The 55,121-nt window shown below is 72.8% G+C and carries 46 protein-coding genes, 1 pseudogene and 2 riboswitches; of the genes and pseudogenes, 35 read left to right on the forward strand and 12 right to left on the reverse strand.

The window, feature by feature from the left end; translation table 11 throughout:
- The 5 genes from ACFF45_RS23905 to ACFF45_RS23925 form a co-directional block, all read left to right on the forward strand.
- A partial coding sequence (locus ACFF45_RS23905) for a hypothetical protein (protein WP_381348499.1) occupies window positions 1-2,187 on the forward strand: 2,187 nt, incomplete at its 5' end.
- Window positions 2,184-3,962, forward strand: coding sequence for a hypothetical protein (locus ACFF45_RS23910; RefSeq protein ID WP_381348500.1), 1,779 nt, complete (start codon window positions 2,184-2,186; stop codon window positions 3,960-3,962). The genes ACFF45_RS23905 and ACFF45_RS23910, both read left to right, overlap by 4 nt.
- A gap of 73 nt (window positions 3,963-4,035) precedes the next feature.
- A complete protein-coding gene (locus tag ACFF45_RS23915) occupies window positions 4,036-4,716 on the forward strand; it encodes a vWA domain-containing protein (RefSeq protein ID WP_381348501.1) in 681 nt (226 codons plus the stop codon).
- 1 nt (window position 4,717) lies between these two features.
- Window positions 4,718-5,815, forward strand: a complete 1,098-nt coding sequence (locus ACFF45_RS23920) for a protein phosphatase 2C domain-containing protein (protein WP_381348502.1) — start codon at window positions 4,718-4,720, stop codon at window positions 5,813-5,815.
- Window positions 5,812-7,476, forward strand: coding sequence for a hypothetical protein (locus ACFF45_RS23925; RefSeq protein WP_381348503.1), 1,665 nt, complete (start codon window positions 5,812-5,814; stop codon window positions 7,474-7,476). The genes ACFF45_RS23920 and ACFF45_RS23925 overlap by 4 nt, the downstream gene beginning before the upstream one ends.
- 7 nt (window positions 7,477-7,483) lie before the next feature.
- On the opposite strand, the gene ACFF45_RS23930 is transcribed toward ACFF45_RS23925, so the two are convergent.
- From ACFF45_RS23930 to gcvT, 7 genes are all read right to left on the reverse strand, one after another.
- Window positions 7,484-8,182 carry a Crp/Fnr family transcriptional regulator gene (locus ACFF45_RS23930; protein WP_381348504.1) on the reverse strand — a complete coding sequence of 233 codons (699 nt, stop codon included), beginning with the start codon at window positions 8,180-8,182 and terminating at the stop codon, window positions 7,484-7,486.
- On the reverse strand, window positions 8,164-8,667 hold the full coding sequence (locus ACFF45_RS23935; RefSeq protein ID WP_381348505.1) for a Pycsar system effector family protein: 504 nt from the start codon (window positions 8,665-8,667) through the stop codon (window positions 8,164-8,166). Before ACFF45_RS23935 ends, ACFF45_RS23930 begins: the two co-directional genes overlap by 19 nt.
- Window positions 8,668-8,680: 13 nt before the next feature.
- The gene (locus ACFF45_RS23940) at window positions 8,681-9,238 is read right to left on the reverse strand and encodes a glycoside hydrolase family 25 protein (RefSeq protein WP_381348506.1); all 558 of its coding nucleotides are present in this window, start codon (window positions 9,236-9,238) and stop codon (window positions 8,681-8,683) included.
- Between the two features lie 71 nt (window positions 9,239-9,309).
- On the reverse strand, window positions 9,310-10,677 hold the full coding sequence (locus ACFF45_RS23945; RefSeq protein WP_381348507.1) for an L-serine ammonia-lyase: 1,368 nt from the start codon (window positions 10,675-10,677) through the stop codon (window positions 9,310-9,312).
- Between the two features lie 64 nt (window positions 10,678-10,741).
- Window positions 10,742-12,004 carry a serine hydroxymethyltransferase gene (gene glyA / locus ACFF45_RS23950; RefSeq protein ID WP_381348508.1) on the reverse strand — a complete coding sequence of 421 codons (1,263 nt, stop codon included), beginning with the start codon at window positions 12,002-12,004 and terminating at the stop codon, window positions 10,742-10,744.
- Between the two features lie 14 nt (window positions 12,005-12,018).
- Window positions 12,019-12,396, reverse strand: a complete 378-nt coding sequence (gene gcvH / locus ACFF45_RS23955) for a glycine cleavage system protein GcvH (RefSeq protein ID WP_381348509.1) — start codon at window positions 12,394-12,396, stop codon at window positions 12,019-12,021.
- Window positions 12,397-12,504: 108 nt separating this feature from the next.
- Complete coding sequence (gene gcvT, locus ACFF45_RS23960; RefSeq protein WP_381348510.1) at window positions 12,505-13,623, reverse strand: glycine cleavage system aminomethyltransferase GcvT; 1,119 nt, start codon at window positions 13,621-13,623, stop codon at window positions 12,505-12,507.
- Between the two features lie 34 nt (window positions 13,624-13,657).
- Window positions 13,658-13,774, reverse strand: a riboswitch (glycine riboswitch).
- Window positions 13,775-13,874: riboswitch (glycine riboswitch) on the reverse strand.
- A 243-nt stretch (window positions 13,875-14,117) separates the two neighbouring features.
- Between gcvT and ACFF45_RS23965 the strand changes: the two genes are divergently transcribed.
- From ACFF45_RS23965 to ACFF45_RS24010, 10 genes are all read left to right on the forward strand, one after another.
- On the forward strand, window positions 14,118-14,786 hold the full coding sequence (locus ACFF45_RS23965; protein ID WP_381348511.1) for an AAA family ATPase: 669 nt from the start codon (window positions 14,118-14,120) through the stop codon (window positions 14,784-14,786).
- A gap of 72 nt (window positions 14,787-14,858) precedes the next feature.
- The gene (locus ACFF45_RS23970; RefSeq protein WP_381348512.1) at window positions 14,859-15,638 is read left to right on the forward strand and encodes an enhanced serine sensitivity protein SseB; all 780 of its coding nucleotides are present in this window, start codon (window positions 14,859-14,861) and stop codon (window positions 15,636-15,638) included.
- A 157-nt stretch (window positions 15,639-15,795) separates the two neighbouring features.
- The gene (locus tag ACFF45_RS23975; protein ID WP_381348513.1) at window positions 15,796-16,593 is read left to right on the forward strand and encodes an enhanced serine sensitivity protein SseB C-terminal domain-containing protein; all 798 of its coding nucleotides are present in this window, start codon (window positions 15,796-15,798) and stop codon (window positions 16,591-16,593) included.
- 364 nt (window positions 16,594-16,957) lie between these two features.
- Complete coding sequence (locus tag ACFF45_RS23980; RefSeq protein ID WP_381348514.1) at window positions 16,958-17,965, forward strand: ABC transporter permease; 1,008 nt, start codon at window positions 16,958-16,960, stop codon at window positions 17,963-17,965.
- Window positions 17,966-18,035: 70 nt separating this feature from the next.
- Window positions 18,036-19,829: an ABC transporter substrate-binding protein gene (locus tag ACFF45_RS23985; protein WP_381348515.1), complete on the forward strand. Its 1,794-nt coding sequence runs from the start codon at window positions 18,036-18,038 to the stop codon at window positions 19,827-19,829.
- Between the two features lie 139 nt (window positions 19,830-19,968).
- On the forward strand, window positions 19,969-20,967 hold the full coding sequence (locus ACFF45_RS23990) for an ABC transporter permease (protein ID WP_381348516.1): 999 nt from the start codon (window positions 19,969-19,971) through the stop codon (window positions 20,965-20,967).
- On the forward strand, window positions 20,964-22,058 hold the full coding sequence (locus ACFF45_RS23995) for an ABC transporter ATP-binding protein (protein WP_381348517.1): 1,095 nt from the start codon (window positions 20,964-20,966) through the stop codon (window positions 22,056-22,058). Before ACFF45_RS23990 ends, ACFF45_RS23995 begins: the two co-directional genes overlap by 4 nt.
- Window positions 22,059-22,072: 14 nt before the next feature.
- A complete protein-coding gene (locus ACFF45_RS24000) occupies window positions 22,073-23,365 on the forward strand; it encodes an ABC transporter ATP-binding protein (protein ID WP_381348518.1) in 1,293 nt (430 codons plus the stop codon).
- A 63-nt stretch (window positions 23,366-23,428) separates the two neighbouring features.
- Window positions 23,429-24,121 (forward strand): trimeric intracellular cation channel family protein, encoded by a 693-nt coding sequence (locus ACFF45_RS24005; protein ID WP_381348519.1) that lies wholly within the window; start codon window positions 23,429-23,431, stop codon window positions 24,119-24,121.
- Window positions 24,122-24,146: 25 nt separating this feature from the next.
- Window positions 24,147-24,995, forward strand: a complete 849-nt coding sequence (locus tag ACFF45_RS24010; protein ID WP_381348520.1) for a thioesterase family protein — start codon at window positions 24,147-24,149, stop codon at window positions 24,993-24,995.
- 91 nt (window positions 24,996-25,086) lie between these two features.
- On the opposite strand, the pseudogene ACFF45_RS24015 reads toward ACFF45_RS24010, so the two are convergent.
- Window positions 25,087-25,711, reverse strand: a pseudogene (locus ACFF45_RS24015) (TetR family transcriptional regulator).
- Window positions 25,712-26,174: 463 nt separating this feature from the next.
- On the opposite strand from ACFF45_RS24015, the gene ACFF45_RS24020 reads away from it, so the two are divergent.
- A complete protein-coding gene (locus ACFF45_RS24020; RefSeq protein ID WP_381348521.1) occupies window positions 26,175-27,338 on the forward strand; it encodes a cysteine desulfurase family protein in 1,164 nt (387 codons plus the stop codon).
- Between the two features lie 48 nt (window positions 27,339-27,386).
- Here ACFF45_RS24020 and ACFF45_RS24025 read toward each other — a convergent pair whose 3' ends face one another.
- Window positions 27,387-28,055, reverse strand: a complete 669-nt coding sequence (locus ACFF45_RS24025; RefSeq protein WP_381348522.1) for an N-acetylmuramoyl-L-alanine amidase — start codon at window positions 28,053-28,055, stop codon at window positions 27,387-27,389.
- 60 nt (window positions 28,056-28,115) lie between these two features.
- Between ACFF45_RS24025 and mnmA the strand changes: the two genes are divergently transcribed.
- Entirely contained in the window at window positions 28,116-29,246 is a 1,131-nt protein-coding gene (mnmA, locus tag ACFF45_RS24030; protein WP_381348523.1) for a tRNA 2-thiouridine(34) synthase MnmA, read from the forward strand.
- Between the two features lie 10 nt (window positions 29,247-29,256).
- Here the strand turns inward: mnmA and ACFF45_RS24035 are convergent, their stop codons facing one another.
- A complete protein-coding gene (locus tag ACFF45_RS24035) occupies window positions 29,257-29,592 on the reverse strand; it encodes a DUF427 domain-containing protein (protein WP_381348524.1) in 336 nt (111 codons plus the stop codon).
- A gap of 50 nt (window positions 29,593-29,642) precedes the next feature.
- Here ACFF45_RS24035 and ACFF45_RS24040 point away from each other — a divergent pair, with 50 nt between their 5' ends.
- The 14 genes from ACFF45_RS24040 to ACFF45_RS24105 all read left to right on the forward strand — a co-directional run bounded on the left by ACFF45_RS24040 (window position 29,643) and on the right by ACFF45_RS24105 (window position 45,173).
- The gene (locus tag ACFF45_RS24040; RefSeq protein ID WP_381348525.1) at window positions 29,643-30,182 is read left to right on the forward strand and encodes an LOG family protein; all 540 of its coding nucleotides are present in this window, start codon (window positions 29,643-29,645) and stop codon (window positions 30,180-30,182) included.
- Between the two features lie 18 nt (window positions 30,183-30,200).
- Window positions 30,201-30,899, forward strand: coding sequence for an SDR family oxidoreductase (locus tag ACFF45_RS24045; RefSeq protein ID WP_381348526.1), 699 nt, complete (start codon window positions 30,201-30,203; stop codon window positions 30,897-30,899).
- A gap of 31 nt (window positions 30,900-30,930) precedes the next feature.
- Window positions 30,931-31,938: a methionine synthase gene (locus ACFF45_RS24050; protein WP_381348527.1), complete on the forward strand. Its 1,008-nt coding sequence runs from the start codon at window positions 30,931-30,933 to the stop codon at window positions 31,936-31,938.
- Window positions 31,939-31,953: 15 nt separating this feature from the next.
- Complete coding sequence (ligA, locus tag ACFF45_RS24055; RefSeq protein WP_381348528.1) at window positions 31,954-34,149, forward strand: NAD-dependent DNA ligase LigA; 2,196 nt, start codon at window positions 31,954-31,956, stop codon at window positions 34,147-34,149.
- A gap of 259 nt (window positions 34,150-34,408) precedes the next feature.
- Window positions 34,409-36,643: a putative bifunctional diguanylate cyclase/phosphodiesterase gene (locus tag ACFF45_RS24060; protein WP_381348529.1), complete on the forward strand. Its 2,235-nt coding sequence runs from the start codon at window positions 34,409-34,411 to the stop codon at window positions 36,641-36,643.
- A gap of 137 nt (window positions 36,644-36,780) precedes the next feature.
- Window positions 36,781-37,077, forward strand: coding sequence for an Asp-tRNA(Asn)/Glu-tRNA(Gln) amidotransferase subunit GatC (gene gatC, locus ACFF45_RS24065; RefSeq protein WP_381348530.1), 297 nt, complete (start codon window positions 36,781-36,783; stop codon window positions 37,075-37,077).
- A gap of 5 nt (window positions 37,078-37,082) precedes the next feature.
- Window positions 37,083-38,579 (forward strand): Asp-tRNA(Asn)/Glu-tRNA(Gln) amidotransferase subunit GatA, encoded by a 1,497-nt coding sequence (gene gatA, locus ACFF45_RS24070; protein WP_381348531.1) that lies wholly within the window; start codon window positions 37,083-37,085, stop codon window positions 38,577-38,579.
- Window positions 38,576-38,815, forward strand: a complete 240-nt coding sequence (locus tag ACFF45_RS24075; RefSeq protein WP_381348532.1) for a hypothetical protein — start codon at window positions 38,576-38,578, stop codon at window positions 38,813-38,815. Before gatA ends, ACFF45_RS24075 begins: the two co-directional genes overlap by 4 nt.
- A gap of 15 nt (window positions 38,816-38,830) precedes the next feature.
- A complete protein-coding gene (gatB, locus tag ACFF45_RS24080; RefSeq protein WP_381348533.1) occupies window positions 38,831-40,345 on the forward strand; it encodes an Asp-tRNA(Asn)/Glu-tRNA(Gln) amidotransferase subunit GatB in 1,515 nt (504 codons plus the stop codon).
- 286 nt (window positions 40,346-40,631) lie between these two features.
- Window positions 40,632-42,878, forward strand: a complete 2,247-nt coding sequence (locus ACFF45_RS24085; RefSeq protein ID WP_381348534.1) for an MMPL family transporter — start codon at window positions 40,632-40,634, stop codon at window positions 42,876-42,878.
- A gap of 169 nt (window positions 42,879-43,047) precedes the next feature.
- Window positions 43,048-43,614 (forward strand): GNAT family N-acetyltransferase, encoded by a 567-nt coding sequence (locus ACFF45_RS24090; RefSeq protein WP_381348535.1) that lies wholly within the window; start codon window positions 43,048-43,050, stop codon window positions 43,612-43,614.
- Between the two features lie 35 nt (window positions 43,615-43,649).
- Complete coding sequence (locus ACFF45_RS24095) at window positions 43,650-44,213, forward strand: hypothetical protein (RefSeq protein ID WP_381348536.1); 564 nt, start codon at window positions 43,650-43,652, stop codon at window positions 44,211-44,213.
- A gap of 89 nt (window positions 44,214-44,302) precedes the next feature.
- Window positions 44,303-44,869, forward strand: a complete 567-nt coding sequence (locus tag ACFF45_RS24100; RefSeq protein WP_381348537.1) for a hypothetical protein — start codon at window positions 44,303-44,305, stop codon at window positions 44,867-44,869.
- Between the two features lie 37 nt (window positions 44,870-44,906).
- Entirely contained in the window at window positions 44,907-45,173 is a 267-nt protein-coding gene (locus ACFF45_RS24105) for a DUF6191 domain-containing protein (protein ID WP_381348538.1), read from the forward strand.
- Window positions 45,174-45,336: 163 nt separating this feature from the next.
- Here ACFF45_RS24105 and ACFF45_RS24110 read toward each other — a convergent pair whose 3' ends face one another.
- Together ACFF45_RS24110 and ACFF45_RS24115 are read right to left on the reverse strand one after the other, a co-directional pair.
- A complete protein-coding gene (locus tag ACFF45_RS24110; RefSeq protein WP_381348539.1) occupies window positions 45,337-46,539 on the reverse strand; it encodes a PQQ-dependent sugar dehydrogenase in 1,203 nt (400 codons plus the stop codon).
- A gap of 307 nt (window positions 46,540-46,846) precedes the next feature.
- Complete coding sequence (locus ACFF45_RS24115; protein WP_381348540.1) at window positions 46,847-47,845, reverse strand: aldo/keto reductase; 999 nt, start codon at window positions 47,843-47,845, stop codon at window positions 46,847-46,849.
- A gap of 76 nt (window positions 47,846-47,921) precedes the next feature.
- On the opposite strand from ACFF45_RS24115, the gene ACFF45_RS24120 reads away from it, so the two are divergent.
- From ACFF45_RS24120 to ilvN, 4 genes are all read left to right on the forward strand, one after another.
- Complete coding sequence (locus tag ACFF45_RS24120) at window positions 47,922-48,872, forward strand: 2-hydroxyacid dehydrogenase (protein ID WP_381348541.1); 951 nt, start codon at window positions 47,922-47,924, stop codon at window positions 48,870-48,872.
- A 437-nt stretch (window positions 48,873-49,309) separates the two neighbouring features.
- The gene (locus ACFF45_RS24125; RefSeq protein ID WP_381348544.1) at window positions 49,310-52,312 is read left to right on the forward strand and encodes a putative bifunctional diguanylate cyclase/phosphodiesterase; all 3,003 of its coding nucleotides are present in this window, start codon (window positions 49,310-49,312) and stop codon (window positions 52,310-52,312) included.
- A 243-nt stretch (window positions 52,313-52,555) separates the two neighbouring features.
- Window positions 52,556-54,403 carry an acetolactate synthase large subunit gene (locus ACFF45_RS24130; protein ID WP_381348542.1) on the forward strand — a complete coding sequence of 616 codons (1,848 nt, stop codon included), beginning with the start codon at window positions 52,556-52,558 and terminating at the stop codon, window positions 54,401-54,403.
- A 21-nt stretch (window positions 54,404-54,424) separates the two neighbouring features.
- A complete protein-coding gene (ilvN, locus tag ACFF45_RS24135) occupies window positions 54,425-54,949 on the forward strand; it encodes an acetolactate synthase small subunit (protein ID WP_381348543.1) in 525 nt (174 codons plus the stop codon).
- The last annotated feature ends 172 nt before the right edge of the window (window positions 54,950-55,121 follow it).

A 55,121-nucleotide genomic window follows, 5' to 3' on the forward strand; every position in this document is an offset into this window, starting at 1 on the left:
GGCCCGCCCCCGGGCGCCGGGACCGCCGGCGAGGGGCAGCCGCCCGCCGGAGCGCCGTCGCCCGCCCCGGAACTTCCCGGCGCCGGCAGCAACGTCGGCGCCGGCGCCAGCGCCAGCGTCGCCACCGCCCGCACCGGCCAGGGCAGCCTGCGCGCGGGCCTGCTGCGCGACGCCTGGACGCACATCGGCGGCGACCGGGTGCAGGGCGACAAGATCGTCATTCACACCGCGGACGAACGCGGCGTGGTGCTGCGCACGGTGGCCGCCGCCCTGGTGGAGACCGTCCGGCACACCTTCCAGGCGCCGCCCCGCTGGGACGACATCCAGGCCGACGCCTGGCAGCGCCGCTCGGTCGTGCTGCGCGGCCCCGCCGGCGCCGGCAAGACCGCCGCGGCCGTCCGACTGCTGATCTCCGCCCAGGTCACGACCTGGTACCTGCTGGACTCGGTGGCCGAACTGACCCGCCTGACCGAGCTGCGCCAGCTCGGCAGCGGCGCCGGCCTGCTGCTCGACCGCCCGCGCGACCTCGACGAGCTGCGCGGCCCCCAGCTCGCCGGCCTGGAGGGCCTGCTGGAGCGGGCCGACGCCCGCCTGGTGCTGATCGCCGGCCCCGACGCCGAACTCGACCGCGGCGTCGCCGAGTACGTCCAGCGCGTCACCCGCCCCGACTCCCTGGACGCCGTGCTCGCCGCCCACCTCGCCCACCGCCTCGGCGAGGCCGACGCCGAACAGGCCCTGGCCGCCGCCGGAGTCGCCGACCTCGTCGCGGAACTGCTGTGCGACGGACCCGGCTGCCGGGACGCCGCCCGCCTCGCCGAGGTGCTCGCCCACGAGTACGGCGGTGGCGGCATCGACCCCGACCGGGTCCGCGCCCGGCTGGACACCTCCGGCGGCGAGGGCCCCGAGGAGTGGTTCGAAGGGCTCGGCGACACCGGGCTGCGCACCCAGGCCATCGCCCTCGCCGTGCTCGGCGGGCTGCCCCAGGAGGACGTGGCGCTGGCCGCCGCCGCCCTGCTCGACCGGTTCCGCAGCGACCGCGGCGTCCTCACCACCAGCGTCGAGCGCGGCCCCGTACCGCTGCGGCAGGACCCGTTCGCCCAGTCCCGCCGCCTGCTCGCCGAGAAGCTGCGCGCCCGCACCGTCTCCGCCGTCACCCGCGGCAGCTTCGGCCGGCTGCCCTGCACCGTCGCCGAGTACCGCAATCCCGACTACCCGCCCCGGATCATCCGGCACGTCTGGTCCGAGTACCGCGTCCAGCAGGACCTGGTGCACTGGCTGGCCGAGCTGGTCGACTCGCCCTCGCAGCAGGTGCGCAGCTTCGCCGGGACCGCGCTCGGCCTGATCGCCACCGAGTCCTTCGACCACATCGCCACCCAGGTGCTGCCCGGCTGGGTGCTGCACGAGGACAGCGGCGCCGCACGCCGCGAGGCCGTCGCCTACGCCCTGCGCGTCTGCGCCCACGACCCCGCCCTGCGGCCCGGCGTGCACGCCCTCGTCAACGGCTGGTACCTCAGCGGCACCTGGGAGCTCCAGGCCGCCGCCGCCCGCGCCTACGGACTCTGCCTGGGCGGCACCGACCTCGACACCGCCGTGCGCTGCCTCACCCGGCTCGGCACCGTCGACCACATCCAGGTCGCCATCGCCATCGGGGACGCCTTCGCCGACCTGGTCGAGGAGGACGTCGAGGCGCACGCCCCGCTGGTGCTGCGGGCCGTCGCCGAGACGGTGCACGAGCCGCTCAGCCGCCCCGTCGGGCACCTGGTGTTCCTGATCCTCGCCGACGCCCTCGTCACCGAGGAACCCGCCGCCCCCGGCACCGCCCCGCGCGCCCGCCCCACCCTGCTCCGGCTGGCCGCGGCCGACCCGCCCGGCAGCGAACTGCGCCGCCTGCTCGGCTACCTGTGGTCCGAGGTGATCGGCGGCGAACTCTTCGGCGACGAGTCCGCGGGCGTCCTGGAGGCCTGGGCCGCCCAGGCCGAGACCGACCCGCTGCTCCTGGACGACCTGGTCAGCGTCCTGGTCCAGGACGTGGCCGCGCGCGGCGACCGCGTCGGCCGGCTCCTGGAGCGCTACGTCACGCGCTGGACCGAGCGCGACCGCTTCCGTCCCCTGCCCCGCGCCGCGGCGGTCCTCGGCAGCGCCCTGCGGCCGTCCGCCGCACCCGCTCACTTCGGAGGTGCCCGGTGACCGAGCCGGTGTCGTTGATCGTCAGCCAGACGGCGGTGCCCCGCGTGGCGGTGGGGCCGACCAGGGCGACCGAACCCCATCTCGCGGTGGTCTACGCCACCGCGTCCGGCGACGTGGCCTGCTTCGAGGGCCGCCCGATGAAGCCCTCCCAGCAGGTGTTCTCCAAGTACCGCACCCGCTACGAGGTCGACCTGCGCGCCCACCAGCGCTCCGCCGTCCTCGGCCGCAACCCGCTGGTCTCCCGGGACGGCGTGCACGCCTTCGAGGTGACCGTCGACTTCGCGTTCCGCGTCGACGGCTGGAAGGGCGCCGAGGACTTCGTCCGCTCCGGCCTGCGCGACCCGCTGCCCGTGGTCCACGGCCATCTGGTCTCCCTCTTCCACGGTGCCGGCCAGCGCTTCGGCATCGAGGACCCCTTCGGCCTCCAGTACCACCTCAACCAGCTCTGCGCCCAGCCGGTCGTCTTCCCGGAGGGCCTGAGGCTGTACGGCTGCCAGGTGTACGTGCGGCCCGACGCCAAGTCCCTGTCCCACCTGGAGTCCGTGATCGAGGCCGGCCGGCGCGAACACCTCGGGGCGGCCGAGCACGTACCCGACAGAGGCGCCGTCGTCCGGCAGATCGAGATCGACACCATCCGGCAGCAGGCCCGGATCCAGGCCACCGCCCGGCAGGCGGACGCGCTGGCCGACACCCTCACCACCAGCGACGGCCTGATCCGCCACTACCTCATCACCCACCCGCACGACGCGGCCGGCGCCTTCGAGATGCGGCGCCACCTGGAGGAGGCCCGCGCGGCCACCGCCGAACTGCAGAACCAGCGCGCCCTCGGCCTGTTCCAGGTGATGGCCGAGAAGGGCCTCATACAGGCCGGCGACCTGGAGCAGATGCGCCGGCAGCTCACCGGCACGGTCGGCCGCGCCACCGGCGGCGACGGCGCCCTGCCGTCCCTGACCGCCCCCCAGCTCCCCGCCGCCCGCCCCTGGGACCCGCCCCGGCTCCCGCCGGCCGGCCCCGCCGAACCCGCGCAGGCACCGCCCGGTCGCCCCCCGGCCGTGCTGTCCCCCACCGTCGGCCCGGCCTCCGGCGCCGCCCCCTCCGCGCCGCCCGCCACGACCGCCCCCACCGCCCTGATCTACCTCGTCGTCGACGAGTCCCTCGACCGGGCCTGCCTGGACGAGCTCCAGCGCGGACTGGACGCCCTGCACTCCGCGCTCTCCGACGCCCCGGACGTCTCCCGCGTGGTGCGGCTGGGCGTCCTCGGCATGGCCGCCACCACCGAACAGCGGCTGTCCCTGGCCGAGGTCGGCCCCGGCACCCGCACCCCCCTCCTCGTGGGCCGGCGCGGACTCTCCTACAGCCAGGCCTTCCGCACCCTGCGGCCGCTGATCGGACAGGACGTCACCGTCGTCAAGCACGACGGCGCGCAGGTGCTGCGGCCCCTGGTGTACTTCCTCACCGGCGGCACGCCCGACGAGGGCACCGGCTGGCGCGCCGACCACCACGACCTGACCGGCACCGACCGCAACCGGGCGGCCCCGCACCTCATCGCGCTGGGCTTCGGCCGGGCCGAGGCACGGGCCGTGCGGGGCGTGGCGACCCGCCCCGAGTTCGGGTTCATGGCCGCACCCCACCAGGACGCCGCCTCGGCCGCGCACAGCTGTGCCGCGTTCCTGCGGGACAGCGTCGTCGGGTACGCGCGGCGCCTCGCGTCCGGCGAGGCCAACTTCTCGATCAACCCGCCGGACGGCTTCCGGCGGGCGGAGGACGCGCTGTGACCCCGGGTCACCCCACCACCGCGGCCGACGCGATGCCCCAGCACGACGGAACCAGAAACAGAAACGGAAGACGATGACGGAAAGCAACCGGGGACACCTGCTCCCCATCTACGTCCTCGCCGACGAGTCGGGCTCCATGGACGAGCACATCGACGACCTCAACGACGGCCTGCGCTCCCTGCACCAGGCACTGCTCGGCGAGCCCATGGCCGCCGCCAAGGTCCGCTTCTCGGTGCTCGGCTTCTCCGACGACGTGATCGAACGCGTCCGCCTGGTGGACCTGCGCGGCGCGGCCGAGTTCCCGCGCCTGACCACCCGCGGCATGACCAGCTACCGGGCCGCCTTCGAGGACCTCATCAGCCGCATACCGGCCGACGTGGGCCGCCTGAAGGCCGAGGGCTACCAGGTGCACCGGCCCGCGGTGTTCTTCCTCAGCGACGGCCTGCCCAACCACGGCGAGGACTGGCAGGACCCGCACCGCCGGCTCACCGACCGCGACACCACCCTCGGCGCGCCCAACATCATCGCCTGCGGCATCGTCGACGCCGACGCCCAGACGATCAGCAGGGTCGCCACCCGGCCGGAGTTCGGCTTCGTCGCCAACAAGGGCGTCGACGTCGGCGCGGCCATCGCCACGTTCTGCACGGCCCTGACCAAGAGCGTGATCTCCTCCGGCCGTTCGCTGGGCTCCGCGTCCCCGCAGCTGGTGGTGGACAAGCCCGAGGGCTTCACCGTCGCGATCGACGTGATCTGACGTGTTCCCGTCCCGGCGTCGCCCTCCCGACGAACCCCCGAAGCGGACCGGCCAGGCACCCCCGCCGCCCCGCCCGGCACCACCCCTGCGCCCCGAACCGCCCGCGCAGCCCGCACCGCCCGGGCCGGCCGGAGTCTACGACTGGCAGCAGGAGACCGACTGGCCGCGCCAACCGCAGCGCCCCGCCGCACCGCCGCCCGCCTGGATCGGGGCCGACCTGTGGCGGCGGCTGCCCCTCGACGAGGAGGAGGGCCCCGAGTTCCCGCCGAAGCCGCCGACCGGCGGACTGTCGTACCGCCCCGACACCGTGTGCGACGGCTGGTCGACGCGGACCGTGGACCTGCGGCTGGCCTCGGTCCGCGGACAGCAGCACCGCTGGGACGGGCGCCCGCGGGAGGACGACGCGGCCGCGGCCTGGGACCCGGGCACCGGCGCCGTGGTCGTCGCCGTCGCCGACGGCGTCTCCGACGCGCGCCAGCCGCACATCGGCTCCCAGCTGGCCTGCCGCAGCGCCGTCGACGAACTGCTCAGCCAGGTGCGCTCGGGCGGCGGCTTCGTCACCGACTGGCAGAAGCTGCTGTCCACGGTCCACTGGCAGCTGCGCGAACAGGCCGGCCGCCTGCTGCGCACCCCGGACCCCGGGACCGAGGAGACGGCCGGCCTGCTCGCCACCACCCTGGTCGCCGGAGTGGCCACGCCCACCCCCGAGGGCCTGCACGTCGCCCTGCTGTCGGTCGGCGACTCCGGGGTCTGGCAGATCAAGCACCAGGAGCTCTACCCGATGCTCGGCGGCAAGACCGCCGGCGCCGACGGGCTGATCTCCTCGGCCGTACAGCCGCTGCCGTACGTCCCCGCGGAGCTGCGCCCGCTGGAGTTCCGGCTCGACCCGGGCAGCGTCCTGCTGGTCGGCACGGACGGGTTCGGCGACCCGGTCGGCGACGGCCGCGGTGTGGTCGGCCGGCTCTTCGCCGACCAGCTGCGCCGCCCCGTACCCCCGCTCGGCTTCGCGCACCTGCTCGACTTCTCCCGCGAGACCTTCGACGACGACCGCACCCTGATCGCCCTGTGGCCCCGCGACCGGGAGGGGACCGCGCCATGATGACGACGGTGTCGTGGGTCCGGCCCGACCAGCTCGGCGACTACACCGCGCACGGCCTGGGCTCCGGCGGCCAGGGCAGGGTGTACGCCGTGCCCAGCCCGCCGGGCCGCTTCCAGGGCGAGTACCTCGCCTACAAGGAGTACCTGCCGGCCCTCGCGTACGACGCCGACGTCCTGCACGACATGGTGGTGCTGCGCGACCTGCTGAGCCCGTCCGACCGGGCCCTGCTGGACAACCGGCTGACCTGGCCCTGCGCCATGGTCTACACCGGCCGCCCGCCGGAGCGGCTGCCGCCGTCGCGGAACGCCGGGATGCGCGTCGTCGGCTTCCTGATGCCGCGCGTGGCCCCGTCCTACGAACTGCACAGCGCGAGCCTGTCCGAGGTGAAGCTCCAGGCCCTGGAGTTCCTGCTCAACGACGACGGCTACGCCGCCCGGATCGGCCTGGACGTCGGCGACCCCCAGCGGCTGGCGCTGCTGCTCGATCTGGCCCGCACCCTGGACCGGCTGCACCACAACCAGGTCACGGTGGGCGACCTGTCACCGAAGAACATCCTGTTCACCCTGGCCGGCCCGCCCAAGTGCCTGCTGATCGACTGCGACTCCATGCGCTACCGGGGCCGGGACGTGATGCGGCAGGTGGAGACCACCGGCTGGGAGGTGCCCGAGCCCGCCAAGGCCACGACGGCCTCCGACTGCTGGAAGTTCGCCCTGGTCGCCGCCCGGATCTTCAACCGCGACCACGACAGCACGGACCTCGCACCGCTGCGCGCCGTCTCCACCGGACTGGCCGGCCTCGCCTCCCGCGGCCACACCCGCGACCCCGCCCGGCGGCCCGCGATGGCCGAGTGGCTGACCGCGCTGGACCTGGCCCAGCACCGGATGCGGCAGCGCCCGGCGCCGCCGCCCGCCGCCGGCCCGTACCGGCCGCCGCGGCAGCCGCCGCCCCCGGACCCCGTGCCCGGCCCGGTCCCCCTCCCGCTCCAGACCCCGCCCCGGCGTCCCCCGGCGGCCTCCGGGGCGGACGGGGGCGGCCCGGGCAAGGTCCTCGTGGCGCTGCTGCTGGTCATCGCGGCCATCTGGGCGGCCGTGCAGTACGGGCCGGAACTCGTGGCCGCACTGTCGTCGGCGTCGGAGCCGGCGACGGACAGTTCGTCCGTGCGCGCCGCGCCCGGCACCGGCGGCACGGACGGCTCGAAGGACCCGGCCGGACCGGAAACGGAACCGGAGTACGTGGCGGAGGCCCCCGGCGCGTCCGTGGACTACTCCCAGGTGGCGGACGATCCGCGGGCCCCGGACGTGGCCGGCCTGTTCGCCCGCTTCTACGGCGCCATCAACAACCGCGACTACGACGAGGCGCTCGGCCACTACGATCCCGGCACCGCCACGGTCGATCTCGACTCCACCGCCAGCCGCCGGAAGTGGAAGGAGGTCATGGCCACCACCCGGGAGTCGGGCATCGCCCTGACGGCCGTACACGACGCCGGGGACCTCACCCTGGCCACGGTCAGCTTCCGCAGCCACCAGGACCCCGGCTACGGCCCCGCCGGCGACGAGAACGGCACCTGCACGGACTGGACCGTCACCTACCAGCTGACCGGCACCGACGGCTACCGCATCTTCAAGGCGCCCGAGGAGGGGGTGAGCCACTCCCCGTGCTGAACCCCGTTCACCCGCCGAAGGCCAGCGCCTTCAGCCGGTCCACGGAGCGCACCAGCAGCGACTGACGCCCCGTCACCACCCAGCCCTGGGCGCGCCACTGCTCCAGCACCCGGCTCACCGAGCGCCGCGAGGAGAGCAGCAGCCCGGCGAGGTCGTCCTGGGAGAGCGGCAGCCCGATCCGGTGGCCGGGGCCGTCGGGCTCCGGCTCGCCGCACCGCTCGACCAGGTCGAGCAGGAGGGCGGCGAGCCGGGCGGGCACCGGCTCGGTGATGCCGGTGCGCTGGGCGTCGGCCTCGCGCAGCCGCTGCGACAGCGTCTGCTCCAGCGCGGCCGCGATGGACGGCCGGGACCGGGCGTACCCGTGGAAGCGGGCCGCCGTCAGCTGCAACACGCCGGCCCCGGTGGCCGTCAGGAGCGACGCCGATCGGCGCCGCCCCTCCAACCCGGCCTGTTCGCCGAGGAGTTCGCCCGGGCCGCGGAGCGCGAGCAGCGCACGGTAGCCGGCGTGCGACTGGGCGACCACCTTGATCCAGCCGCTCAGCAGCACGACCAGGTGGTCCGAGTCGTCGCCCTGGGCCAGCAGCAGCCGGTCCGCCGGCAGCGCCTGCCGGGTGCCCGCACGCTCCAGCAGGACCCGGTCGGCGGGATCGAGCGCCTCCCAGAAGGAGGCGGGGCGGTGACCCACGGCTACCGGCCCAGCAGCCACGCGAGCACGACCGCCAGCACACCGGCGACGGCGAGCAGCAGCGACTGGCGCACCCGCAGCTGCTTGGCCCAGACGACCCGGCTCATGACGACCAGCTGACGGCTCAGCGGCGCCAGCGCGGAGGTGTCGGCGAGCTTCTCGGCGAGACGGTCGGGTTCCCAGTGCCGCAGATCCCCGAAGTACACGAAGTTCTGCCGCCAGTCGTGTCCCCGCGCGGTGGCCAGCCGCGGACTGACCACGGAGACGGCCGCGAGCGCGGCGAGCCCGAGCAGTGCGGCGCCCGCCCAGAACAGCACGGTCGGGACGGTGCCGTGCAACTCGCCCAGCCGGTACCGGGACCCGGAGAACGCGACGATCGCACCCAGCGCGGCCGACTCCAGCGTCAGCGCGAACCCGGCCTTGGCGTCCACCTTCCCGGTCCAGTCCACCAGCGCCGCGTGGATCCGCCAGGCCGTCTCCACGGCATCCGTCTCCGCCTCCGCCATGCCTGCCCCCTCGTCAGTCGCCCCTGGCCCACGCCCGTAAGGCGTCCTTGTTCGCGAAGTCCGCGACATTCTTGTCGATCGGGTCGTCCGTGTACTGGTGGAAGCGCCACTTCGCCTTGATGCGGGGTCTGCCCGCCGTGACGTAGTCGGCGATCCACAGGCCGTCGCCGGCGTAGGAGGTGGTGTCGACGTTCAGCCAGTAGTGCCGGTTGCAGTACAGGATGACGCGGTTGCCGGGCCGCAGCTCCTGCACCGTGCGGAGGAAGCGGTCCTTCTCGGCGTTGCTCGCGTGCGTCCCGTCGCCGGTGGTCTCCCAGTCGACGGCGAGGATGTCGCCGGCCCGGTCCGGGGCCCTGCCGACGAAGTACTCGGCCTGGGCGGTCAGGTTGCCCGGCCACAGGAAGTGGTAGAAGCCGACGACGAGCCCGGCCCCCCGGGCCCGCTCGGTCTGGGCGGCCAGCTTCGGGTTGACGTAGGACCGGCCCTCCGTCGCCTTGACGAAGACGAAGGAGAGGCCGTCGGTGTCGTAGGCGGTGGACTGGTACGAGCTGACGTCGATGCCGCGCAGCATGGGGACTCCCGTACGTCGCTGCTGGGGGACGGGAGTTGATGATTCCCCCGGGCGGCGGCGGTGACGCGTTTTCAGCACTCGATGATGTTCACCGCGAGCCCGCCGCGCGCCGTCTCCTTGTACTTCACGCTCATGTCGGCGCCGGTGTCCCTCATCGTCTTGATGACCTTGTCGAGGGAGACCTTGTGGCTGCCGTCGCCGCGCATCGCCATGCGCGCGGCGGTGACCGCCTTGACCGCGGCCATGCCGTTGCGTTCGATGCACGGGATCTGGACCAGGCCGCCCACGGGGTCGCAGGTGAGGCCGAGGTTGTGCTCCATGCCGATCTCGGCGGCGTTCTCCACCTGTTCGGGGCTGCCGCCGAGCACCTCGGCGAGGGCGCCCGCGGCCATCGAGCAGGCGGAGCCGACCTCGCCCTGGCAGCCGACCTCGGCGCCGGAGATGGAGGCGTTCTCCTTGAAGAGCATGCCGATCGCGCCCGCGGCGAGCAGGAAGCGGACCACGCCGTCCTCGTCGGCGCCCGGCACGAAGTCGATGTAGTAGTGCAGGACCGCCGGGATGATGCCGGCCGCGCCGTTGGTGGGGGCGGTGACGACCCGGCCGCCGGCCGCGTTCTCCTCGTTCACGGCCATCGCGTAGAGCGTGATCCACTCCATGGCGAGGGCCTGCGGGTCGCCCTCGGAGCGCAGCTTGCGCGCGGTGTTCGCGGCGCGCCGGCGCACCTTCAGGCCGCCGGGCAGGATGCCCTCACGGGACATGCCGCGCCGCACGCACGCCTGCATCACCTGCCAGATCTCCAGCAGTCCGGCGCGGATCTCCTCCTCGGTGCGCCAGGCGCGCTCGTTCTCCAGCATCAGCGAGGAGATCGACAGGCCGGTCTCCTTCGTCAGGCGCAGCAGCTCGTCGCCCGTGCGGAAGGGGTACTTCAGGACCGTGTCGTCCAGTGTGATGCGGTCCGCGCCGACCGCTTCCTCGTCGACGACGAACCCGCCGCCCACCGAGTAGTACGTCTTGGACAGCAGCTCCGCCCCGGAGGCGTCGTAGGCCCACAGGGTCATGCCGTTGGCGTGGTAGGGCAGGGCCTTGCGGCGGTGCAGCTTCAGGCCGGTGCCGAAGTCGAAGGCGATCTCGTGCTCGCCGAGGAGGTTCAGCCGGCCGGCGGCCCTGATCGCCGCCACCCGCTCGTCGGCCGTCTCCACGTCCACCGTGCGCGGCGAGTCGCCCGCCAGGCCGAGCAGCACCGCCCTGGGGGTGCCGTGCCCGTGTCCGGTGGCGCCCAGGGAGCCGTACAGCTCGACGCGGAGCGCGGCCACGGAGTCCAGCAGCTCCTCGCCGCGCAGGCGGCGGGCGAACATCCGGGCCGCGCGCATCGGGCCGACCGTGTGGGAGCTGGACGGGCCGATGCCGATCGAGAACAGGTCGAAGACCGAGACGGCCACGGGGACTCCTGGGGGGCAGGGGGTGGTGCGGCGGGCCCCACGCCGTTGTGGAGCCCACCGGGGACTACTTCGTCAGGCCGGGGTACAGCGGGTGCCGGCCGGCGAGGGCCTTGACCCGCGCCTTCAGCGCCTCCGCGTCGTACGACGGCTTCAGCGCCTCGGCGATCACGTCCGCGACCTCGGCGAAGTCCTCGGCGGTGAAGCCGCGGGTGGCCAGGGCCGGGGTGCCGATGCGCAGGCCGGACGTCACCATCGGCGGGCGCGGGTCGTTCGGGACCGCGTTGCGGTTGACGGTGATGCCGATCTCGTGGAGCCGGTCCTCGGCCTGCCGGCCGTCGAGCTCGGAGTCGCGCAGGTCGACCAGGACGAGATGGACGTCGGTGCCGCCGGAGAGCACGTCCACGCCCACGGCCCTGACGTCGTCCCGCACGAGCCGCTCGGCGAGCAGGCGCGCGCCCTCCAGGGTACGGCGCTGCCGCTCCTTGAAGTCCTCGGAGGCGGCGACCTTGAAGGCGACCGCCTTCGCGGCGATCACGTGCTCCAGCGGGCCACCCTGCTGACCGGGGAAGACGGCGGAGTTGACCTTCTTGGCGAGTTCGGCGGTGGACAGGATCACACCGCCGCGCGGGCCGCCCAGCGTCTTGTGGGTCGTGGTGGTGACCACGTGGGCGTGCGGCACCGGGTTGGGGTGCAGGCCCGCCGCGACCAGGCCGGCGAAGTGCGCCATGTCGACCATGAGGTACGCGCCGGCCTCGTCGGCGATCCGGCGGAACGCGGCGAAGTCCAGCTGCCGCGGGTAGGCGGACCAGCCGGCGACGATCAGCTTCGGCCTGGCCTCCCGGGCGAGCCGCTCGACCTCGGCCATGTCGACCCGGCCGTCCTCGCCGACGTGGTAGGCGACCACGTCGTAGAGCTTGCCGGAGAAGTTGATCTTCATGCCGTGGGTCAGGTGCCCGCCGTGCGCGAGGTCCAGGCCCATGATCGTGTCGCCGGGCTTGAGCAGCGCGAACATCGCGGCGGCGTTGGCCTGGGCGCCCGAGTGCGGCTGCACGTTGGCGTGCTCGGCGCCGAACAGCTCCTTGACCCGGTCGACGGCGATCTGCTCGACCACGTCGACGTGCTCGCAGCCGCCGTAGTAGCGGCGGCCGGGATAACCCTCGGCGTACTTGTTGGTCAGGACCGAGCCCTGCGCCTCCATGACCGCGACCGGGGCGAAGTTCTCCGAGGCGATCATCTCGAGGGTGGACTGCTGGCGGTGCAGCTCGGCGTCGACGGCGGCCGCGACGGCCGGGTCGAGCTCGTGCAGGGGGGTGTTCAGGACGGACATGTGGCTACGACTCCTCAGCCGGCGGTGTGGGCGGCGTACTCGTCGGCGGAGAGCAGGTCGGCGGGCTCCTCCGCGATGCGCACCTTGAACAGCCAGCCGCCTTCGAAGGGGGCGGAGTTCACCAGGGACGGGTCGTTCACCACGTCCTCGTTGATCTCGGTCACCTCACCGGTGACGGGGGAGTACAGGTCGCTGACCGACTTGGTCGACTCCAGCTCGCCGCAGGTCTCGCCCGCGGCCACCTGGGAGCCCACCTCGGGGAGCTGGGCGAAGACGACGTCACCGAGGGCGTTGGCGGCGAACTCGGTGATGCCGACCGTCGAGACGCCGTCCTCGGCGGCCGACAGCCACTCGTGCTCCTTGCTGTAGCGCAGCTGCTGGGGGTTGCTCATGGCCTGAATTCTCCTGTACGCGGGGGAGTGCTGGTGAATGGGGGACTGCTTGAACTGCGTGTGAGCAGGGGAAATATGCAACGGGTCACGTGGACCCGAGCCCAGTGTCTACTTCTGGCGCTGGTAGAACGGCAGCGCCACGACCTCGTACGGCTCGTGGGTGCCCCGGATGTCCACCCCGACGCCCGGCGTGCCCGGAGCGGCGTGCGCGGCGTCGACGTAGGCCATCGCGATCGGCCTGCCCAGCGTGGGGGAGGGGGCGCCGGAGGTGACCTCGCCGATCACCTCGCCGCCGGCCACCACGGCGTACCCGGCGCGCGGGACGCGGCGGCCCTCGGCGATCAGGCCGACCAGGACGCGCGGCGGGCTGGCCTCGGCGCGGGCGGCGGCCTCGGCGAGGGCCTCGCGGCCCACGAAGTCGCCCGCCTTGCCGAACTTCACCACCCGGCCGAGCCCGGCGTCGAAGGGGGTGAGGGAGGTGGTCAGCTCATGCCCGTACAGCGGCATGCCCGCCTCCAGGCGCAGGGTGTCCCGGCAGGACAGCCCGCACGGGACCAGGCCGGCGCCGGCGCCCGCCTCGGTCAGCGCCTCCCACAGCGTGACGGCGTGCTCCGGCGCGACGAACAGCTCGAAGCCGTCCTCGCCGGTGTAGCCGGTGCGGGCGATCAGTGCCGGGACGCCCGCGACGGTGCCGGACAGGCCGGCGTAGTACTTCAGACCGTCGAGGCCGGCGTCGGTGAGCCGCCCGAGGACGCCGGGGGACTCGGGGCCCTGGACGGCGACCAGGGCGTAGGCGTCCCGGTCGTCGCGCACGGCGGCGTCGAAGCCCTCCGCGCGCTCCGTCAGCGCGTCCAGGACGGTCTGCGCGTTGCTCGCGTTGGCCACGACCAGGTACTCGGTCTCGGCGAGCCGGTAGACGATCAGGTCGTCGAGGATGCCGCCGTCCGCGCGGCAGATCATGGTGTAGCGGGCGCGGCCGACACCGACGGAGGCGATGTCGCCGACGAGCGCGTGGTTCAGCAGCCGCGCCGCCTGCGGGCCGGTGACCGTGATCTCACCCATGTGCGAGAGGTCGAACAGGCCGGCCCGCGTGCGCACCGCGAGGTGCTCGTCGCGCTCGGAGCCGTAGCGCAGCGGCATGTCCCAGCCGGCGAAGTCGGTCATGGTGGCGCCCAGCGAGCGATGCAGGGCATCGAGCGCGGTACGACGGAGTGCGGTGCTGCTCATCGGTCGGTCTCCCAAGGCATGACGGCGAGGTCGTTCCTCCCCATCTGTCATCGGAACCTGAGAGGTTCGCCATGACCGTCGGGACAGACGGTGAGCACGGCTTGCACCTTGGGTGGAGCCACTGCGGCAGCGGCCCGCTTTTCAGATGTGCCTCGCCCGCGCGGTGACGGGGCCTGAGAGATTCAAGGGAGGGACTTGCTCCTTCGGCGCCCCGGTCATGTCGTGCCCGGGGACTCTCCCGCGCGGATTCAAGCGGCCGGTATGCAGTTGGCGGGCTCATCATTGCACGCATCGCCGCCGGGCGGCAGGGGGCCTCGTCCGTGGGGGGCGCATCGCGGCAAAGGGGAGGCACGGAGCGTCCCCAGCCGGGCACAGTGTGCTGTAGCAGGCTTGTTGCGGGAAGCGGACGGAAACGCGAGACGCCTCGTATTACCTTCTCTTTACACTCGAAGGGGACGGTAACTCGTGAACCGCCCCAGGGGAGGACGATCACGGTGAACAGGACCACGGCCTACGCGGCCACCGCTGGCCTCGCACTGCCCGAGCAGCCGACCGCCCCGGCCCGGGGCGCGTGCGCCCCGCTGCCGTCCCCCGTGGTCCGCGACCTGCGCGAGCGCGCGGGCCGCAGCCCGCACGCCCTGCTGTTCGGCCCGCACGACCTCGTCGTGATCACCGGGCTGCCCGGCAGCGGCAAGTCCACCCTCATGCGGCGCGCGGTCCGCGGCCGGCGCGTCGACTCCCAGGACACCCGCGACCGCTGGGACGGCCGTACGCCGAGCTGGCTGCCCTACGCCGTCTACCGCCCCCTCGTCCGCCTCGCGCACTACGCCGGGCTGCGCCGCGCCCTGCGCAGCGGCGAGGGCGTCGTCGTGCACGACTGCGGCACGCAGGCCTGGGTGCGTGCCTGGCTGGCCCGCGAGGCCCGCCGCCGCGGCGGCACGCTGCACCTGCTGCTGCTCGACGTCACCCCCGAGCAGGCCCTGGCCGGCCAGCGCGAACGCGGCCGGGGCGTCTCGCGGTACGCGTTCCTGCGCCACCGCCGCGACGCCGCCCTGCTGCTGCGCCGCGCGCACCGCGGCGACCTGCCCCGCGGCTGCGGCGCCGCCGTCCTGCTCGACCGCGCGGCGGCGGACGCCCTGCGCCGGATCGGCTTCACGGGCTGACGCGGCGCGCGGGGCGGGCGGCGCGCTAGCCTTTTCAGCCGGCAGCACTGGTACGGAGCAGGTGGTAGGCAGATGGACCTCTCGGGGGACTTTCCGGCGCAGGCGCACCCCCATCCGCACGGCGGGTGGCCCGGCAACGAGCTGGAGGAGGTGCTGTCGGCCTCCCTCGGCGTCCCGTCGGCGGGCGCCCGCATCGTGGAGGTGCTGGGCCGCAGCTTCGTGTGGGTGCCGCTGCCCAGCGGCGGCGGCCCGCACAGCGGCCCCCTGGACCTGCCGGGCATCGAGATCGGCGGGCAGGCCTACGTCCCCGTGTTCAGCTCCGAGGAGCAGCTGCGCCAGGTCGCCGGCCCCCACATGGCGTACACCGTCGCCCCCGCCGTCGAGTTCGCCCGCGGTCTGCCCCCGCAGGCGGGCATCGCGGTGAACCCCGGCGGCGTGGTGGGCGTCCCGCTCCCCCCGCCGGCGGTCGCCGAACTCGGCCGGGCCGGCCGCACCCCCCTCGACGGCCCCGCGAACGGCGGCCGGGTCCGCCTGTACGAACCCGACTGGCAGGACGACCCGGTGGACTTCCTCGCGGCGGCGTCCGCGGAGTTCGCCGCCCTCGGCGTCGTCACCGCGGCCCGCCGCTGCCTGGCGGCGATCGAGACGGCCGACCCGGTGATGTTCGTCGGCGTCGAACTCTCCCAGTGGGAGGGCGACCTGCGCGCCGCCCCCCTGGACGCCCTGGGCCGGGCCCTGGGCAGGACGCCGGTGGCCTGGCCGGTCAACCTGGTCCTGATGGACGTGGCCCAGGACCCGGTGGTCGACTGGCTGCGGGAGCGGGTGCGCCCCTTCTACCAGCACGGCCGGTGAAACGCCCGCGCGGACGGCCGGCCCCGGGGCGCGGGGACCTGCGCGTCCGGCCACGGACGGCCCGCACTCGCCGGGACGACACAGTTCCCGAGTCGGCAGGCGCCTTTAAGCTAGGGTCACGGCTCGAACAGGGCGTTGCACGAAGGGGCGGTACACAGTGAGCGCGAGCGGCACGGGCACGGCCGCGGCCGGCCAGGTCGAGCACCTGCTGCGCCAGGTGACGCCGGGGCGCTACGACGCCTACGAGGCACTCCTGCGCGCCCTCGCCACCCCCCACTCCGGCCAGGTCTGGATGCTGCTCTGGCACGGCCAGGCCGGCAGCCCCGACGCCCAGTACGGGAACATGGAGGTCGACGGCTACGGCTACGCGCCCTGCGTCACCTCCGCCCAGGAGCTCTCGGCGAGCGGCTGGATGCGCAGTTACGAGGTGGTCGACGGCCTGGACGTGGCCCGCACCCTCTACCCCGACCACTACGGCCTCTGGCTGAACCCGCACGCCCCCGGCGGCGGCGTCGGCATCCCCTGGCTGGACCTGCGCCGCATCGCCACCGGCCTCGACCGCCAGCCCGCCGGGCCGCTGCGGCTGTCCGAACCGGGCATCCAGATCCCGCAGTTCTACGCCCTGCTGTCGCAGAACGCCCATCGCACCCCGGCCGTCCGCTCCCTGCGCCGCGCCTGGGTCCAGCCCGCGCTCGGGGCGCCGTACCTCGCCATCGGTCTCGACGTGTACGACACCTCCCCGTCCGCCGTGGACTCGGTGCGGGCGATGATGCAGCAGTCGATCGGCGCGGTGCCGGACGGGCTGCCGGTGTCGACGGTGGCGATGACCGACGAGTTCGACCCGGTCGCGATGTGGCTGCGCGTCAACTCCCGCCCGTTCTACGACCGTGAGGCCCACGCCGCTCCGGCGCCGGCCCCGTTGGCCGGCGGTTACGGATACCCGCGGCCTTACTGACCGAGGGCCGTACCGACCGGGGGCCGTACCGACCGGGGGCCGTACCGACCGAGGGCCGTACTGACCGAGGGCCGTACTGACCGAGGGCCGCGCCGGACGTGGGCCTTCCCACGACAAGGCCCGTGCGGGCCTTCATCGTTGCGTTCGGTAACCGTACCCTTGCGTCCGCATAACGGAATCCGCAGACAGCATCACGGTTGCGCATCCTTTCCCCGTCAAGTCTGGCGACAGATCTCCAAAGCGTTGAAGACTCCCGCCCCAGGGGTTCACACCCCAGGGCATGACGGATTGACACGGATTCAACACGCCGCTACAGCGGCAAGTGCGGGCCCGGCTACCGCCGGTCGAGAGGGGTCCCTGCCAGATGACGGCACCATTGCACGACCCGACCGTGGAAGCGGCCCCGAGTGCGGCCGAGGAAGCGGCGCTGGTCAGCGGCGACGCAAAGGCCGTACAGGGACGGTCCCTCGGGCGTATCGCCTGGGAGCGGCTCAAACGCGACAGACTGGCCCTCGCGGGCGGCGTCGTGGTGCTCCTCCTCGTCCTGGTCGCCGTGCTCGCGCCGGTGATCACCGGCCTGGTCGGGCAGGACCCGGAGACCCACCACGAGGACCTGATCGACCCGCTGTTCGGCACGCCGATCGGCTCGCTCGGCGGCATCAGCGGCGAGCACCTGCTCGGCGTCGAACCGGTCAACGGCCGCGACATCTTCGCCCGGATCGTCTACGGCGCCCAGATCTCCCTGCTCGTCGGCTTCCTGTCCGCCGCGGTCGCCGTGGTCCTCGGCACCGTGCTGGGCATCCTCGCCGGCTTCTTCGGCGGCTGGGTGGACACCGTCATCTCCCGGGTGATGGACGGTCTGCTGGCCTTCCCGCAGCTGCTGTTCATCATCGCGCTGGTCTCCGTCATGCCGAACGAGCTGCTGGGCCTGAGCGGCACCGGTGTGCGCCTGTTCGTGATGATCCTGGTCATCGGCTTCTTCGGCTGGCCCTACATCGGACGCGTGGTGCGCGGCCAGACGCTCTCGCTGCGCGAACGCGAGTACGTCGAGGCGGCCCGGTCGCTGGGTGCCGGGCGGTTCTACATCCTGTTCAAGGAGCTGCTGCCCAACCTGGTCGCGCCGATCATCGTGTACACGACGATGATGATCCCCACCAACATCCTCACCGAGGCGGCACTCAGCTTCCTGGGCGTGGGCGTCAAGCCGCCCACGGCCTCCTGGGGACAGATGCTGTCGAGCGCTCTCGACTACTACGAGTCGGACCCCATGTACATGGTCATCCCGGGCGTGGCGATCTTCATCACCGTCCTGGCCTTCAACCTCTTCGGCGACGGCGTCCGCGACGCGCTGGACCCCAAGGGCTCCCGCTGAACCGCCGTACCGCTCGTGACCCGTGGCGCAAGGCACGGGGTCTCTCATCAATTCCGGAGGATCCGAGATCGTGACTACCCAACGCACCTCAGGGCGGCGCAAGCAGGCCATGGCCGCTGCCGCCGTGGTCGCCGCGCTGCTGACCACGGCGGCGTGCGGCGGCGGCGGCGGTGAGGACGGCGGTTCGCAGAACGGCGCGGCCGGCTACGACGCCGCGAACAACAAGGTCGCCCAGGCCGCGCTGGCCGAGAAGGGCGGCACCCTGAAGTTCGCCAGCGCGCAGGATGCCGACTCGTGGGACACCACGCGCGGTTACTACGGCTTCATGTGGAACTTCGCCCGCTACTACAGCCGCCAGCTCGTCACGAACAAGACGGAGCCGGGCAGGGCCGGCGCCGAGCTGACCCCGGACCTCGCCACCGGTCTGGCCGAGATCAGCGACGACGGCAAGACCTACACGTACACCCTGCGTGACGGCGTCACCTGGGAGGACGGCAAGCCGATCACGTCCAAGGACGTGAAGTACGGCATCGAGCGCGTCTGGGCGCAGGACGTGCTCTCCGGCGGCCCGACGTACCTCAAGGAGGTGCTCGACCCCGAGGGCGAGTACCCGGGTCCGTACAAGGACAAGTCGGCGGACAAGCTGGGCCTGAAGTCCATCGAGACGCCGGACGACAAGACGATCGTCTTCAAGCTCCCGGAGGCCAACTCGGACTTCGAGGAGATGCTGGCGCTGATCTCCGCCTCCCCGGTCCGCCAGGACAAGGACACCAGGTCCAAGTACGGTCTGCACCCGTTCTCCTCGGGCCCGTACAAGTTCGCGTCCTACAACCCGGGCAAGGACCTCGAACTGGTCCGCAACACCCAGTGGAAGCAGGCCTCGGACCCGGTGCGCAAGGCGTACCCGGACGAGATCACGGTCAAGTTCTTCTCCAACGCCAACGACCTGGACGCCCGGCTGATCGCCGGTGACTACGACCTGGACCTGGCCCAGACCAGCCTCTCGCCGCAGGGACGTTCCACCGCCCTGAGGGAGCACAAGGAGAACCTGGACAACCCGGTCTCCGGCTACATCCGCTACGCGGCCCTCGCGCAGAACGTGAAGCCGTTCGACAACATCCACTGCCGCAAGGCGGTGCTCCTCGGCGCCGACCACGTCTCCCTGCAGACCGCGCGCGGCGGCCCCGTCGCCGGCGGCGACATCGGCACCAACATGCTGCCGCCGGGCATCCCCGGCGGCGAGGGCCAGAAGTACGACCCGTACGCGATGGCCGGCGCCGACAAGAAAGGCAACGTTGCCAAGGCCAAGGAGGAGCTGAAGGCCTGCGGTCAGCCCAACGGCTTCAGGACCACCATCGCGGTCCGCAACAACAAGCCCGTCGAGGTGGCCACCGCCGAGTCGCTCCAGGCGTCGCTGAAGAAGGTCGGCATCCAGGTCGAGATCGACCAGTACGACGGCGCGCAGAACTCCAGCGTGATCGGCAGCCCCTCCAACGTGGAGAAGAAGGGCTACGGCATCATCATCATGGGCTGGGGCGCCGACTTCCCGTCCGTCCAGGGCTACGGCCTGCCGCTGTGGCACAGCAAGTACATCCTGGAGAGCGCCAACAACAACTACGCGCTCATCGAGGACAAGGCGATCGACGGCCTGTTCGACGACTACGTCAACACGCTGGACGACGCCGAGAAGACCCGCATCGCCACGGAGATCAACCACAAGGTGATGGACGGCGCGTACTACCTGCCCTTCGTCTTCGAGCGGTTCCTCAACTGGCGCTCGGACCGGCTGGCGAACGTCTACACCACGGACGCGTACAGCGGTATGTACGACTTCGTCAACCTCGGCCTGAAGAACACGAAGTAACCGGCACACCCGCCGTACGGCACGAAAGGCAGGTGAAGGCCGGCGCGGCGTGACCGCGGGCCACCCGGGGCACCTCCCACGCTCATGAGGCGGTGGGGGAGACCGGAGGCGGCCCGCGGTCCGCGGCGGGCCGTTAGCTGTGCTCGCTTACCTCATCAGGCGGCTGTTCGCCGCCGCAGTGATGCTCGTGGTCATCGTCATGGTGGTCTTCAGCATCTTCTTCCTCATCCCCGAGTGGGCGGGCGTCGACGTCGCCCTGAGCTTCGTGGGCAAGCAGGCCGACCCCGCCGCCGTCGAGGCCGTGCGGGTGAAGCTGGGCCTGGGCGACCCGATCTACGCGCAGGTCTGGGAGTTCTTCAAGGGCATCTTCGTGGGCCGCACCTACGCGGCCGGCGGTGACGTCACGCACTGCGCCGCGCCCTGCTTCGGCTACTCCTTCCGCAGTGAGCAGGCCATCTGGCCGGTGCTGACCGACCGTTTCCCGGTGACCCTGGGGCTGGCGCTCGGCGCGGCCGTGCTGTGGCTGGTCTTCGGCCTCGCCGCGGGAGTGCTCTCCGCCCTCAAGCGGGGCAGCTTCTGGGACCGCGGCGCGATGATCGTCGCCCTGGCGGGTGTCTCCCTGCCCATCTACTTCACCGGTCTGCTCAGCCTGGCGGTCTTCTCCTACGGACTGGGCTGGATCGACGGCGAGTTCGTCCCCCTGGAGGAGAGCCTCACCGGCTGGCTCGGCGGCATGATCCTGCCGTGGGTCACCCTCGCCTTCCTCTACGCGGCGATGTACGCCCGCATCACGCGCGCCACCATGCTGGAGATCCTCGGCGAGGACTACATCCGCACCGCCCGCGCCAAGGGCCTGCGGGAGCAGGTCGTCATCCGCAAGCACGCGATGCGCTCGACGATGACGCCCATCCTCACCATGCTCGGCATGGACCTCGGCGCCCTCATCGGCGGGGCGATCCTGACCGAGACCACCTTCTCCCTGCCCGGCCTCGGCCAGGCCGTGCTGAACGCGATCAAGAACCAGGACCTGCCCGTCATCCTGGGCGTCACCCTGATCACGTCGCTCGCGGTGCTCATCGCCAACCTCGTGGTGGACGTCCTGTACGCCGTGATCGACCCCCGAGTGAGGCTCTCATGACCGAACTGAGCAAGACCGGCGCGGCCGTGGGCGAACCCGTCACCGCCGCCGCGCCGACCGCCTTCCTCGACGTACGCGACCTCAAGGTGCACTTCCCGACCGACGACGGCCTGGTCAAGTCCGTCGACGGGCTCAGCTTCCAGCTGGACAAGGGCAAGACCCTCGGCATCGTCGGCGAGTCGGGCTCCGGCAAGTCGGTGACCTCGCTCGGCATCATGGGCCTGCACACCGCCGGCCAGTACGGCCGGCGCAAGGCGCGGATCTCCGGCGAGATCTGGCTGAACGGCACCGAGCTGCTGTCCGCGCCCGCCGACCAGGTGCGCAGGATGCGCGGCCGCGAGATGGCGATGATCTTCCAGGACCCGCTGTCCGCGCTGCACCCGTACTACACGATCGGCCAGCAGATCGTGGAGGCGTACCGCATCCACCACGACGTCGACAAGAAGACCGCCCGCCGCCGGGCGGTGGAGATGCTCGACCGGGTCGGCATCCCGCAGCCCGACCAGCGCGTCGACGACTACCCGCACGAGTTCTCCGGCGGCATGCGCCAGCGCGCGATGATCGCGATGTCGCTGGTGAACAACCCCGAACTGCTCATCGCGGACGAGCCGACCACCGCCCTGGACGTGACCGTCCAGGCGCAGATCCTGGACCTGATCCGGGACCTGCAGAAGGAGTTCGGCTCGGCCGTCATCGTCATCACCCACGACCTGGGCGTCGTCGCCGAGCTGGCCGACGACCTGCTGGTGATGTACGGCGGCCGGTGCGTGGAGCGCGGCCCGGCCGAGAAGGTGTTCTACGAGCCCCGCCACCCCTACACCTGGGGCCTGCTCGGCTCGATGCCGCGGCTCGACCGCGACCAGCAGGAGCGTCTCGTCCCGGTCAAGGGCTCCCCGCCCTCCCTCATCAACCTCCCGTCCGGCTGCGCCTTCAACCCGCGCTGCCCGTACGCGGACATCCCGAAGGACGACGTCACCCGCACGGTGCGCCCCGAGCTGACCGAGGTCGGCAGCCGGCACTGGGCCGCCTGCCACATGTCGCAGGAGCAGCGGGAGCGTATCTGGACCGAAGAGATTGCGCCGAAGCTGTGAGCGAGGAAAAAGCAGTGACCGTCCCTGCCCAGAGCGGCGGCGCCACCCTCACCGAGGGCGCCGCCCCCGGCGAGACCCTGCTGAAGGTGACCGGGCTCCAGAAGCACTTCCCGATCCGCAAGGGCCTGCTCAAGCGGCAGGTCGGCGCGGTCCGGGCGGTGGACGGCCTGGACTTCGAGGTGCGGGCCGGCGAGACCCTCGGTGTCGTGGGCGAATCCGGCTGCGGCAAGTCCACGATGGGCCGGCTGATCACCCGGCTGCTCGAACCGACCGCCGGGACGGTCGAGTTCGAGGGCAAGGACATCACGCACCTCGGCGTGGGCGGGATGCGCCCGCTGCGCCGCGACGTGCAGATGATCTTCCAGGACCCGTACTCGTCGCTGAACCCGCGCCACACCATCGGCACGATCATCGGGGCGCCCTTCCGGCTCCAGGGCGTCACGCCCGAGGGCGGCGTCAAGAAGGAGGTGCAGCGGCTGCTGTCGGTGGTCGGGCTCAACCCCGAGCACTACAACCGCTACCCGCACGAGTTCTCCGGCGGTCAGCGCCAGCGCGTCGGCATCGCCCGCGCGCTGGCCCTCAACCCCAAGCTGGTCGTGGCCGACGAGCCGGTCTCCGCGCTGGACGTCTCCATCCAGGCGCAGGTGGTGAACCTGCTGGACGACCTCCAGCAGGAGCTCGGCCTGACGTACGTGATCATCGCGCACGACCTGTCCGTCGTCCGGCACGTCTCGGACCGGATCGCGGTGATGTACCTCGGCAAGATCGTGGAGCTGGCCGACCGCGACCAGCTCTACACGTCGCCGATGCACCCGTACACCAAGGCCCTGCTGTCGGCGGTGCCGATCCCGGACCCGGCCCGCCGCGGGGCCAAGAGCGAGCGCATCCTGCTCAAGGGCGACGTGCCCTCGCCGATCTCCCCGCCCAGCGGCTGCCGCTTCCACACCCGGTGCTGGAAGGCGACGGAGATCTGCCGGACCGCCGAGCCGCCGCTGCTCGAACTGCGGCCGGGCCAGCGGGTCGCCTGCCACCACCCGGAGAACTTCGCGGACCAGGCGCCGCAGGACACCGTGCTGCTGACCGCCGCGAAGGAGGCGGCGGAGCTGGTGGCGGACGAGGTGCTGGCGGAGTCCGCGGAGACGAGCGCGGCGGTGGCCGCGGAGGTGCACGGCACCGTCCAGGACGGCACTGCCCAGGACGGCACTGCCCAGGACGGCACTGCCCAGGACGGCACCGTCCAGGACGCCGCCGCCCAGGACGCCGCCGCCACGGACGCGAAGGGCACCGCGGCGGCCGACGACAAGTAAGCCGCGCCCGGCCCCCGCCTTGCTTCGGAAGGCGGGGGCCGGGCGCTGGGTGAGAATGTCAGGGTGCTCCAGCAACTGTTCACCCCGTCCGTCCAGCACACCCTCGATCTGATCGGGATCTTCGTCTTCGCGATCTCCGGCGCCCTGCTGGCCGTCCGCAAGAACTTCGACGTCTTCGGCATCGCCGTGCTCGCCGAGGCCACGGCGCTGGGCGGCGGGCTGTTCCGGGACCTGATCATCGGCGCCGTGCCGCCGGCCGCCTTCACGGACCTGGGGTACTTCGTCACACCGCTGCTCGCCGCGCTCCTGGTCTGCTTCCTCCATCCGCACGTGGAGCGCATCCAGGCCGGGGTGAACGTCTTCGACGCGGCCGGCCTGGGCCTGTTCTGCGTCGCGGGCACCACCAAGGCGTACGAGTACGGACTCGGCCTGCACGCCTCCGCCGCCCTCGGCCTCGCCACCGCCGTGGGCGGCGGCGTCCTGCGGGACGTGCTTGCCAACGAGGTGCCGTCGCTGCTGCGCTGGGACCGCGACCTGTACGCCGTCCCCGCGGTCGTCGGCTCCGTGATGGTCGCCGTGTGCATCCGCTACGACGCCCTCAACCCGCTGACCAGCACCCTCGCCGCCGCCACGGCCTTCGTGCTGCGGCTGCTGGCGATGCGCTTCCACTGGCGCGCGCCCCGGGCGTGGAACCGGCGCTCGACCGTCCGCGAGGAGGAGCCGCCACGGCAGCCGACCGCAAAAGCTACCGCTTAGTAGTTTCTTGTTGTACGGTACCGCCATGGCTCAGGCATCCCAGGCGACCATCGGCAACAGCGAGTTCGACCGCGACACCGCCGTCACCCGGCGCTCCGAGGGCGTCTACGACATCGACCTCTCGGCGGGGTGGACCATCGTCAGCGCCGTCAACGGCGGCTACCTCCTCGCCGTCCTGGGCCGCGCGCTCGCCGACGCGCTGCCGCACCCGGACCCGTTCACCGTCTCCGCGCACTACCTGACCGCCTCGCAGCCCGGCCCCGCGGTCGTCCGCACCGACGTCGTGCGCACCGGCCGCACCCTCTCCACCGGCCAGGCCTCGCTCTTCCAGTACGACGACCAGGGCCGCGAGGTCGAACGGGTCCGCGTCCTCGCCTCCTACGGCGACCTCGACGCCCTCCCCGACGACGTGCGCACGACCGCGCGGCCGCCCGCGATGCCGCCGACGGACCAGTGCTTCGGGGCCGAGGGCGGGCCCGCACCCGTCGACGGCAGCTCGGCCATCGCCGACCGGCTGATGCTCAAGCTCGACCCGTCGACGCTGGGCTGGGCGCTGGGCTCGCCGTCCGGCAAGGGGGAGATGCGGGCCTGGTTCGGCCTCAGGGACGGCCGGGACGCCGACCCCTTCTCTCTGCTGCTCGCGGTGGACGCGCTGCCGCCGACCGCGTTCGAGATGGGCCTGTCCGGCTGGGTGCCGACGGTCGAGCTGACCGTGCACGTGCGCTGCCGCCCGGCGCCGGGCCCGCTGCGCGTCTGCCTCACCACCCGTAACCTCGCCGGCGGCTTCCTGGAGGAGGACGCCGAGGTGTGGGACAGCGCGGACCGGCTGGTGGCGCAGTCCCGGCAGCTGGCCCGGGTGCGGCTCGGGTCGTGAGGCGCGCCGCGCCGCACGCACGGCCCGGCGACCGGGTGTTCCGAACGCCGCCCCGGGACGCGCTGGTCGCGTGCCCGCCTCGAGGACGCCCTCAGTCCAGCCAGTGGGCGCGGCCGATGCCGATCAGCCGCAGCCGGCGGGCCGCCAGCCGGGCGACCCGCTGCTGCTCCTCCGCGGAGCCGAGCGCCTCCAGGAAGAGCGAGGCGGTGACCAGCGTCTGGTCGACGTACAGGCCCGCGAGCATGGACAGGTCGTCGTCGCTCCAGCCGCCGGCCGCGCGGTCCTTGGCCAGCTCGGCCGTCACCTCCTCGGTGAACAGGGCCAGTTGGCCGCGGATCGCCTCGCGCACGGACCGCACCCCGCCGTGCTGCTCGCGGGCGACGAAGCGAACGTGGGCGGGGGTGCGCCCGCACGTGACCGCCGATCAGCTCCACGACACGGCCGATGCGTTCGCCGCTGTCGCCGGCCGTGGACACGATCGTGCGGATCGTCGGGTGCAGGCTGCCCAGCGCCTCCTCGACCAGTGCCACCCCGAGGTCCGCCGTGGAGCGGAAGTGCCGGTAGAAGGCGGTCGGGGCGACACCGGCCGCGCGGGTGACCTCGCGCAGCCCCGGACTGCTCAGGCTCTGCTCCTCCAGCAGGCCCAACGCGGCGTCCAACAGCGCCTGCCGGGTCTTCTGCTTCTGTGCCTGCCGGATGCCGAGCGGGTGACCCATGCCATGCAGTCAACAGCTGTTCTCCGGAATGGAGAAGTCATGGGACTCGCTGCACCGGTAAGTCAGTGAACAACTGTGAACGCAAGCGCCGACCGCACCCGCCGAGCGCCGCACCGGCATCCGGGGCACCGACGGCATGGCCGTCGCCTCCTTCGTCCTCGGCCTGCTGGGCGCGCGGTCAGGAGGTGCAGCCGGGCCGCCGCGCAGCCAGGGGGCCTGCTCGTCCTCAGCCTCTTCCCGGCCCCGTGGCCGTCGCCCTGGCCGCCGTCGGCCTCCGGCGCGGCACCGACCGCCCCTCCCGCGCCTGCCCCGGTCTCGGCCCGGGCGTCGCCGACCTGGTCGTCCTGGCGGCGTCCACGCAGGCCGACGACTCGATCTCGGGGCGCCTCCGACGGAGCCGGCCCGGACTCCGGTCCACCTCACCCCGGCTCGGCGGCCGCGGCGCCGTAGAATCGGCGGCACCATGGCATACCTCGACCACGCCGCGACCACCCCGATGCTCCCGGAGGCGGCAGAGGCACTCACCGCCCACCTGCGCAGCACGGGCAACGCCTCCTCCCTCCACGCATCCGGACGCCGGGCCCGCCGCACCGTCGAGGAAGCCCGCGAGACCCTCGCGGAAGCCCTCGGCGCCCGCCCCAGCGAGGTCGTCTTCACCTCCGGCGGCACCGAGGCGGACAATCTCGCCGTCAAAGGCCTGTACTGGTCCCGGCGCGACGCCGACCCGGCCCGCACCCGGGTCCTGGCCAGCCCCGTCGAGCACCACGCCGTGCTGGACGCCGTGCACTGGCTCGGCGAGCACGAGGGCGCCACCGTCGAGTACCTCCCGGTCGACCGCCACGGCCGGGTCCACCCCGAGGCGCTGCGCGAGGCCATCGCCCGCAACCCCGACGACGTGGCCCTGGCCACCGTCATGTGGGCGAACAACGAGATCGGCACGGTGCTGCCGATCGCCGAACTCGCCGAGACCGCCGCAGAGTTCGGCGTACCGCTGCACTCCGACGCGGTCCAGGCATTCGGGCAGCTGCCGGTGGACTTCGCCGCGTCCGGGCTCGCCGCGATGACCGTCTCCGGCCACAAGACCGGCGGCCCGTACGGCATCGGCGCGCTGCTCCTGGGCCGCGAGTACAGCCCCGTGCCCGTGCTGCACGGGGGCGGCCAGGAACGGCACGTCCGCTCCGGCACCCTCGACGTGCCCGCCATCGCCTCCTTCGCCGTCGCCGGCCGGCACGCCGCCGCGCGCCGCGCGGAGTTCGCCCGCGAGATCGGCGCCCTGCGCGACGCCCTGATCGACGTGGTCCGTACGGCGGTGCCGGACGCGATCCTCGGCGGCGACCCCGAGCACCGTCTCCCGGCCAACGCCCACTTCACCTTCCCCGGCTGCGAGGGCGACTCCCTGCTGCTGCTCCTGGACGCCCAGGGCATCGAGTGCTCCACCGGCTCCGCCTGCACCGCCGGTGTCGCCCAGCCCAGCCACGTCCTGCTCGCCACCGGCACCGATCCGGACCTGGCCCGCGGCACGCTGCGCTTCTCCCTCGGCCACACCTCCACGGCGGCCGATGTCGAGGCGGTCGCCAGGGCCATCGGCCCGGCGGTGCAGCGGGCCCGCGCGGCGGGGCTGACCTAGGGGGCGTCCCGCCGGTCGTGCCGGGCTCGTGGCCCCCTGGGCCCGGCGTCAGGCCCGCGCCGTCCGGGCGGCCGCCTGGCGGACCAGGCGCATGTACCGGTCCCAGTCCCAGTGCTCGCCGGGGTCGGTGTGGTCGGTGCCCGGCACCTCCACGTGGCCGATGATGTGCTCGCGGTCGACGGGTATGCCGTACCGCGCGCATATCCCCGCGGTGAGACGGGCGGACGCGGCGTACATCGCGTCCGTGAAGTCCTGCGGGCGGTCCACGAAACCGGCGTGCTCGATGCCGATGCTGCGTTCGTTGTAGGCGCGGTTGCCCGCGTGGTACGCCACGTCCAGCTCGCGGATCATCTGCGTGACGTGGCCGTCCGCGCGGACGACGTAGTGCGAGGCCGCTCCGTGCTCCGGGTCCTGGAAGACCTTCACGGCGCTGTCGAAGCTGCCCTGGGTGACATGGACGATCACCATGTCGATCGTGTAGTCGGCCGGACGGTCCGCCCGCCGCCAGTTCGCCGACGAGGCCGCCACCCAGCGCGCGCCCGTGGCGTCGACGGCCCCCGCCACCCGTGGCCTGTCCACCCCCGGTACCTGCCACCACAGCCGCGACAGGTCGTCGCCCGCCACCGCCGCACCCGTGCCCACCGCGGCCGCGGCCCCGCCGATGATCAGCGCGCGCCGCCCGATCCGCCGGCCCCGGCCGCTCTTCGTCTGTTCCATGTGAGCGAGAACGGATGTGGGCGGCCGCCGGTTCCCGCGTCCCCGTACCCTGGAGGGGTTATGACTGACACCCCGCAGCGCTCCCGTCCCCTCCGCGTCCTCGCCGCCATGTCCGGCGGTGTCGACTCCGCCGTCGCCGCCGCCCGCGCGGCCGAGGCCGGCCACGACGTGACCGGCGTCCACCTCGCGCTCTCCGCGAACCCGCAGTCGTTCCGCACGGGCGCCCGGGGCTGCTGCACGATCGAGGACTCCCGCGACGCCCGCCGCGCCGCGGACGTCATCGGCATCCCCTTCTACGTGTGGGACCTCGCCGACCGCTTCCGCGAGGACGTCGTGGAGGACTTCGTCGCCGAGTACGAGGCGGGCCGCACGCCCAACCCGTGCCTGCGCTGCAACGAGAAGATCAAGTTCGCCGCGCTGCTGGACAAGGCGCTGGCGCTGGGCTTCGACGCGGTCTGCACGGGCCACTACGCCCAGGTGATCACCCGCGAGGACGGCACCCGCGAGCTGCACCGCGCCTCCGACCTGGCCAAGGACCAGTCGTACGTGCTCGGCGTGCTGGACGACCGGCAGCTCGCGCACGCGATGTTCCCGCTCGGCGACACGGTCACCACGAAGGAGGAGATCCGCGCGGAGGCCGAGCGGCGGGGCCTGGCGGTGGCCAGGAAGCCGGACTCGCACGACATCTGCTTCATCGCCGACGGCGACACCCAGGGCTTCCTGGCGAACCGGCTCGGCCGGGCGGAGGGCGACATCCTCGACGAGGCGGGCAACCGGCTCGGCACCCACGAAGGCGCCTACGGCTTCACCATCGGCCAGCGCAAGGGCCTGCGCATCGGCACCCCCGCACCCGACGGCAAGCCGCGCTACGTCCTCGACATCTCGCCGGTGGACAACACCGTCACCGTGGGCCCCGCCGAGGCCCTCGACGTCTCGGCGCTCACCGCGATCAGGCCCCGCTGGTGCGGCGCCGCCCCGGCCGGCCCGGGCAGCTACACCGCGCAGCTGCGCGCCCACGGCGACGAGACCGAGGTGACCGCCGAGCTGCTCGACGGCGAGCTGCGCGTGCGGTTCGCCGAGCCGGTCCGGGGCGTGGCCCCGGGGCAGGCGATCGTGCTGTACGACGGCACGCGCGTGGTGGGCTCGGCGACCATCGCCTCGACCACCCGCGCCACGGCGGGCGTGGCCTGAACCGGCCGGCTCAGGCCACCTCCACCTCGTAGAAGCACAGGTGGTCCTTGATCGCGGCCACCTCCGGCTTCGGGTCCGGGTAGGCCCAGACGAGATCCGGCGCGTCCGGCAGCGACCAGTAGGACGCCGTGCCCTTGAAGGGGCAGTGCGTGTGGGTGCCGGAGGGCGTCAGCAGATCGAGCCGGACGTCCCGCGGCGGGAGGTAGTAGCGCACGGGGCAGCCCGTCTCGCGCAGCAGCAGGGGCCGGTCGCTCTCCGCCAGCACCTGCCCGCCGTGCACGACGCGTACCCGCCGCGTGCCCTGCTCGACGGTGATCCTGTGGCCCCGAGTGGTGTCCTGAGTCATACCGGTACAGCACGCGCGGGGCGCCCGTTCTTCCCGCGTACGGTGACCTCATGAACATCTGCGTCTTCCTCTCCGCCGCCGACCTCGACGACCGCTACACCCGCCCCGCGCGCGAGTTCGCCGAGCTGCTGGGCAAGGGCGGGCACACGCTGGTGTGGGGCGGCTCCGACGTGGGGCTGATGAAGGTGGTCGCCGACGGCGTCCAGGAGGCGGGCGGACGGCTCGTGGGCGTCTCGGTGCGGTTCCTCGCGGCGAAGGCGCGCCCGGGCGTGGACGAGATGGTGATCGCCCGGGACCTCGCCGAGCGCAAGAAGCTGCTGCTGGAGAAGTCCGACGCCGTGGTGATCATGGTGGGCGGCACCGGCACCCTGGACGAGGCCACGGAGATCCTGGAGCTGAAGAAGCACGGCCACACCGACAAGCCCGTGGTGCTGCTGAACACCGCGGGCTTCTACGACGGCCTGAAGGAGCAGTTCCGCCGCATGGAGGACGAGGGGTTCCTGCCCCGGCCGCTGACCGAGCTGATGTTCTTCGCCGAGGAGCCGGTGGGGGCGCTGGCCCACCTGGAGGAGAGCCGGGGCGTGGCCTGAGCCGGTGGTGATGCGAGCATGGCGGGCATGGCTACACATGTGATCACCGGGGCGGGTTCCGGCATCGGCGCGGCCGTGGCCCGCCGTCTGCACGCGCGCGGGGACGACCTCGTGCTGCACGCGCGCGACGCGGGCCGCGCCAAGGACCTGGCGGCCGCGTTCCCCGGCGCCCGGACCCTGGTCGGCGACCTGTCCGACCCGGACCGGCTCAGCTGGGCGTTCTCCCACCAGACGCTGCCCGACCGGGTGGACTCGCTGCTGCACGTCGCGGGCGTGGTCGACCTGGGCCGGGTCGGCGACCTCACCCCGAAGTCCTGGCGCCACCAGCTCAACGTCAACCTCGTCGCGCCCGCCGAGCTGACCCGGCACTTCCTGCCCCAGCTGCGGGCCGCGCGCGGGCACGTCGTCTTCGTCAACTCCGGCGCCGGACTGTCCGCCCACGCCGACTGGTCGGCGTACGCCGCCTCCAAGCACGGCCTGAAGGCCCTCGCCGACGCGCTGCGCCACGAGGAGCACGGCAACGGCGTCCGGGTCACCTCCGTCTACCCCGGCCGCACCGCCAGCCCCATGCAGGCCAAGGTGCACCAGCAGGAGGGCAAGCCCTACGATCCGGCGCAGTGGATCGACCCGGAGTCCGTCGCCACGACGATCGTGATGGCCCTGGACCTGCCCAGGGACGCGGAGGTCAACGACCTGACGGTGCGGCCGGGCCGCTGACCTCGGCGGAGCCGTTCCGTAGGCTTCCCCGGTGAGCGAAAACAGCGAGTTCAGCTTCGGGCCCGCCACCGGGGTCGGGTCCCTGCCGGGCGAAGACGCCCGCGAGGCCGCCAAGACCGCGACCGGGTCCTTCGAGGATTTCCCCTTCCTCGCCGAACTGCCCGCCCGCGGGCCCGGCGCGGACATGATCGGGCGTACGGCGGGGATGCTCGTCGAGCTCTACGCGCGCGTCGAGCCCAGCGGCTGGCGGATCGGGGACCGGCCGGGGCGGGACACCAGACGGGCGTGGTCCTGGCTCGGCGAGGACCTCGACGCGCTGGAGGAGTTCACGCAGGGGTACGAGGGCCCGCTGAAGGTGCAGGCGGTCGGTCCGTGGACGCTCGCCGCGGCCCTGGAGCTGCGCAACGGCGAGGCGGTGCTCTCCGACCCCGGCGCCTGCCGCGACCTGGCCGCCTCCCTCGCCGAGGGGCTGCGCCTGCATCTCGCCGAGGCGCGGCGGCGGGTCCCCGGCGCCCGGCTCGTGCTCCAGCTCGACGAGCCCTCCCTGACCGCCGTGCTGCGCGGCCGGGTGCGCACCGCGAGCGGCTACCGCACCCACCGCGCCGTCGACCGGCAGCTCGTCGAGGCCACGCTGCGCGACGTCGTCGGGGTGCACGGCGGCGGCCCGGTCGTGGTCCACTCCTGCGCCCCCGACGTCCCGTTCGCCCTGCTGCGCCGGGCCGGTGCCGCCGCCGTCTCCTTCGACGTCGCGCTCCTCACCGAGCGTGACGACGAGGCGATCGGTGAGGCCGTGGAGGGCGGGACCCGGCTGTTCACCGGTGTCGTGCCGGGCACGGACGGCCCATTGTCGGACCCTGCCGGTAGCGTCATGGGTGTCAGGACGCTGTGGCGCAGGCTGGGGCTGTCTCCGGGGCTGCTCGCGGAGGCGGTCACGGTCACCCCGGCGTGCGGACTCGCGGGCGCTTCCCCCGAGTACGCGCGCAGGGCGCTCGCCCACTGCGTCCGGGCGGCGAGATCACTCGCGGACAACCCAGAGTAACGGGAGGACGACACGGTGGCCGGCGACAAGCAAGCGGAGTCCACAGCGGTACCCGCCGAGGCACGCGAGCGGCATCAGCGGCTCGCGGAGCAGGTCGAGGAGCACCGCTTCCGGTACTACGTGAAGGACGCCCCCGTCATCAGCGACGCGGACTTCGACCAACTCCTGCGCTCCCTGGAGGAGCTGGAGCGGGAGTACCCGGAGCTGCGCACCCCGGACTCGCCGACCCAGAAGGTCGCCGGGTCCTACGAGACGGAGTTCACGGCGGTCGAGCACCGCTGGCGCATGCTCTCCCTCGACAACACCTTCAACGACGACGAGCTCGCGGCCTGGGCCGACCGCATCGCCCGCGAACTGGGCGAGCAGGACTACCATTTCCTGTGCGAGCTGAAGGTCGACGGCCTCGCCGTCAACCTCACCTACGAGCACGGCCGCCTCACGCGCGCGGCGACCCGCGGCGACGGCCGCACCGGCGAGGACATCACCCCCAACGTCCGCACCATCGCCGAGATCCCCGACCGGCTGAAGGGCGACCGCGTCCCGGACCTGGTGGAGATCCGCGGCGAGGTCTACTTCCCGATGGAGAAGTTCGAGGAGCTCAACCGCCGCCTGGTGGAGGCCGGCGACAAGCCCTTCGCCAACCCGCGCAACGCGGCGGCCGGTTCGCTGCGCCAGAAGGACCCGCGCGTCACCGCCACCCGCCCGCTGCACATGGTGGTGCACGGCATCGGCGCCCTGGAGGGCTACGAGGGCCTCACCCGCCTCTCCCAGGCCTACGACCTGCTGGGGGAGTGGGGCCTGCCCACCTCCCGGCACAACCGGGTGGTCGACGACCTCGAAGGCGTACGGCGGTTCATCGCGTACTACGGCGAGAACCGCCACTCCGTGGAGCACGAGATCGACGGCGTGGTCGTCAAGCTGGACGAGATCCGCCTCCAGGGCCGCCTCGGGTCGACGGCCCGCGCCCCGCGCTGGGCCATCGCGTACAAGTACGCGCCGGAGGAGGTCAACACCACGCTCGTCAACATCCGCGTGGGTGTCGGCCGTACCGGCCGGATCACGCCGTACGCGCAGGTCGAGCCGGTGACGGTGGCCGGCTCGGAGGTCGAGTTCGCCACCCTGCACAACCAGGACGTGGTCAAGGCCAAGGGCGTGCTCATCGGCGACACGGTGGTGCTGCGCAAGGCCGGTGACGTCATCCCGGAGATCCTCGGCCCGGTCGTCGACCTGCGCGACGGCAGCGAGCGCGAGTTCGTCATGCCGTCCGAGTGCCCGGAGTGCGGTACGGCGCTGCGGCCGATGAAGGAGGGCGACGTCGACCTGCGCTGCCCGAACTCCCGTGCCTGCCCCGCGCAACTGCGTGAGCGGCTGTTCTACCTGGCGGGCCGCAAGGCACTGGACATCGAGCACTTCGGCTATGTCGCCGCGGCCGCCCTCACCAAGCCGCTGGAGCCCGCCGAGCCGCCGCTGAAGGACGAGGGCGACCTGTTCGACCTCACCGTCGAGCAGCTGCTGCCCATCAAGGCGTACGTCCTCGACCAGGACAGCGGCCTGCCCAAGCGGGACCCCAGGACCGGCGAGGAGAAGATCGCCACGGTCTTCGCCAACCAGCAGGGCGAGCCGAAGAAGAACGCGCTGGCGATGCTGGAGAACATCGCGGCGGCCAAGGAGCGCCCGCTGGCCCGGATCCTGACCGGTCTGTCGATCCGCCACGTCGGCCCGGTCGCCGCCGAGGCGCTGGCCCGCGAGTTCCGCTCGATCGACCGCATCGAGCAGGCGACCGAGGAGGAGCTGGCCGCCACCGACGGGGTGGGGCCGATCATCGCCGCCTCGCTGAAGGAGTGGTTCGCCGAGGACTGGCACCGCGACATCATCCGTAAGTGGAAGGCCGCCGGGGTCCGTCTGGAGCAGGAGAGCACCGGGGAGGACGAGGGACCCCGCCCGCTGGAGGGACTCACCGTCGTGGTCACCGGCACGCTCGAACACTTCACGCGGGACGGGGCCAAGGAGGCGCTCCAGGCCCGCGGGGCCAAGGTGACCGGTTCCGTCTCGAAGAAGACCTCATTCGTCGTTGTGGGTGACAACCCGGGATCGAAATACGACAAGGCGATGCAGGCGAAGGTGCCGGTCCTGAACGAGGAGGGGTTCAACGTCCTGCTGGAGCAGGGGCCTGAGGCGGCGTCGGAGGCCGCGCTTCCGACCGGCGAGTAGCGGTTGAGGAACACCCGATCGGCGCATATCAGATGCATACGGGCGGCTGGGGTGCATTCGGGCAACCGTTCACGACCGCTGCCCGTGGAAGCTCTCTGCGGCCTACTGTTGAGGTGTGCACCTGCCGTGCCCAGCTGCGGTCGGGGCATCCCCTTGCTCCTGACGCGCACGGGGAACGGTTTTCCAACGCGGTGCCGTTGAGGGATGTCGGGCAGCGGACCGCGTGGCGTGGGCACCGCCGGCTGTGAGAGGGACGGGAATGGAACCGACCGAGAGCGCCGCCCCGTACTCACGGCTGCGCCGGATGGCCGGCGCCTGGCGAGGGGGTCTCAGCCCGGCCCGGCCGGCGAGCGGCGCGGCGACGCGGGACCACGGCGCCGGCCGGCCCGTCGTGCTGGACGGCCGCGGCACCGCCGCCCTGACCGCCGGACACGCCGCCGGACTGCCGGGAGCCGACACCGAACGGCACCTGTCCTGGCCCGCGCTGCCCGCGGCGGTCGTGGCGGCCGCCGGGTTCGCCCTCGGCGCCGGGTTCCTGCGGGCGTACACCGGCCACCACGCGCTCTTCCCGTCCGGCACGGCCGGCTGGTCGCTGGCCGTGCTGACCGGCATCATCGTCGGCCACCTGGTCGCGCTCGGCCGCGCCCGCTGGTGGGGCGGCACCGGCTCCGGCGCCGCCCTCACCCTCGCCGTCCTGCTGCTGTACGGCTGGGTGCCGGCCGGGACGGTCAGCCTCACCGTCGTCGTCCTGGTCGGCACAGCCCGGCGCCACCGCTGGCGGCAGGGCGTCCTGCACGGCGCGGTGGACGTCCTCGGCATCGGCGCCGGCGCCCTGCTGCTGGCCGCCTTCGGCCGCGTACCGTCGGTCGAGAGCCCCTGGTACCCCGCCACCTGGACCCTCTCCACCGCCACCGAGGTGGCCCTGGTCGCGACCGCCTACCTCGCGGTCTCCCGCACCCTGCTGTGGTACCTGCACGCGCCCCGCGCGGGCGGCCTGCCCACCATCGCCCGCACCGCCCTGGTCCGGCACGGCCTGGTCGCGGTCGCGCTGCTCGGTATCGCCCCCCTGATCTGCGTGGTCGCCGTCGCCAAGCCGATCCTGCTGCCGCTGTTCGCCATCCCCCTGGTCGCACTCGACTCCACCCTGTGGATAGCCCGCGCCCGTGCGGAGGAGCAACTGCGCGATCCGCTCACCGGGCTGCCCAACCGCCAGTGGCTCCTGGAGCGCATCTGGACCGCACTGGACGACGCCGAGCGCATCGACGCCCGCGCCGCCCTGATGCTGATCGACCTCGACCGGTTCCGGTCGGTCAACGACACCCTCGGCCATCTCGCCGGTGACCGGCTGCTGCTGCAGACCGCCGACCGGCTGCGGCTGGCCCTGCCGCGCGGGGCGGAGGCCGCCCGGCTCGGCGGCGACGAGTTCGCCGTCTTACTGCCGGTCGCCGACTCCACGACGTCCGCGACCCGCATCGCCCGCGGCCTGGTCGCCGCGCTCAGCTCACCGCTCGACCTCGACGGACTCACCCTCGTGCTGGAGGCCAGCGCCGGGGTCGCCGTCTTCCCCGACCACGCCCTCGACGCCGAGGGACTGCTGCGCCGCGCGGACGTCGCGATGTACCAGGCCAAACGGGACCGCACGGGGGTGGAGGTGTACGAGTCCAAACGCGACTCCAACACCCCCGACCGCCTCGGCCTCCTCGCCGACCTGCGCCGGGCGCTGGACGCCCACGAGGTCGAGCTGCACTACCAGCCCAAGGTGCGCTTCGACGGGCAGGTGGCCGGCCTGGAGGCGCTGGTGCGGTGGGTGCACCCGGAGCGCGGGAAGGTGCCGCCGGACGAGTTCATCGCGATCGCCGAGTCGTCGGGGCTGATGCCGCACCTGACGGAGTACGTGCTGGAGACGGCGCTCGGACAGGTGGCACGGTGGCGCTCCCAGGGTCTGTTCGTACCGGTCGCGGTGAACGTGTCGCCGCGCGACGTGCACACCCCCGGCTTCGCCGGCTCGGTCGCCGCCCGGCTGGCCCGGCACGGCGTTCCGGCGGGAGCGCTCCAGCTGGAGATAACCGAACACGTGCTGCTGGAGGACCCGCAGCGGGCCGCCGACACCCTCGCCGGGCTCACCGGGCACGGCGTGAAGATGTCGCTGGACGACTTCGGCACGGGGTACTCCTCGCTCGTCCACCTCAAGCGGCTGCCGGTGAGCGAGCTGAAGATCGACCGTTCGTTCGTGGCCCGGCTGGCGGTCGACCGGCAGGACGCGGAGATCGTGCGCTGCACCGTCGACCTGGCGCACTCGCTGGGGCTGCTGGTGGTCGCCGAGGGCGTCGAGGACGACGAGACCTGGGAGCGGCTGCGCGATCTGCGGTGCGACGCCGTGCAGGGGTGGCTGGTCGCCGCCGCGATGCCGGCCGAGGAGACGACGGCCTGGCTGCGGGCGCGGGGGGCCCGGGGCTGGCAGCGCCCGCAGGCCGCACTGCCCGCGGCCGATTAGTCCGGCGCCGGCCGGCGCCGCGCCGGGCGTCGCGGCGCCGCTTCCAGAAGGGCTCCCGTCATCCGTTTCACGGGCACCCCGCCCGGCCCCCTAGGATTGAGCCCAAACCACACACACTCACCCCAGAGGATCGCTGCATGCCTGGCATCACGCGCGAGGAGGTCGCCCACCTCGCCCGGCTGGCGCGTCTGGAGCTGAAGCCCGAAGAGCTCGACCACTTCGCCGGCCAGCTGGACGACATCATCGGCGCGGTCGCCCGCGTCAGCGAGGTCGCCGACCAAGACGTACCGCCGACCTCGCACCCGCTCCCGCTGACCAACGTCATGCGCCGGGACGAGGTCCGCCCCTCGCTCACCCCCGAGCAGGCGCTCTCCGGCGCCCCGGCCCAGGAGCAGCAGCGTTTCAAGGTGCCGCAGATCCTGGGGGAGGAGTAATCCGCATGACGGACGCAATCATCAAGCTCACCGCCGCCGAGACCGCCGCGAGGATCGCCTCCGGCGAGCTCACGGCCGTCGAGGTCACCGAGGCCCACCTCGCCCGCATCGAGGCCGTCGACGAGAAGGTGCACGCCTTCCTGCACGTCGACCGCGAGGGCGCGCTCGCCCAGGCGCGCGCGGTCGACGCCAAGCGCGAGCGCGGGGAGAGGCTCGGCCCGCTGGCCGGCGTCCCGCTCGCGCTGAAGGACATCTTCACCACCGAGGGCATCCCGACCACCGTGGGCTCCAAGATCCTCGAAGGCTGGATCCCGCCGTACGACGCGACCCTCACCAAGCGGCTGAAGGACGCCGACGTCGTCATCCTCGGCAAGACCAACATGGACGAGTTCGCCATGGGGTCGTCGACGGAGAACAGCGCCTACGGCCCGACCGGCAACCCCTGGGACCTGACCCGCATCCCGGGCGGCTCCGGCGGCGGCTCCTCCGCCGCGCTGGCCGCGCACATGGCGCCGCTCGCCATCGGCACCGACACCGGCGGCTCCATCCGCCAGCCCGCGGCCGTCACCGGCACGGTCGGCGTGAAGCCGACCTACGGCGCCGTGTCCCGCTACGGCATGGTGGCGTTCTCGTCCTCCCTGGACCAGGGCGGCCCCTGCGCCCGTACGGTCCTGGACGCGGCGCTGCTGCACGAGGTGATCGCCGGGCACGACCCGCTGGACTCCACCTCCGTCGACGCCCCGGTCCCGCCGGTCGTCGAGGCCGCCCGCAACGGCAGCGTCGCCGGCCTGCGCGTCGGCGTCGTCAAGCAGTTCCGCGGCGAGGGCTACCAGGCCGGCGTCATCCAGCGCTTCGACGAGTCGGTCGAGCTGCTGCACGGGCTGGGCGCCGAGATCGTCGAGCTGGACTGCCCGTCCTTCGACCTGGCGCTGTCGGCGTACTACCTGATCGCGCCGTCCGAGTGCTCCTCCAACCTCGCCCGCTTCGACGGCCTGCGCTACGGCCTGCGGACCGGCGACGACGGCGGCCACTCCGCCGAGGAGGTCACCTCGCTGACCCGCGAGGCCGGCTTCGGCGCCGAGGTCAAGCGCCGCATCATGCTCGGCACGTACGCCCTGTCGAGCGGCTACTACGACGCCTACTACGGCAGCGCCCAGAAGGTCCGCACGCTCATCAAGCAGGAGTTCGAGCGGGCCTTCGAGCAGGTCGACGTGATCGTCTCGCCGACGACCCCGACCACCGCCTTCCCGATCGGCGAGCGCGCCGACGACCCGATGGCGATGTACCTCGCGGACCTGTGCACCATCCCGACCAACCTGGCGGGCAACGCGGCCATGTCGCTGCCCTGCGGTCTCGCCCCGGAGGACAACCTGCCGGTCGGGCTGCAGATCATCGCCCCCGCCATGCGGGACGACCGGCTGTACAAGGTGGGCGCCGCCGTCGAGGCCGCCTTCGTGGAACAGTGGGGTCACCCGCTGCTGGAGGAGGCACCGTCGCTGTGAGCAAGCTGTCGAAGGCCAAGGGCTTCAAGAAGTCCAGGAACGGCCTGTACCTGTCCATGGCCACCACCGCGTTCGGCGCGTTCAGCGTCGCCAAGCAGGCGAAGCTGGCCCGCGCCGAGAGCGACACGCTCCGTCTGGTCGACGCCGCCGTGTCCGCCGCCGCCATCGTCACCGGCCTCGCCATCCTCTACCGCGAGCTGAAGCGGCTGGGCGACGACGACGTCCTGCTGGGCTGAGAGGGAAGTTTCACCGTGACCACCACGACCGACCTGGTGTCGTACGAGGACGCGCTGGCGTCGTACGACCCCGTCATGGGCCTTGAGGTCCATGTCGAACTCGGCACCAGGACCAAGATGTTCTGCGGCTGCTCGACCGAGCTCGGCGCCGGCCCGAACACCCAGACCTGCCCCGTCTGCCTCGGCCTGCCCGGCGCGCTGCCGGTCGTGAACGCGACCGGCGTCGAGTCCGCGATCAAGATCGGCCTCGCGCTGAACTGCGAGATCGCCGAGTGGTGCCGCTTCGCCCGGAAGAACTACTTCTATCCGGACATGCCGAAGAACTTCCAGACCTCCCAGTACGACGAGCCGATCGCCTTCGACGGCTACCTCGACGTGCAGCTGGAGGACGGCGAGACCTTCCGCGTGGAGATCGAGCGCGCCCACATGGAGGAGGACACCGGCAAGTCGACCCACGTCGGCGGCGCCACCGGCCGGATCCACGGCGCGTCCCACTCCCTGCTCGACTACAACCGCGCGGGCATCCCGCTCATCGAGATCGTCACCAAGCCGATCACCGGCGCGGGCGAGCGCGCTCCCGAGGTCGCGCGGGCGTACGTCCGTGAGCTGCGCGAGCTGATCCGCGCGCTCGGCGTCTCCGAGGCCCGCATGGAGATGGGCCAGATGCGCTGCGACGTGAACCTGTCGCTGATGCCCAAGGACGCCGAGAAGTTCGGCACCCGCTCGGAGACCAAGAACGTGAACTCGCTGCGGTCCGTGGAACGCGCGGCCCGCTTCGAGATCCAGCGGCACGCGGCCGTGCTGTCCTCCGGCGGCACGATCGTGCAGGAGACCCGCCACTTCCACGAGGACACCGGGTCGACGACCTCGGGCCGCGTGAAGGAGGAGGCGGAGGACTACCGGTACTTCCCGGAGCCCGACCTGGTGCCGGTCGCCCCGTCCCGGGAGTGGGTCGAGGAGATCCGCGCCGGGCTGCCCGAGCTGCCGCTGGTCCGCCGCAACCGGCTCCGCGCCCAGTGGGGGATCTCCGGCACCGACATGCAGGCGATCCTCAACGCCGGTGCGCTGGAGCCGATCGTCGCCACCATCGAGGCCGGCGCCGACGCCGCGTCCGCCCGCAAGTGGTGGATGGGCGAACTGGCCCGCAGTGCCAACGAGTCCGGCACCGCGCTGGACGAACTGGCCATCACGCCGCAGCAGGTGGCCCGGGTCACCGAACTGGTCGCCAAGGGCGACCTGAACGACAAGCTCGCCCGCCAGGTCATCGAGGGCGTGCTCGCCGGTGAGGGCACGCCGGACGAGGTCGTCGACAAGCGCGGCCTGAAGGTCGTCTCCGACGAGGGCGCGCTGACCACCGCCGTGGACGAGGCCATCGCCGGCAACCCGGCCGTCGCGGACAAGATCCGCGGCGGCAAGGTGGCCGCGGCCGGCGCCCTGGTCGGCGCGGTCATGAAGGCGACCAGGGGCCAGGCCGACGCGGCCCGCGTCAAGGAACTGATCCTGGAGAAGCTGGGCGTCAGCGAGGGCTGAGCCCCGCCGCCGCGCAGTCACAGGGGGACGCACCGCGAGCGGTGCGTCCCCCTGTGCGTGTCCGCCGTGTCCCCGCACGGCGCCCCACGGCCCGTGTGGACCCGGTTCACCCGATCGTCCGGTGAACCGCCTCCCACTCCTGTGAACAAACCCACGAAACGTCCCAACGATCACTTCTCCCTGCAAGAGTGGCTCTGCATTGCTCATGCGTTCTTTGCGGGTTGTTCAGGTCATGGACGACTGTTCCCGGTCAAAGATCCACAAGTCATCTCCTGGGAGCACGTTCGTGGCAGCCCTAGCCCGCTGGTGTGTTCGGAACCGCCTGGCAGCCGTTCTGCTGTGGCTGCTCGCCTTCGGCGGGGTGGCCGCTGCCGCCGCCGTCACCGGCACGGCGTACTCGAACGACTACCAGGTCCCGGGCACCGAGTCGGGCAAGGCCGGAGAGCTGCTCCAGAAGGGCTTCCCGGACCTGGGCGGTGCCGCCGGCACGGTCGTCTGGCACACGGAGGCCGGTTCGGTCCGCGCCGCCGACGTCGAACAGACCATGACCCGCACCCTGCACGCCATCGAGCAACTGCCCGGCGTGGCCACCGTGGTCAGCCCGTACGACGACCAGGGCGCCGGCCAGATCAGCGAGGACGGCCGTACCGCCTACGCCACCGTCGCCTTCCACGACCAGGCCGAGGACGTCGGCGAGTCCGAGGCGCGAGCCGTCGTGGACACCGCCGAGGGCGCCGAGGCCGACGGGCTCCGGGTGGAGCTGGGCGGCACCGCCATCGGCCTGGCCGAACCGGCCGGCGGGCACCTCGCCGAGGTCGTCGGCGTGCTGGTCGCCGCGGTCGTGCTGTTCCTCGCCTTCGGCTCGCTCGCCGCCTCCCTGCTGCCCATCGCCACCGCGCTGGTCGGCGTCGGCACCGCGTACGCCGGCATCGCGCTGCTCGGGCACGCCATGACCGTCGCCGACTTCGCGCCCATGCTGGGTACGCTGATCGGGCTCGGCGTCGGCATCGACTACGCGCTGTTCATCGTCACCCGGCACCGGCGCGGCCTGAAGCGCGGCCTGAGCGTCACCGAGGCGGTCACCACGGCCGTCGCCACCACCGGACGCGCGGTGGTGTTCGCGGGTGCCACCGTGTGCATCGCGCTGCTGGGGATGCTGATCCTGCGGCTCGGCTTCCTCAACGGCGTGGCCGTCGCCGCCTCGCTGACCGTCGTGCTCACCGTCGCGGCCTCCGTGACCCTGCTGCCCGCGCTGCTGTCCTTCATCGGCATGGGTGCGCTCAGCCGCCGGGAGCGCCGCCGGCTGGCGGAGCACGGTCCCGAACCCGAGGTGCCCACCGGGTTCGCCGCCCGCTGGTCCGCCTTCGTCGAACGGCACCCCAAGAAGCTCGCGGCCGTCGCGCTCGCCGTCATCACGCTGCTCGCCCTGCCCACCCTCTCGCTCCGCCTCGGCACCTCCGACCAGGGCAACAACCCCGAGTCGACGACCACCAGGCAGGCCTACGACCTGCTCGCCGAGGGCTTCGGACCCGGCGTCAACGGCCCCCTCACCCTCGTCACCACCCTCCACGGCGCCGAGGACCGGCTCGCCGTCGACGGCCTCGGCGGCACCCTGCGCGCCACCGAGGGCGTCGCCGCCGTGTCCCCGGTGACGTACGACTCCGGGGGCCACACCGCGTACCTGACCGTCGTGCCCGAGTCGGCCCCGCAGTCGGCGAGCACCAGCGACCTGGTCGACCGGCTGCGCACCGAGGTGCTGCCGCGCGCCGAGGCCGGCACCTCGCTCGACGTACACGTCGGCGGGGTCACGGCCGGCTACGACGACTTCGCCGACGTCATCGTCGACAAGCTGCCGCTGTTCGTCGGCGTCGTCATCGGGCTCGGCTGTGTGCTGCTCCTGCTCGCCTTCCGGTCCCTCGGCATCCCGCTGAAGGCCGCCGCGATGAACGTGGCCGCCGTGGCCGCCGCGTTCGGGGTGGTCGTCGCGATCTTCCAGTGGGGCTGGGGCAGCGACCTGCTCGGCCTGGGCAGCGCGGGCCCGATCGAGCCGTTCCTCCCCGTCATCATGGTCTCGGTGCTCTTCGGGCTCTCCATGGACTACCAGGTCTTCCTGGTCAGCCGGATGTACGAGGAGTGGCTGGAGACCGGCGACAACCGGCGGGCCGTCCGGGTCGGCCTCGCCGAGACCAGCCGGGTGATCAACTCCGCCGCGGTCATCATGATCGCGGTCTTCCTCGCCTTCGTGCTCACCGGCGACCGGGTGATCGCCATGTTCGGCATCGCGCTCGCCGCCGCCGTCGCCCTGGACGCCTTCGTGCTGCGCACCCTCCTGGTGCCCGCCCTGATGCACCTGCTCGGCAGTGCCAACTGGTGGCTGCCCCGCTGGCTCGACCGGCATCTGCCCCGGATCAGCATCGAACCGCCCGAGCGCCGTGCCGGGCAGGAGAACGGCGCAGCCGCCCGTGCCGGGCAGGAGAATCTCGCAGCCGTTCGTGCCGGGCAGGAAAATGTCGCAGCCGTCCGTGCCGAGTAGGAGAATCTCGCAGCCGTTCGTGCCGGGCAGGAAATCCTCGCAGCCGTTCGTGCCGGGCAGGAGAATTTCGCAGCCGTCCGTGCCGGGCAGGAAAATGTCGCAGCCGTCCCGGCCGGGCGTGAAAAGCTCACTGACGTCGTGGACGTACTGGAGAAGGAGCGGCGCTCGCATGTACGCGATATCCCTGGGTGACGACGGCGCCCGGCTGCGGCCCCTGGAGCCCTGGCACGCCGAGGAGTTCCTCGCCCACCTCGACCGCGGGCGGGACTTCATCACGCAGCACGTCCCGTTCGGGTCCAAGGTCACCGACCCGGACTCCGCGCGCGCCCTGCTCCAGTCGTACGCCGACCGGCGCGCCGCCGACCACGGCTCCCTGCACGGTATCTGGCTGGAGGGCGAGCTCGTCGGCGGCGTCCTCTTCCGGGTCTTCGACACCGCCACCGGGGTGTGCGAGATCGGCTGCTGGCTGGAGCCCGCGGGCACCGGGCGGGGGCTCGTCACGCGCGCGTCCCGGGTACTGATCGACTGGGCGTTCGACGAACGCGGTATGCACCGGGTGGAGTGGCACGCGGCGTCCGGGAACACGGCCAGCATCGACGTGGCCCGCCGGCTGGGCATGACCCGGGAAGGCGTGCTGCGTGCGTGCTACCCGTGGCGAGGTCTGCGGCAGGACTACGAGATCTGGGCGGTGCTGGCACCGGAGTGGGCGCTCGCCCGGGCCCGGGGCGATCATTAAGGAACCTCTCAGACAGCGTCCGTACGGTGCGCGGCATGGGAACCAAGACTGTGGACGCGACCGACGCCGGGGCCGGGGCGAAGACCGACGAGGGCCGGGCGGTCGAGGAGACGGCGGACTCCACCGCCCCCGCCACCGAGGCGCAGAGCGGCACCGAGGACGGTGACGAGCGGCCCGAAGCGGCGCGGGCCGGGGCGAGCGGCCCCTCCGGAGTCGGCCAGGGCGCCGGCGCCGTCGTCGCCACCGCGCTCGGCATCGTCTCGCTCACCGGCAGCTGGGTCGGGACCGTGGCCTCCGCGCGCGAGTCGCTGATCGGTCAGTTGCAGACCTCCCAGACCTCCAGCGTCGCCACGATGGTCCAGGAGGGCTACGGCGACGCCTGGGCCGCCAACGCCCTGTGGGCCGGCCTGTTCGCGCTGGCCGCGCTGGTCGTCGGCGTCGCGGTCCTGGCCCGGCCCGCCTTCGGCGCCCCCGGCAGGCCGCAGGCGCCGTGGATCAAGTCGGTCGCCTGGGCCGGTGTCTCCCTCGGCGTGATCGGCCTGTTCCTGGCCGTCCTCAAGTACACCGGCATCCTGCTCGGGCTGCCCGCCACGAGCTGAACCCGCCCGCTCCGTAAGGGGTCCTCGCGGTCCGCGTAAGGCACTTACGCGGACCGCGAGGACCCCTCACCCGCGTTGGGCTCGCCGCGATGTACGAGGTCAAGGAGCGGGCCCAGCGGGAGGGCTTCGTCTACGTCAACCTGCCCGCGGAGCTCGAAGCCACCGGCCGTTCCGGCGAGGCCGTCCCGATCCTCGGGGAAGGCACCGCCTTCGCCCGGAAGCTGGGCCTGCTCGACACCGAGGCCTGGGTGTGGGCCAACCTCTCCGAGTCGCTGCACAGCCTCGGCCGCTGGCAGGAGGCCGGACAGGCCGCGCGGAACGCGCTGCGGCGCGGCCGGAGCGCCAAGCCGCAGGGCTCCGGCGCGGTGCGGCTGGCCCATCTCGCCCTGGGCCGGGGCGAAGTGGCGGAGGCGAAGCGCCGGCTGGACACCGCCCGCGCCACGTTCGGCTCGCACGACCCGATGCCCCAGCAGTGGCTGCCGATGGCCGCCATCGCCGTCGGTGTCGCCGCCGCGGAGGACCGCGTCCTGGACGCCCGCGCCGAACTCGACGCCGCCCTGGACGCCGGCACCTCGCCCGGCACCCAGCAGTACGGCTGGCCGCTGCTGCTGGCCGCCGCCACCGCCGAGGCCGGCGCCCGCGCCACCGCGGGCTGAGGCATACGCTGGACAGCGACCGGCCCGGGGAGGCCCCGTGTTCCACGCTTTCGAAGACCTGTTCGCACCCGGCCGCAAGCACACCCGGGACGAGCAGAACCGCCTGGCGCTCACCCGGGAGGACGTCGGCGACGGCGACCCGGGCCGCGGCCCGATAGACCTGGCGTCCGGGAAGGTGGTGGTGCGGGCGCCGGAGCCACCCGAGGACGAGCAGCCGGCGTCCGCAGAGCCGCCCCGGCCCCACCCTCAGGCTCCCGGCCCCCGGGAACGGCGCCGGCGCACCCCCCGCCCCGGGAGGCGTTAGGGGGTGTCTCGGCAGTCCCGTACAGCGCTCACGGCGCCCGGCACGCCCTCTCGCCGCACCGGCCGAAGGTTCAAGTACGTCCCGTACGAGGGCTTTCGTCCGGCACACCGAGAGCACGCACCGGACACCGCGGGCACCGCACAGGATCTCCGAAGCACCCGCTCTAGCGCACCTCCAGCTCCAGTATCCGGTCGTCCCCGTCGGCCGGGGAGCCCCGGCCGTCCGTCTCGCTGGTCACCAGCCACAGCTTGTCGCCGCCGGCCGCGAGGACCGTGCGCAGGCGGCCGTGGTCTCCCTCCAGGAAGGGCTGGGGATCGGCCGACGTCTCCGTGCCGTCCAGGGGGACGCGCCACAGGCGTTCGCCGCGCAGGCCCGCCATCCACAGGGAGCCCTCGGCGTAGGCGATGCCGCTGGGGGAGGCCTCGTCGGTGCTCCACTGGGCTATCGGGTCCACGTACGCGGAGCTGCCGGAGGTGCCCTCCGCCTCCGGCCAGCCGTAGTTGCCGCCCGGCTCGATCGCGTTCACCTCGTCCCAGGTGTCCTGCCCGAACTCCGCCGCGAACAGACGCTGCTTGGCGTCCCACGCCAGGCCCTGCACATTGCGGTGGCCGTACGAGTACACCGCCGAGCCGGGGAACGGGTTGCCCGGGGCCGGCTCGCCCTCCGGGGTCATGCGCAGGATCTTGCCGCCGAGCGACTCCCTGTCCTGGGACAGGCCCTCCTCGCCGCTCTCGCCCGTGCCCGCGTACAGCATCCCGTCCGGGCCGAAGGCGATGCGGCCGCCGTTGTGGACGAAGCCCTTGGGAATGCCCCGGAAGACCGTGTCGGGGGCGCCGAGCTGCTCACCGGCGGGCTTCTTCGCGTCGTACAGCATGCGGACGACGCGGTTGTCCGAGGCCGAGGTGAAGTACGCGTAGACCATGTGGTCCGAGGCGTAGTCCGGGGAGAGGGCGAGACCCAGCAGGCCGCCCTCGCCCTCGGGCGCCACCCCGGGCACCTCGCCCAGCTCGGTCTTCCGGCCCGTCCCGGTGTCGACGCGCGTGACGGTGCCCTCGTCGCGGGAGGCGACCAGCAGGCCCCCGTCGGGGAGCGCGGCCAGGCCCCAGGGGCTGTCGAGGCCCTCGGCGACCGTGCGCACGACCTCGACCGAGCCCTTCGCGGGCGGGGTCGGTCCGGCGGACGCGCCGGAGGGTTGCGACTGCGCCGCCGTACGCGCCGGCGACGTGCTCCCCTCCGGCGCTCCGCCCGCCTCGTCGCCGGAGGAGCAGCCGGCCGTCAGCAGAAGCGTGGCCACGGCCACAGCGGCCGTCACAGCTCGACGTTGCACGATCATGGTCCCTTCGACGCGGCGGGTTCTCCTTGTCATACACCGCTCGCGCCCCACAGGTTCCCGATCGCCGGACGACGAACCGACCAGAGCCCGCCCCGTCACGAAGCCGCAGGTGAACGCGGCCTCGACGGCACCGCGTCCGGGACGCTTCCCCGCCTCGCCCGACTGCTGACTGCTGGCGTGCCGCCTCATGTCCTGCCGGCCGTCGGTGTGCCGCCCGGATCACGCCGCCGCGGTGGGCCGGCGGCCACGGGGGAGTTCCCGGCGCGGCGGCTCGCCCTCCCGGCCCCCTGGCACGCCGCCGCACGCCCTCCCGGCCCCCGCGGCGGACCCGCCCCGTCCCTCAGTCCCACGACCCCAGCGCCCGCGGCAGCCCCGACACCTCCGCCAGGTCCTGTGCCGTCAGACGCACCCCGGCCGCCCGGGCGTTCTCCGTCACCCACCGCTCCCGCTTCGCCCCCGGCACGGGTATGACGTGCCGTCCCTGGGCCAGCACCCAGGCCAGGGCCACCTGGGCCGGAGTGACGTGGGCGCCGTGGCGGGCGGCGACCCGGCGCAGGCCCGCCACGATCGGCTGGTTCGCGGCCATCATCTCCGCCGTGAAGCGCGGATGGCGGGCCCGCATGTCGTCCGGCTCGAAGCCCTCGCCCGGCGTCAGCGTGCCGGTCAGGAAGCCGTTGCCGAGCGGCATCGCGGCCAGGAAGCCGATGCCGCGTTCCTCGCACCACGGCAGCAGCGTCTCCAGCGCCTCCGGCGACCACACCGACAGCTCCGCCTCGACCGCGCTCACCGGGAACACCTGCTGCACCCGCCGCAGTTGCCGGATCGTCGCGTCGTACAGCCGCGTCCCGGACCGGCGTCCGCCCCGCGCACCCACGGCGCACCACCCCAGCGCCCGCACCTTCCCGGCCCGCACGAGTTCCGCCATCGCGCCCCAGGTCTCCTCCACGGGAACCTCCGGGTCGGGGCGGTGGAGCTGATAGAGGTCGATGACGTCGGTCTGCAGCCGCCGCAGCGAGGCGTCGCAGGCCCGCCTCACATAGCCGGGCCGCCCGTTGGCCACGACGTGCTGCTCGCCCACCAGCAGCCCCACCTTGGTCGACACGAAGGCGTCGGCGCGGCGCTCCTTCAGCGCCCGCCCCACCAGCAGCTCGTTGGTGAACGGGCCGTACATGTCGGCCGTGTCCAGCAGCGTCGAGCCCAGATCGAGTGCCCGGTGCACGGCCCTCAGCGACTCGTCGCCCCGCTGCCGAGACGTGCTGTACGCCCAGCTCATCGGCATGCACCCGAGTCCGACGGCCCCCACCGCGAGCGCCGCCGCGCCGATCGTCCTGCGCTCCACCTGCCCGTAACCCTCCCTCTCCAGGCCCCCCAACCTAACCTCCGCCCCACGCGCCACCTCACTTAGCCTCATGACCATGAGTGCTGATGTGTGGCTGCCCATTCCGCCGAAGGACGTCGACGGCCTTCCGGACGGGCTGGAGTACCGCTTCTGGGACGGTGGGGAGACGTTCCCCGCGGACCCCGCCGACTGCTCCTTCTACGTCGTCCCGTACATGAAGCCGTCCGAGGTCGGCGTACGCCCGATGCCCCGGATGACCTCCGTGCGGGTCGTGCAGACGCTCTCCGCCGGCATCGACCACGTCGAGCCGGGGCTGGGACACCTGCCCCCGGGGGTGCGCCTGTGCAACGCGCGCGGGGTGCACGAGGCGAGCACCGCCGAGCTGACGCTCACCCTGGTCCTCGCCTCGCTGCGGGGGATACCCGACTTCGTGCGGGCGCAGGACCGGGGCGAGTGGCGCGGCGGTTTCCGGCCGGCCCTCGCCGACAAGACCGTGCTCATCGTCGGGTACGGCGCGATCGGCGCGGCCATCGAGGACCGGCTCGCGCCGTTCGAGCTCGCGCGGGTGGCGCGCGTCGCGCGCTCGCGGCGCACCACGGCGCGCGGCCTCGTGCAACCGCTCACCGACCTGCCCGCCCTGCTCCCCGAGGCGGACGTGGTGATCCTGTCCACGCCCCTGACCGAGACGACCCGGGGGCTGGTGGACGCCGGCTTCCTGCGGCGGATGAAGGACGGCGCGCTGCTCGTCAACGTCGCCCGGGGGCCGGTCGTGGACACCGGGGCGCTGCTCGCGGAGCTGGGCACCGGCCGGATCACCGCGGCCCTGGACGTCACCGACCCCGAACCGCTGCCGCCCGGGCACCCCCTGTGGCAGGCGCCCGGCGTGCTGATCAGCCCCCATGTCGGGGGCCCCACGTCCGCGTTCCTGCCGCGCGCCGAGCGGCTGCTCGTCGACCAGTTGCGCCGCTTTTTGAACCACGAGCCGCTGCGCAACGTGATCCTTACGACGGGTGCGGCAGGTGCGTAGAGCCGCCGGCGTGACCGACGTCCGAGCCGGTTCGGGCACCCTGCGCGACCGTCCGGACGCGGTCCGTGCCGCGTCCGCACTGGTGGTCACGGAGCGTAGAGAAGCTATGTCCCTGAGTGACGAGACTGGTGTATCGTCCGACAGGGGCAGCGCCGCGCACCGATCGGCGCCGGGGACGGACATTTCAGACTGCGAGGGGGGCGACGGGCGATGCACGGCCTATGGACGAACGATCCGACGAGGCGGGGCCGCCGACGGCGACCCTGGCGCACGGCCACGCGACGACGCGGCCATCACGCCAGTCACGGCGGGCACCTCAACCCTCAGCACCGCAGGTACGGCAGCCACCGCAAGCAGACCCACCGCGCGCCCCGGGATGCCCGGGACCCGGGAGCGGTACGGAGCGGGAGGGCCCGGTGAACGCGTCCTCGCCGCCCATGGCGGCCCTCGACCGGGCGCCGCGGCCGCAGCGCGCCCCGGGCACCCTGCTGCCCCGGCCGCCGGCCTCCCGCAGCGGGCCGGGCGTGTACCACCAGCTCGTCCTGGTCCTGCTGTGCGCGGGCTACGCCGTCGGCGCCGCGGTCGGCTGGGGCTCGGACCACCTCGCCCTGATCATGGGCGACTTCGGGCTGAGCGCCGCGGCCGGCGCGGCCGCCGTGTCGTGCTTCGTGTACGCGCACCGCCGCCGGGTCCGGTTCCGCTCCGCCTGGCTGCTGTTCGCCCTCTCCTCGGCGATGGCCGCGCTGGGCAACGGCGTCTGGGGATGGTACGAGGTCGTCCTCGGGCTGCCCGTGCCCAGCCCCAGCTACGCCGACCTGTTCTTCCTGTGCTTCGCGCCGCCCGCCATCGTGGGCCTGCTGGTCCTCGCCAAGCGGCCGGTGACGAAGGCGGGCTGGGTCTGCCTCGCCCTGGACGCCTGGCTGATCGGCGGCTCCCTGGTCACCCTGTCGTGGAGCCTGGCGCTCGCCCAGGCGGCCAAGGGCGGCGGCCCCGGCGTCGCGCACACCGCGCTGTCGCTGGCGTACCCGCTGCTGGACATCGCCCTGGTCAGCATGGTGCTCGCCCTGCACTTCCGGCGTTCGGGCGCCAACCGCTCCGCGGTGAACACCGCGATCGGCGCGCTGGCCCTGACCGTCATGTGCGACGCCCTGTTCACCTCGCCGCTGCTGCACGACGCCTACCATTCCGGCCAGTTGCTGGACGCCGGCTGGTTCGCCGGCTCGCTGCTGCTGGCGTACGCGCCCTGGGCCGCCTCGCGCCCCGGACAGCCCGCCGACGAGCAGCACGCGCGCGTGGCGGACGAGCACGGGCCCGGGCAGCGCGACGGCACCCACCCGTCCGGGCCGCAGGGCGAGCACCCCCGGTATCCGGCCACCCGGCCGCTCACCGGCTCGCTGGCCGCCCTCACGCCGTACCTCGCCGCCGCCGTCTGCACCCTGGGCATCCTCTACAACGTGCTCAACGGCCGCAGCGTCGACCGCGTGGTCCTGCTCACCGGCGGCACGGTCGTGCTCGCGCTCGTGGTGCGCCAGGGCATCATGCTGCTCGACAACATCACCCTCACCCAGGAACTGGCGCAGAAGGAGAACCACTTCCGCTCCCTGGTGCAGGGCTCCAGCGACGTCATCATGATCGCCGCCCCCAACGGCATCCTCCGGTACGTCTCCCCGGCCGCCGCCGGGGTCTACGGGCGCCCTGCGGAGGACCTGGTCGGGACCGAGCTGGCCGATCTCATCCACCCGGAGGACCTGGGCTGCGTGGTGCACGAGGTGCGCCGCTTCCTCGCCGCCAGCCCCCAGGAGGAACCCACCACCCGCATCGAGTGCCGCTTCCGGTCCGGCGCGGGCGGCTGGCTGAACGTGGAGTCGACGGTCAACCGGCACCACGGCGGCCTGATCTTCAACAGCCGGGACGTGACCGAAAGAGTGCGCCTCCAGGCGCAGTTGCAGCACAACGCCGAGCACGACCCGCTCACCGACCTGCCCAACCGCGCGCTGTTCACCAAGCGCGTGCAGCAGGCACTGTCCGGCCGCCGCAGCACCGACCGCGGCGCCGTGCTGCGGGGCACCGCCGTGCTCTTCATCGACCTGGACGGGTTCAAGGCCGTCAACGACACGATCGGCCACCAGGCCGGGGACGAACTGCTCGTGCAGGCCGCGCGCAGACTCCAGGAGGCGGTCCGCAAGGGCGACACCGCGTCCCGGCTCGGCGGCGACGAGTTCGCGGCCCTGATCGTCGGCGACGGAGCCCGGGACCGGGCGGCCCGCGAGCGGCACATCCTGGAGCTCGCCGACCGCCTCAGAGTGACGCTGTCCCAGCCGTACCTCATCGACGGCAACGACGTCCGGGTCGCCGCCTCCATCGGCGTCGCCTTCGCCGAGCCGGGCCTCGGCGCGGGGGAGCTGCTGCGCAACGCCGACCTGGCGATGTACCGCGCGAAGTCGGCCGGCAAGGGCCGGGTCGAGCTGTACAAGCCGCAGATGCAGCAGGACGTCGTGCGCAAGGCGGAGCTGGCCACCCGGCTGCGGGCCGCGCTGCACGACGGCGAGTTCACCCTGCTGCACCAGCCGGTGGTGTGCCTGGCGGACGGCCGGATCACGTCGGTCATCGCGCAGGCGCGCTGGCGGTCGTCCCAGGGCGTGCTGTTCACGCCGGCGGAGTTCCTGCGCGTCGCCGAGGACGGCGACCGGACGGCCGAGCTGGGCCGCTGGACGCTGGAGGAGGCCCTGGCGCAGGCCGCCGAACGCGCCGGGACCGGTCACGCCGTACCGGTCGCCGTCCGGATGACCGCGCGCCGCCTGCTGGACCGTTCGATGCCCCTCGGCTCCGTCGAGTCGCTGCTGACCCGGCACGGGCTGCCGTCCGGGGCACTGATCATCGAACTGTCCGGCATCGATGCCAAGATCCCCCTGGACGACCTGGAGCGGCGTCTGGGCGCCCTCAGGAGGCTCGGTGTCCGGATCGCGCTCGACGGCTTCGGCACCGGCTGCCCGGCCGTCACGGCGCTGCGCCGGCTCCCGCTGGACGTGCTCAAGCTTGACCGCGGCCTCGTCGAGGGCGTCGTGGAGTCCGCCCGGCTGCACAAGATCATCAGCGGGCTGCTGCGCATCGCCGGCGATCTGGGCCTGCAGTCCGTGGCGGAGGGCGTGGACCTGCCCGAGCAGGTCGTCGCCCTGCGCGCGATGGGCTGCACGCACGGACAGGGCGTCGCCTTCTCCGGGCCCCTGGACGAGTACCGGCTGCGCCGGGCGCTCACGTCCGGCCACTGTCCGGTGCCGCCCGGACCGGCCGGACCCGCCTTCGCGGGAGGCGCCACGGGGTCCTACACCGCGGGGGTGACCACCCTGTTCGGCGGTGCCATGCCCGTCACCGCGCCGGTCGGCACACCCCTCGCCACACCTCTGCGCTCACATGCTGAGACTCCCGTCCCACCCACTTGACAGTGGGTACGCGCCGGGGGGAGGGTCAGTGCCATGCGCACCCGAATCCTCGTACTTGGACAGCGCGTCGGCTGAGCTGGGACCCACCGGACATCGATCCGGCACCCCCAGCGACCACACCGGCGCGCTCCCCTCGCTTGCCTTACGGCACGAGGGGTTTTTTGTTGCACGGGCATCTGCCGTACAACAGCCGTACACCGCACAAATCTCGCCAAAACCCTCAGCATCGAGAAGAGAATGCCGATGACCGAGCAGGCCACCGGGGCCCATCCGCAGCCGCGGCCCCGATCCGGAGGACAGCAGTCCGCGCCCGTCGAGCACGTCACGGGTGCGCAGTCCCTCATCCGCTCTCTCGAGGAGGTCGGCGCCGACACGGTATTCGGCATTCCCGGCGGCGCGATCCTTCCGGCGTACGACCCGCTGATGGACTCCGGCAAGGTCCGCCACGTCCTGGTGCGCCACGAGCAGGGCGCCGGCCACGCGGCCACCGGCTACGCGCAGGCCACCGGCAAGGTCGGCGTCTGCATGGCGACCTCCGGCCCCGGCGCCACCAATCTGGTCACGCCGATCGCCGACGCGCACATGGACTCCGTGCCGCTGGTCGCGATCACCGGGCAGGTCGCCTCCAAGGCGATCGGCACGGACGCCTTCCAGGAGGCGGACATCGTCGGCATCACCATGCCGATCACCAAGCACAACTTCCTGGTCACCAGGGCCGAGGACATCCCCCGGGTGATCGCCCAGGCGTTCCACATCGCCTCCACCGGACGCCCCGGCCCGGTGCTGGTCGACATCGCCAAGGACGCCCTCCAGGCGAAGACCACCTTCTCCTGGCCGCCCACCATGGACCTGCCCGGCTACCGCCCGGTGACCAAGCCGCACGCCAAGCAGATCCGCGAGGCCGCCAAGCTGATCACCTCCGCCCGGCGCCCGGTGCTGTACGTCGGCGGCGGCGTGCTCAAGGCCAAGGCCACCGCCGAGCTGAAGGTCCTCGCCGAGCTGACCGGCGCCCCCGTCACCACCACCCTGATGGCGCTCGGCGCGTTCCCCGACAGCCACCCGCTGCACGTGGGCATGCCCGGCATGCACGGCGCGGTCGCCGCCGTCACCGCCCTGCAGAAGGCCGACCTGATCGTCGCCCTCGGCGCCCGCTTCGACGACCGCGTCACCGGCCGGCTGGACAGCTTCGCGCCGCACGCCAGGATCGTGCACGCCGACATCGACCCGGCCGAGATCGGCAAGAACCGCGCCGCCGACGTGCCGATCGTCGGGGACGCGCGCGAGGTCATCGCCGACCTGATCCAGGCCGTGCAGAAGGAGCACAGCGAGGGCCACCGCGGCGACTACGAGGCCTGGTGGAAGGACCTCGACCGCTGGCGCGAGACCTACCCCCTCGGCTACGACCAGCCCGAGGACGGCTCGCTCTCCCCGCAGCAGGTCATCGAGCGCATCGGCCGGCTCGCCCCCGAGGGCACGGTCTTCGCGGCCGGCGTGGGCCAGCACCAGATGTGGGCCGCGCACTTCATCCAGTACGACAAGCCCGCCACCTGGCTCAACTCCGGCGGCGCCGGGACGATGGGATACGCCGTCCCGGCCGCGATGGGCGCCAAGGCGGGCGCGCCCGACCGCACCGTCTGGGCGATCGACGGCGACGGCTGCTTCCAGATGACCAACCAGGAACTGACCACCTGCGCCCTGAACAACATCCCGATCAAGGTCGCCGTCATCAACAACGGCGCCCTGGGGATGGTCCGCCAGTGGCAGACCCTCTTCTACAACCAGCGCTACTCCAACACCGTGCTGCACTCCGGCCCCGACGACGTCAACCCGGAGGCCCGGGGCACCCGCGTCCCCGACTTCGTGAAGCTGTCCGAGGCCATGGGCTGCCACGCGATCCGCTGCGAGGACCCGGCCGACCTCGACAAGGTCATCGAGGAGGCGAACTCGATCAACGACCGTCCGGTCGTCATCGACTTCATCGTCCACGAGGACGCCATGGTGTGGCCGATGGTCGCCGCCGGCACCTCCAACGACGAGATCATGGCCGCCCGGGACGTCCGCCCCGACTTCGGCGACAACGAAGACGACTGAACAGAGAGCTGAGTCACGAACATGTCCAAGCACACGCTCTCCGTCCTGGTGGAGAACACCCCGGGCATCCTGGCCCGGATCGCCGCCCTGTTCTCCCGCCGCGGCTTCAACATCGACTCGCTCGCGGTCGGCGTCACCGAACACCCCGACATCTCCCGCATCACCATCGTGGTGAACGTCGAGGACCTGCCGCTGGAGCAGGTGACCAAGCAGCTCAACAAGCTGGTCAACGTGCTGAAGATCGTCGAGCTGGAGCCGGCGCAGGCCGTGCAGCGCGAACTCGTCCTGGTGAAGGTGCGCGCCGACAACGAGACCCGCTCCCAGATCGTCGAGATCGTCCAGCTGTTCCGGGCCAAGACCGTCGACGTCTCCCCGGAGGCCGTCACCATCGAGGCCACCGGATCGACCGACAAGCTGTCGGCCATGCTCAAGATGCTGGAGCCGTACGGCATCAAGGAGCTGGTCCAGTCCGGCACGATCGCGATCGGCCGCGGCGCGCGTTCGATCACGGACCGCTCGCTGCGCGCGCTGGACCGATCGGCGTGACGATGTGAGACGGGCGGCCCGCACCGCCGGGCCGCCCGCATGGCGAGACCCCCGACCTTCCCGTCCCTCCACCGTCATACGGTGGGACGCACCATCTGCACTCCAAGGAGAGACCCAAAGTGGCCGAGCTGTTCTACGACGCCGACGCCGACCTGTCCATCATCCAGGGCCG

It is taken from the genome of Streptomyces cinereospinus (assembly GCF_042430725.1).
GTDB classification, from domain to species: domain Bacteria; phylum Actinomycetota; class Actinomycetes; order Streptomycetales; family Streptomycetaceae; genus Streptomyces; species Streptomyces cinereospinus.

Bases quoted from the DNA above. Each gene is read 5' to 3' on its own strand.
- ACFF45_RS23915 (WP_381348501.1), top strand. From the start codon at position 4,036: ATGACGGAAAGCAACCGGGGACACCTGCTCCCCATCTACGTCCTCGCC.
- ACFF45_RS23925 (WP_381348503.1), top strand. From the start codon at position 5,812: ATGATGACGACGGTGTCGTGGGTCCGGCCCGACCAGCTCGGCGACTAC.
- ACFF45_RS23935 (WP_381348505.1), bottom strand. From the start codon at position 8,667: ATGGCGGAGGCGGAGACGGATGCCGTGGAGACGGCCTGGCGGATCCAC.
- ACFF45_RS23940 (WP_381348506.1), bottom strand. From the start codon at position 9,238: ATGCTGCGCGGCATCGACGTCAGCTCGTACCAGTCCACCGCCTACGAC.
- glyA (WP_381348508.1), bottom strand. From the start codon at position 12,004: ATGTCCGTCCTGAACACCCCCCTGCACGAGCTCGACCCGGCCGTCGCG.
- gcvH (WP_381348509.1), bottom strand. From the start codon at position 12,396: ATGAGCAACCCCCAGCAGCTGCGCTACAGCAAGGAGCACGAGTGGCTG.
- gcvT (WP_381348510.1), bottom strand. From the start codon at position 13,623: ATGAGCAGCACCGCACTCCGTCGTACCGCGCTCGATGCCCTGCATCGC.
- ACFF45_RS23970 (WP_381348512.1), top strand. From the start codon at position 14,859: ATGGACCTCTCGGGGGACTTTCCGGCGCAGGCGCACCCCCATCCGCAC.
- ACFF45_RS23980 (WP_381348514.1), top strand. From the start codon at position 16,958: ATGACGGCACCATTGCACGACCCGACCGTGGAAGCGGCCCCGAGTGCG.
- ACFF45_RS23995 (WP_381348517.1), top strand. From the start codon at position 20,964: ATGACCGAACTGAGCAAGACCGGCGCGGCCGTGGGCGAACCCGTCACC.
- ACFF45_RS24010 (WP_381348520.1), top strand. From the start codon at position 24,147: ATGGCTCAGGCATCCCAGGCGACCATCGGCAACAGCGAGTTCGACCGC.
- ACFF45_RS24020 (WP_381348521.1), top strand. From the start codon at position 26,175: ATGGCATACCTCGACCACGCCGCGACCACCCCGATGCTCCCGGAGGCG.
- ACFF45_RS24025 (WP_381348522.1), bottom strand. From the start codon at position 28,055: ATGGAACAGACGAAGAGCGGCCGGGGCCGGCGGATCGGGCGGCGCGCG.
- mnmA (WP_381348523.1), top strand. From the start codon at position 28,116: ATGACTGACACCCCGCAGCGCTCCCGTCCCCTCCGCGTCCTCGCCGCC.
- ACFF45_RS24035 (WP_381348524.1), bottom strand. From the start codon at position 29,592: ATGACTCAGGACACCACTCGGGGCCACAGGATCACCGTCGAGCAGGGC.
- ACFF45_RS24040 (WP_381348525.1), top strand. From the start codon at position 29,643: ATGAACATCTGCGTCTTCCTCTCCGCCGCCGACCTCGACGACCGCTAC.
- ACFF45_RS24045 (WP_381348526.1), top strand. From the start codon at position 30,201: ATGGCGGGCATGGCTACACATGTGATCACCGGGGCGGGTTCCGGCATC.
- ACFF45_RS24060 (WP_381348529.1), top strand. From the start codon at position 34,409: ATGGAACCGACCGAGAGCGCCGCCCCGTACTCACGGCTGCGCCGGATG.
- gatC (WP_381348530.1), top strand. From the start codon at position 36,781: ATGCCTGGCATCACGCGCGAGGAGGTCGCCCACCTCGCCCGGCTGGCG.
- gatA (WP_381348531.1), top strand. From the start codon at position 37,083: ATGACGGACGCAATCATCAAGCTCACCGCCGCCGAGACCGCCGCGAGG.
- ACFF45_RS24090 (WP_381348535.1), top strand. From the start codon at position 43,048: ATGTACGCGATATCCCTGGGTGACGACGGCGCCCGGCTGCGGCCCCTG.
- ACFF45_RS24095 (WP_381348536.1), top strand. From the start codon at position 43,650: ATGGGAACCAAGACTGTGGACGCGACCGACGCCGGGGCCGGGGCGAAG.
- ACFF45_RS24100 (WP_381348537.1), top strand. From the start codon at position 44,303: ATGTACGAGGTCAAGGAGCGGGCCCAGCGGGAGGGCTTCGTCTACGTC.
- ACFF45_RS24110 (WP_381348539.1), bottom strand. From the start codon at position 46,539: ATGACAAGGAGAACCCGCCGCGTCGAAGGGACCATGATCGTGCAACGT.
- ACFF45_RS24120 (WP_381348541.1), top strand. From the start codon at position 47,922: ATGAGTGCTGATGTGTGGCTGCCCATTCCGCCGAAGGACGTCGACGGC.
- ACFF45_RS24125 (WP_381348544.1), top strand. From the start codon at position 49,310: ATGGCGGCCCTCGACCGGGCGCCGCGGCCGCAGCGCGCCCCGGGCACC.
- ACFF45_RS24130 (WP_381348542.1), top strand. From the start codon at position 52,556: ATGACCGAGCAGGCCACCGGGGCCCATCCGCAGCCGCGGCCCCGATCC.
- ilvN (WP_381348543.1), top strand. From the start codon at position 54,425: ATGTCCAAGCACACGCTCTCCGTCCTGGTGGAGAACACCCCGGGCATC.